General features: G+C 62.5%; 52 protein-coding genes and 1 pseudogene (2 of these 53 running past the window's edge). 31 read left to right on the top strand and 22 right to left on the bottom strand.

The annotated features are described in order from the left end of the window. On the bottom strand, positions 1-121 hold the beginning of the coding sequence (locus PPN31114_RS24685) for a pirin family protein (RefSeq protein ID WP_150682170.1). It extends 584 nt beyond the left edge of the window; 121 of the gene's 705 nt are visible here — the first part of the coding sequence; it begins with the start codon at positions 119-121; its stop codon lies beyond the left edge, outside the window. 181 nt (positions 122-302) lie between these two features. Between PPN31114_RS24685 and PPN31114_RS24680 the strand changes: the two genes are divergently transcribed. After that, the gene (locus tag PPN31114_RS24680; RefSeq protein WP_150682169.1) at positions 303-1,211 is read left to right on the top strand and encodes a LysR substrate-binding domain-containing protein; all 909 of its coding nucleotides are present in this window, start codon (positions 303-305) and stop codon (positions 1,209-1,211) included. A gap of 33 nt (positions 1,212-1,244) precedes the next feature. On the opposite strand, the gene PPN31114_RS24675 is transcribed toward PPN31114_RS24680, so the two are convergent. After that, on the bottom strand, positions 1,245-2,648 hold the full coding sequence (locus PPN31114_RS24675) for a DUF3684 domain-containing protein (RefSeq protein ID WP_150682168.1): 1,404 nt from the start codon (positions 2,646-2,648) through the stop codon (positions 1,245-1,247). Between the two features lie 592 nt (positions 2,649-3,240). Between PPN31114_RS24675 and PPN31114_RS24670 the strand changes: the two genes are divergently transcribed. Together PPN31114_RS24670 and PPN31114_RS24665 are read left to right on the top strand one after the other, a co-directional pair. After that, positions 3,241-4,215, top strand: a complete 975-nt coding sequence (locus PPN31114_RS24670; RefSeq protein ID WP_150682167.1) for a flagellar brake protein — start codon at positions 3,241-3,243, stop codon at positions 4,213-4,215. Then, positions 4,215-5,072 (top strand): IclR family transcriptional regulator, encoded by an 858-nt coding sequence (locus PPN31114_RS24665; RefSeq protein ID WP_150682166.1) that lies wholly within the window; start codon positions 4,215-4,217, stop codon positions 5,070-5,072. The genes PPN31114_RS24670 and PPN31114_RS24665 overlap by 1 nt, the downstream gene beginning before the upstream one ends. Positions 5,073-5,252: 180 nt before the next feature. Here PPN31114_RS24665 and dmpG read toward each other — a convergent pair whose 3' ends face one another. After that, positions 5,253-6,272 (bottom strand): 4-hydroxy-2-oxovalerate aldolase, encoded by a 1,020-nt coding sequence (gene dmpG, locus PPN31114_RS24660; RefSeq protein ID WP_150682165.1) that lies wholly within the window; start codon positions 6,270-6,272, stop codon positions 5,253-5,255. A gap of 32 nt (positions 6,273-6,304) precedes the next feature. Next, entirely contained in the window at positions 6,305-7,249 is a 945-nt protein-coding gene (locus tag PPN31114_RS24655; RefSeq protein WP_150682164.1) for an acetaldehyde dehydrogenase (acetylating), read from the bottom strand. 823 nt (positions 7,250-8,072) lie between these two features. Here PPN31114_RS24655 and pagP point away from each other — a divergent pair. Continuing rightward, on the top strand, positions 8,073-8,597 hold the full coding sequence (pagP, locus tag PPN31114_RS24650) for a lipid IV(A) palmitoyltransferase PagP (RefSeq protein WP_174988460.1): 525 nt from the start codon (positions 8,073-8,075) through the stop codon (positions 8,595-8,597). Here pagP and PPN31114_RS24645 read toward each other — a convergent pair. After that, the gene (locus PPN31114_RS24645; protein WP_246182730.1) at positions 8,573-9,904 is read right to left on the bottom strand and encodes a sugar MFS transporter; all 1,332 of its coding nucleotides are present in this window, start codon (positions 9,902-9,904) and stop codon (positions 8,573-8,575) included. The genes pagP and PPN31114_RS24645 overlap by 25 nt on opposite strands. A gap of 266 nt (positions 9,905-10,170) precedes the next feature. Between PPN31114_RS24645 and PPN31114_RS24640 the strand changes: the two genes are divergently transcribed. The 10 genes from PPN31114_RS24640 (at position 10,171) to PPN31114_RS24595 (ending at position 17,995) form a co-directional block, all read left to right on the top strand. Then, positions 10,171-11,238, top strand: a complete 1,068-nt coding sequence (locus PPN31114_RS24640) for a hypothetical protein (RefSeq protein ID WP_150682162.1) — start codon at positions 10,171-10,173, stop codon at positions 11,236-11,238. Between the two features lie 303 nt (positions 11,239-11,541). After that, positions 11,542-12,006 carry an HU family DNA-binding protein gene (locus PPN31114_RS24635; protein WP_150682161.1) on the top strand — a complete coding sequence of 155 codons (465 nt, stop codon included), beginning with the start codon at positions 11,542-11,544 and terminating at the stop codon, positions 12,004-12,006. Between the two features lie 214 nt (positions 12,007-12,220). Continuing rightward, positions 12,221-12,898: an amino acid ABC transporter permease gene (locus PPN31114_RS24630; protein ID WP_150682160.1), complete on the top strand. Its 678-nt coding sequence runs from the start codon at positions 12,221-12,223 to the stop codon at positions 12,896-12,898. Between the two features lie 15 nt (positions 12,899-12,913). Then, a complete protein-coding gene (locus PPN31114_RS24625) occupies positions 12,914-13,567 on the top strand; it encodes an amino acid ABC transporter permease (protein ID WP_150682159.1) in 654 nt (217 codons plus the stop codon). 36 nt (positions 13,568-13,603) lie between these two features. Beyond that, a complete protein-coding gene (locus PPN31114_RS24620) occupies positions 13,604-14,533 on the top strand; it encodes a transporter substrate-binding domain-containing protein (RefSeq protein WP_370865917.1) in 930 nt (309 codons plus the stop codon). Beyond that, positions 14,530-15,330 carry an amino acid ABC transporter ATP-binding protein gene (locus tag PPN31114_RS24615; protein ID WP_150682158.1) on the top strand — a complete coding sequence of 267 codons (801 nt, stop codon included), beginning with the start codon at positions 14,530-14,532 and terminating at the stop codon, positions 15,328-15,330. Before PPN31114_RS24620 ends, PPN31114_RS24615 begins: the two co-directional genes overlap by 4 nt. A 183-nt stretch (positions 15,331-15,513) precedes the next feature. Continuing rightward, entirely contained in the window at positions 15,514-16,167 is a 654-nt protein-coding gene (locus PPN31114_RS24610; RefSeq protein ID WP_150682157.1) for a PadR family transcriptional regulator, read from the top strand. Beyond that, positions 16,167-17,006 carry a siderophore-interacting protein gene (locus tag PPN31114_RS24605; protein ID WP_150682156.1) on the top strand — a complete coding sequence of 280 codons (840 nt, stop codon included), beginning with the start codon at positions 16,167-16,169 and terminating at the stop codon, positions 17,004-17,006. Before PPN31114_RS24610 ends, PPN31114_RS24605 begins: the two co-directional genes overlap by 1 nt. A gap of 128 nt (positions 17,007-17,134) precedes the next feature. After that, entirely contained in the window at positions 17,135-17,485 is a 351-nt protein-coding gene (locus PPN31114_RS24600; RefSeq protein ID WP_150682155.1) for a cupin domain-containing protein, read from the top strand. A gap of 162 nt (positions 17,486-17,647) precedes the next feature. After that, a complete protein-coding gene (locus tag PPN31114_RS24595) occupies positions 17,648-17,995 on the top strand; it encodes a hypothetical protein (protein ID WP_150682154.1) in 348 nt (115 codons plus the stop codon). A 111-nt stretch (positions 17,996-18,106) separates the two neighbouring features. On the opposite strand, the gene PPN31114_RS24590 is transcribed toward PPN31114_RS24595, so the two are convergent. Continuing rightward, positions 18,107-18,862 carry an SDR family oxidoreductase gene (locus PPN31114_RS24590; RefSeq protein WP_150682153.1) on the bottom strand — a complete coding sequence of 252 codons (756 nt, stop codon included), beginning with the start codon at positions 18,860-18,862 and terminating at the stop codon, positions 18,107-18,109. A gap of 412 nt (positions 18,863-19,274) precedes the next feature. Between PPN31114_RS24590 and PPN31114_RS26585 the strand changes: the two are divergent. From PPN31114_RS26585 to dxs, 8 genes and pseudogenes are all read left to right on the top strand, one after another. Beyond that, positions 19,275-19,985, top strand: a pseudogene (locus PPN31114_RS26585) (CDP-alcohol phosphatidyltransferase family protein); the annotation flags it as partial. A 99-nt stretch (positions 19,986-20,084) separates the two neighbouring features. Beyond that, positions 20,085-20,789 carry a HalD/BesD family halogenase gene (locus PPN31114_RS24580; RefSeq protein ID WP_246182738.1) on the top strand — a complete coding sequence of 235 codons (705 nt, stop codon included), beginning with the start codon at positions 20,085-20,087 and terminating at the stop codon, positions 20,787-20,789. Continuing rightward, entirely contained in the window at positions 20,790-21,812 is a 1,023-nt protein-coding gene (locus PPN31114_RS24575; RefSeq protein WP_150682152.1) for a flippase-like domain-containing protein, read from the top strand. A gap of 15 nt (positions 21,813-21,827) precedes the next feature. Next, positions 21,828-22,592, top strand: a complete 765-nt coding sequence (locus PPN31114_RS24570; protein WP_150682151.1) for a phosphocholine cytidylyltransferase family protein — start codon at positions 21,828-21,830, stop codon at positions 22,590-22,592. Then, positions 22,589-24,295, top strand: a complete 1,707-nt coding sequence (gene aepX, locus PPN31114_RS24565) for a phosphoenolpyruvate mutase (protein ID WP_150682150.1) — start codon at positions 22,589-22,591, stop codon at positions 24,293-24,295. The genes PPN31114_RS24570 and aepX overlap by 4 nt, the downstream gene beginning before the upstream one ends. After that, positions 24,288-25,466, top strand: coding sequence for a phosphonopyruvate decarboxylase (gene aepY, locus PPN31114_RS24560; protein WP_150682149.1), 1,179 nt, complete (start codon positions 24,288-24,290; stop codon positions 25,464-25,466). Before aepX ends, aepY begins: the two co-directional genes overlap by 8 nt. A 41-nt stretch (positions 25,467-25,507) precedes the next feature. After that, entirely contained in the window at positions 25,508-26,581 is a 1,074-nt protein-coding gene (locus tag PPN31114_RS24555; RefSeq protein ID WP_150682148.1) for a 2-aminoethylphosphonate aminotransferase, read from the top strand. 20 nt (positions 26,582-26,601) lie between these two features. Beyond that, positions 26,602-28,518: a 1-deoxy-D-xylulose-5-phosphate synthase gene (gene dxs, locus PPN31114_RS24550; RefSeq protein ID WP_150682147.1), complete on the top strand. Its 1,917-nt coding sequence runs from the start codon at positions 26,602-26,604 to the stop codon at positions 28,516-28,518. A 112-nt stretch (positions 28,519-28,630) separates the two neighbouring features. On the opposite strand, the gene hpnN is transcribed toward dxs, so the two are convergent. After that, positions 28,631-31,240 carry a hopanoid transporter HpnN gene (gene hpnN, locus PPN31114_RS24545; RefSeq protein WP_150682146.1) on the bottom strand — a complete coding sequence of 870 codons (2,610 nt, stop codon included), beginning with the start codon at positions 31,238-31,240 and terminating at the stop codon, positions 28,631-28,633. A gap of 204 nt (positions 31,241-31,444) precedes the next feature. Between hpnN and PPN31114_RS24540 the strand changes: the two genes are divergently transcribed. The 5 genes from PPN31114_RS24540 (at position 31,445) to PPN31114_RS24520 (ending at position 36,726) form a co-directional block, all read left to right on the top strand. Beyond that, positions 31,445-32,092, top strand: a complete 648-nt coding sequence (locus PPN31114_RS24540; protein ID WP_150682145.1) for an MlaC/ttg2D family ABC transporter substrate-binding protein — start codon at positions 31,445-31,447, stop codon at positions 32,090-32,092. Between the two features lie 334 nt (positions 32,093-32,426). After that, entirely contained in the window at positions 32,427-33,386 is a 960-nt protein-coding gene (gene ispH, locus PPN31114_RS24535) for a 4-hydroxy-3-methylbut-2-enyl diphosphate reductase (RefSeq protein WP_150682144.1), read from the top strand. Positions 33,387-33,409: 23 nt separating this feature from the next. Continuing rightward, positions 33,410-34,531, top strand: coding sequence for an adenosyl-hopene transferase HpnH (hpnH, locus tag PPN31114_RS24530; protein WP_150682143.1), 1,122 nt, complete (start codon positions 33,410-33,412; stop codon positions 34,529-34,531). Continuing rightward, entirely contained in the window at positions 34,532-35,527 is a 996-nt protein-coding gene (hpnA, locus tag PPN31114_RS24525) for a hopanoid-associated sugar epimerase (RefSeq protein ID WP_150682142.1), read from the top strand. Continuing rightward, positions 35,524-36,726: a glycosyltransferase gene (locus tag PPN31114_RS24520; protein ID WP_150682141.1), complete on the top strand. Its 1,203-nt coding sequence runs from the start codon at positions 35,524-35,526 to the stop codon at positions 36,724-36,726. Before hpnA ends, PPN31114_RS24520 begins: the two co-directional genes overlap by 4 nt. Positions 36,727-36,809: 83 nt before the next feature. Here PPN31114_RS24520 and PPN31114_RS24515 read toward each other — a convergent pair whose 3' ends face one another. From PPN31114_RS24515 to hpnD, 4 genes are all read right to left on the bottom strand, one after another. Then, positions 36,810-37,502 carry a phosphorylase gene (locus tag PPN31114_RS24515; RefSeq protein ID WP_150682140.1) on the bottom strand — a complete coding sequence of 231 codons (693 nt, stop codon included), beginning with the start codon at positions 37,500-37,502 and terminating at the stop codon, positions 36,810-36,812. Between the two features lie 8 nt (positions 37,503-37,510). Continuing rightward, a complete protein-coding gene (gene shc, locus PPN31114_RS24510; RefSeq protein WP_150682195.1) occupies positions 37,511-39,484 on the bottom strand; it encodes a squalene--hopene cyclase in 1,974 nt (657 codons plus the stop codon). A gap of 136 nt (positions 39,485-39,620) precedes the next feature. Next, the gene (gene hpnE, locus PPN31114_RS24505) at positions 39,621-40,874 is read right to left on the bottom strand and encodes a hydroxysqualene dehydroxylase HpnE (RefSeq protein WP_150682139.1); all 1,254 of its coding nucleotides are present in this window, start codon (positions 40,872-40,874) and stop codon (positions 39,621-39,623) included. Next, on the bottom strand, positions 40,874-41,722 hold the full coding sequence (hpnD, locus tag PPN31114_RS24500; RefSeq protein WP_150682138.1) for a presqualene diphosphate synthase HpnD: 849 nt from the start codon (positions 41,720-41,722) through the stop codon (positions 40,874-40,876). Before hpnD ends, hpnE begins: the two co-directional genes overlap by 1 nt. Before the next feature lie 340 nt (positions 41,723-42,062). Here hpnD and hpnC point away from each other — a divergent pair, with 340 nt between their 5' ends. The 3 genes from hpnC to PPN31114_RS24485 all read left to right on the top strand — a co-directional run bounded on the left by hpnC (position 42,063) and on the right by PPN31114_RS24485 (position 45,498). After that, positions 42,063-42,929 (top strand): squalene synthase HpnC, encoded by an 867-nt coding sequence (hpnC, locus tag PPN31114_RS24495; protein WP_150682137.1) that lies wholly within the window; start codon positions 42,063-42,065, stop codon positions 42,927-42,929. A 205-nt stretch (positions 42,930-43,134) separates the two neighbouring features. Then, positions 43,135-44,145 carry a DMT family transporter gene (locus PPN31114_RS24490; RefSeq protein ID WP_246182729.1) on the top strand — a complete coding sequence of 337 codons (1,011 nt, stop codon included), beginning with the start codon at positions 43,135-43,137 and terminating at the stop codon, positions 44,143-44,145. A 165-nt stretch (positions 44,146-44,310) separates the two neighbouring features. Further along, on the top strand, positions 44,311-45,498 hold the full coding sequence (locus PPN31114_RS24485; protein WP_150682136.1) for an NAD(P)H-dependent flavin oxidoreductase: 1,188 nt from the start codon (positions 44,311-44,313) through the stop codon (positions 45,496-45,498). Here PPN31114_RS24485 and PPN31114_RS24480 read toward each other — a convergent pair. From PPN31114_RS24480 to PPN31114_RS24430, 11 genes are all read right to left on the bottom strand, one after another. Further along, on the bottom strand, positions 45,423-46,088 hold the full coding sequence (locus tag PPN31114_RS24480) for a hypothetical protein (protein ID WP_150682135.1): 666 nt from the start codon (positions 46,086-46,088) through the stop codon (positions 45,423-45,425). The two genes, PPN31114_RS24485 and PPN31114_RS24480, sit on opposite strands and share 76 nt — an antisense overlap. Before the next feature lie 145 nt (positions 46,089-46,233). After that, the gene (locus PPN31114_RS24475; protein ID WP_150682134.1) at positions 46,234-47,184 is read right to left on the bottom strand and encodes a LysR family transcriptional regulator; all 951 of its coding nucleotides are present in this window, start codon (positions 47,182-47,184) and stop codon (positions 46,234-46,236) included. A gap of 2 nt (positions 47,185-47,186) precedes the next feature. Then, the gene (cyoD, locus tag PPN31114_RS24470) at positions 47,187-47,558 is read right to left on the bottom strand and encodes a cytochrome o ubiquinol oxidase subunit IV (protein WP_150682133.1); all 372 of its coding nucleotides are present in this window, start codon (positions 47,556-47,558) and stop codon (positions 47,187-47,189) included. Then, the gene (gene cyoC, locus PPN31114_RS24465; protein WP_150682132.1) at positions 47,555-48,187 is read right to left on the bottom strand and encodes a cytochrome o ubiquinol oxidase subunit III; all 633 of its coding nucleotides are present in this window, start codon (positions 48,185-48,187) and stop codon (positions 47,555-47,557) included. The genes cyoD and cyoC overlap by 4 nt, the downstream gene beginning before the upstream one ends. Next, positions 48,187-50,193, bottom strand: a complete 2,007-nt coding sequence (cyoB, locus tag PPN31114_RS24460; protein ID WP_150682131.1) for a cytochrome o ubiquinol oxidase subunit I — start codon at positions 50,191-50,193, stop codon at positions 48,187-48,189. The genes cyoC and cyoB overlap by 1 nt, the downstream gene beginning before the upstream one ends. 3 nt (positions 50,194-50,196) lie before the next feature. Beyond that, positions 50,197-51,177 (bottom strand): ubiquinol oxidase subunit II, encoded by a 981-nt coding sequence (gene cyoA / locus PPN31114_RS24455; RefSeq protein WP_246182737.1) that lies wholly within the window; start codon positions 51,175-51,177, stop codon positions 50,197-50,199. 253 nt (positions 51,178-51,430) lie between these two features. Next, the gene (locus PPN31114_RS24450; protein ID WP_150682129.1) at positions 51,431-52,105 is read right to left on the bottom strand and encodes a hypothetical protein; all 675 of its coding nucleotides are present in this window, start codon (positions 52,103-52,105) and stop codon (positions 51,431-51,433) included. 658 nt (positions 52,106-52,763) lie between these two features. Then, complete coding sequence (locus PPN31114_RS24445; protein WP_150682128.1) at positions 52,764-53,822, bottom strand: threonine ammonia-lyase; 1,059 nt, start codon at positions 53,820-53,822, stop codon at positions 52,764-52,766. Between the two features lie 50 nt (positions 53,823-53,872). Then, positions 53,873-54,505 (bottom strand): C39 family peptidase, encoded by a 633-nt coding sequence (locus tag PPN31114_RS24440; RefSeq protein WP_150682127.1) that lies wholly within the window; start codon positions 54,503-54,505, stop codon positions 53,873-53,875. Next, positions 54,502-55,710: an MFS transporter gene (locus PPN31114_RS24435; RefSeq protein ID WP_150682126.1), complete on the bottom strand. Its 1,209-nt coding sequence runs from the start codon at positions 55,708-55,710 to the stop codon at positions 54,502-54,504. The genes PPN31114_RS24440 and PPN31114_RS24435 overlap by 4 nt, the downstream gene beginning before the upstream one ends. Beyond that, entirely contained in the window at positions 55,711-56,691 is a 981-nt protein-coding gene (locus PPN31114_RS24430; RefSeq protein WP_150682125.1) for a D-alanine--D-alanine ligase family protein, read from the bottom strand. A gap of 337 nt (positions 56,692-57,028) precedes the next feature. Here PPN31114_RS24430 and PPN31114_RS24425 point away from each other — a divergent pair, with 337 nt between their 5' ends. Continuing rightward, a protein-coding gene (locus PPN31114_RS24425; RefSeq protein WP_150682124.1) for a response regulator transcription factor crosses the window boundary here: on the top strand, positions 57,029-57,553 show its 5' portion. 78 nt of this gene lie beyond the right edge of the window; 525 of the gene's 603 nt are visible here — the first part of the coding sequence; the start codon lies at positions 57,029-57,031; its stop codon lies beyond the right edge, outside the window.

The raw sequence follows: 57,553 nt of genomic DNA, 5'->3' as shown, positions 1-57,553 counted from the left end.
TCAGCGGACCGAGTGCCGCGTGTTCTGGATTCCCCGTGGGGCCAACCTGAAAGTGATACTTCGCTCGCAACCAGCCGTTGTCGGCCTTATCGAGCGATTCCCAACGCCGGTGAGCTAGCATCGCCATCTCCTTGATTCGTGCGCCCGGGTCATCGCATGTGCGTGACCTCTGGCAATGGAGTGCATGCTATTCACGCAATGATCTCTTGCATATGTCCTATATTGGAAAGCATCATTGCCACCAATAGAACGATCAACGCACAAGCGCGCCCTCTGCGGACGGCGATGGAGCCCTAGCCCCGATGGAAGCGATTTCCGATTTGAATGACCTCCGGCTCTTTGCCGAAGTGGTCGAACACGGCAGCTTTACCGCAGCCGCGCGCAGCCTTGGGCTGCAAACGTCGAAGCTGAGTCGGCGCGTGCGTGCGCTGGAAGAAGAACTCGGGGTGCGCCTGCTCAACCGCACCAGCCGCAGTCTCTCGCTCACCGAGACCGGGCGACAGTTCCATCAGCACTGTCTGGCGCTCGTGGCCGAGTCACGTGCGGCCAAGGACCTCATCGATCAGACCCGCAGCCAGCCGCAAGGCACCGTGCGTATCAGTTGTCCGCTGGGCTTATTGAGTTCGTGTATCGCCGCGATCATCGCGCGCTACGTGCAGGAGAATCCGCAAGTGCAGGTGCTGCTCGACGCCACCAACCGCCGCGTGGACGTGATTGAAGAAGGGCTGGATTTCGCGCTTCGCGTAAGGCTTCCGCCATTGGACGACACCGAACTCGCCGTGCGGCAACTGGGCTTTTCTGCGCTCGTGCTGGTCGCCAGTCCGGCGTTGGTGAAGCAACATCCCGCGCCCAAGTCGCTCGAATCGCTGCAAGACTGGCCGACGCTCGCGATGGCGAGCCAAAGCGAGCGCCACACGTGGCATCTGGTCGACGCGCACGGGCAAGCCGCATCGCTCACGCATCGCCCTCGCCTCGCGACCGACGACCTTGCGAGCCTGCGCATCGCAGCCATGCAGGGGGTAGGCGTCGCGCTGTTGCCCGCTGAATTCGTGAAAGACGACCTGCATGCCGGGCACCTGCGCCGTCTGTTGCCGACGCTGTCGACGGCACCGGGGCTGGTCCACGCGATCTTTCCAACGCGTCGCGGCATGGTGCCCGCGGTTCGGCATCTGCTCGATGCGCTCGTGGCTGGCTTCGAAAACCCTGTGTAAGCACCCGCGCTAACGAATGCACGCCAAACCGGCTCAACAGCCGGTTTCGTCGTAAGCGGGATTGTCGCCAATGGCAATGCGTACGTCCGGCTCGGGGTGGGAAGTTGGGACAGTCTCGTGTGCCGCGTCAGCACGAGACATCAACCACTCCGGCAACATCGACCCCCAATGCTGATAGGCGAGCAGCAGTCGGTAGGCCGCGCGAACGGACGTCGTCGCGCTCCACTGCCACGACTTGTCGTGCCAGCGTTTGCCCCACGAATTCTCAGCCGGTTGCAGACTCAGGAGCGCCATATGTCCAAAGCCCGACGAATGGACCGACACGCCTAAACTCTTGCACACCAGCTCAATCGTCCTTGGATCAAATGGCTCAGGCGCATCGAGAAGATCGCGGCACAAGTTGTCATGCGAGGCAATTTTGGCGAGCAGCAGCGTGTCGCAATGAATCGAGAGCTTCATCACATGGCCCACACGCCGCATGACGTTCGCTAACTCGGCTTCCGGCACACGGCTTGCGGCTTCCCCAAGTGCCTGCCAACGTTTTTGCAAACCGTTGGCATCGTGGGAAAAAGCGACGTTACGCGCCCATGTGCCCGCAAGACTTGTCACCGCGCGGCAACTGTCGAGTATCAGACCCGCAACGCGCAGCATGCCACGGTCACTGTTGAGCCCGCGAGGGTCGGGCTCCAGCCATGACGACACCCAAAGGATTAACCGCGCCGGAGGCACGGCGGTATTCGTCAACGTGAAAAGGGTCGCCACGTCGCGCAACTGGGTGAGCGTACCCAGCACGTCGCGCCAGGCGGATGGCGACGGCCCCGTCGCTCGTGGCAGGTCGTCTGGCAAACATGCCGACAGCAATCGACACCCGGCATCCATGCGCTTGAGGACTTCATCGACCGCGTGATGCCGAATCAATGTCGGCGACCCCAGCGACTGTGTGAGCAAACCCTTCAACCCTTCGAAGCTCAACAGCGTCCAATCGGCCCACGGGATACCGAACGGCGTGTTCGCCGCAGCCGCCCCCGGCCACATGCCAGTGGCTGTAAGCGGCGAGGTCTCGGGCTGCGTGGCGTCGCGATAGAAACGCGCGCCAATGATGGCGAGCAGCGACGCGTTGCCCACCAACGACATCAGATCCCGCGCCACGCGAAAGTACCACCCCCGATCGCCCGTCAAGCGCATACCTTGCAACCAAACAGCAATGTCGCGACTCACGTCGTCGAACGTCGCCGGTACGCTCGCCTGCGCCGACGTCGCATTGTTGTTCGACTCTACGGACATTGGGCCCGTCAGCGTCGCCTTCGCGTGTTCAAGATGGCTTGCAAGCCGCGCATCACGCGCATGCGCCAGATCGAATTCCTTGCGATAGAAATGCTGGCATGGCCCGGTGGTCACCCAAAGCCCAACCCACGCACGTGTGAAGGCATCGCTCACGTCTCGACGCATGGCGCCGCAGGACGCTAACACGTCGAGACCAACGCTGTGCGTGCCGTTGGAGGCGCTTGCCAAACTGTCCGCAATAGTGGCATGCCGCGAATGGCGCCGTTCATCTTCGGCATCCGTGCGCGAAGCACTCGCCCCGCTTGCGCGACTCCACGAGCAACATCCCCTGTTGTAGTCAGCCCCTTGTCGTTGAATATCTCCGTGCAGCCGCATGACGCTCCCCCTTCGGAATGTGTCCCCCAGCGTCGTTCGATTTCCGCTGGCAAACCGTCGACCATAGGGGGACAACGGGCCGCATGCGACAGCCCACTGAGCGGCGACGCGCCGAACACCGAACGGGCCCGAGAGCGCTGCCCAGAGAAATCGGAGGAATCAGCGCGCACCACCGCAAATTACGCACCCCAGCGAGTACCCACTTACGCAAGTTGTGCACGGCCTGCGCGCGTCGACGCGACGCGTCCCCTCTCGCCAAGTGCCAATGCGGCGCGGTAGACTTCGGACCACTGATGTCCCCGCACGGCCCTAGCTGCGCGCACGATGCGCGCCCTGCTCACCTGCCAATTGCCCATTGCCTCGTATCGCCATGTCTTCTGCCCCGTCATCGTCGCTGCCACTCGTCGCCCTTACGCCCGCCGACATCACGCTCGGCGAACCGTTGCCCTGGGCCATCGTCGACCGTAACGGCGAGCCGCTGCTCGCCGAAGGGGACCTCGTCCCCACGCAAGCTGGCCTCGATTGGCTGTTCACGTCATTCGCCCCGCATCGCGCCGCCACGCTCGGTGCAGATACCGCAGAAGCGGACGGCGAGAATGCCTCGGCCAACACCGAAGCGAGCACTGACACGCCGCCTGTTCAAGCGGCCGCTTCCGCTTCAGTCGCCGCTTCTGTCTCCGCCGCTGCCGACGCATCCACAGCGCAGTACGGACTCACCGACCTCAACTTGCGGGCAGGTGACTGGCTTCAGATTCAGTTGCCGCCGGGCGCGGGTTCGCAGCGCATTCGCACGCGCGTGATCGGCCATGCGCCGAATCAGATGCTGTTCATCACCGCGCCGACCGGGCGTTCGGCACCGCCGACGCTGCAACCCAGCGAGCGGCTCGAACTGTGGACGTTCTCGGGGGAAGACATTTATCACTTCGTCTGCACGGTGGAGCGCGTCGAGCGGCTGCCGTTCGAATACGTGGTGCTGTCGGCGCCCGCGCAAATTCGCCGCAAGGTACTGCGCCGCTCGCAACGGGTACCGGCGCGTTTGGTCGCGTCGATCACGCTCGGCGACGCCCAGCATCTCGCCCTGTTGCAGGACGTGAGCGCCGAAGGCGTGTCGCTGCTGACCGATGCCCCGCTCGGTGCGCCCGGCGACACGATGCAGTTGGCGTTTCGCGTGCGGGTCGGCGACATCGATATGCCGGTGGAAGCCACGGGCACGATTCGCGGGATTCAGCAAAACGACGATGGAGCGCACTTGCATGGCATCGAATTGCCGTCGCTCGAACCCGCGCATTACGTCGCCCTCAAGTGCTACGTGTACGAGCGGTTGCTCGCGCTCGGGGGCGCTTGATGACGAAAGCGACGACAGCGACAAAGACGGCCAAAGTCACCAAAGCCACGAAAGCGACAAAAGCCGCGACGGCGGAGGCCTCGGCCGACGGTGAGCGCCCACGCACACTGGCGAGCCAAACGTTGTTTCGTGGCCTCGATATCGTCGAAGCGGTCGCTGCCGGTATCGATACGGTGGCCGCCCTCTCGGCGCATACGGGCATTACGTCCTCGACCACGCATCGCATCGCCTCGGCGCTCGTGCAGGCGGGGTACCTGCGCTTCGAACCACGACGCGGCTACCGTCTCGGCAATAAGCTGATCGAGCTCGGCTTTCTCGCTTATCGGCAGATCGACCTGCCGCGCGTCGCGCGCCCGACCCTCGAAGCACTCGCCAGCGAAACGCAAGACACGGTGCATCTCGCCGTGGCCGATGGCTGGGAAGTGATGTATCTCGATAAGTTGCCGGGGCAGCGGGCGGTGGAAATCAGTTCACGCATTGGCGGACGCAAGCCGATTTGCGTCACCGGCGTGGGCAAGGCGCTGCTGCTCGATCAGGACGAAACTGAATGGCGGGCGCAACTTGCGCACTATCAGACGAAAGTGCCGTCGCACGTGATAGATGCCGCGGCATGGCTCACGCGCATGCGGGACTATGCGCGTCAGGGGTATGCCTTCGATCTGGAAGACGACACGCCACAAATTCGCTGCGTTGCCGCGCCCATTTACGATGCCAGCCAGCGCATCGTGGCGGCGATTAGCGTGTCGAGCACCACCAAGTACATGAGCCGCGAGCGCATGCAAGAGCTCGTGCCGCGCGTCAAAGACGCGGCCGCACGCATCAGCCAACAACTCGGCTGGTCGGGCAACGCTCGCTGACACAAATACCCCGCCTTCTCATCTGCCCATAAAAAACGCCGGCCATTCTGACGAAGGGCCGGCGTGAACACTTGCGGAGATGCTACCCACTGCTTGGGTGATGCCTTACGTTGATGCGTCGTAACGTCCGCGCGCCAATGCGCCGGTACGTCGTGCACCGGCGCGTCGTGCGTCAGTGCATTAGGCGGCGCGGCGCTTGAGCAGGTCGAGCGCGACGTCCACGATCATGTCTTCCTGACCACCCACCATGCGGCGCTGGCCCAGTTCCACGAGGATGTCGACCGTCTTCAGGTCATAGCGAGCAGCAGCCGCTTCCGCGTGACGCAAGAAGCTCGAATACACGCCCGCATAACCCAGCGCCAGCGTCTCGCGGTCAACGCGAACCGCACGATCTTGCAGCGGGCGCACGATGTCGTCGGCGGCATCCATCAGCGTGTACAGATCGCAGCCGTGGTTCCAGCCCAGACGCGATGCTGCGGCAATGAACACTTCGAGCGGCGCATTGCCCGCACCAGCGCCCATCCCGGCAAGACTCGCGTCGATACGGTCGCAGCCCTCTTCCACGGCAACGATCGAGTTCGCCACGCCCAGACTCAGGTTGTGGTGCGCGTGCATGCCGGTCAGCGTTTCGGCCTTGAGTACATCCTTGAACGCACGGAATCGATCGCGCACATCGCTCATGCCCAGCGCGCCGCCCGAATCCACCACGTAGATACACGTAGCGCCGTATGACTCCATCAGCTTGGCCTGCTCGGCCAGATGCTGCGGCGTGGTCATGTGGCTCATCATCAGAAAGCCGACCGTGTCCATCCCCAGCTCGCGGGCGTACTCGATGTGCTGGCGCGACACGTCCGCTTCGGTGCAATGCGTGGCAATACGCACCACGCGGGCACCCGCGTCATAGGCTTCGCGCAGGTCGTGCACGGTGCCCACGCCGGGCAGCAGCAGCGTCGCGACCTTGGCGTGCTTGACGGTTTCCGCGACGGCGGCAATCCATTCGAGATCGGTATGCGCGCCAAAGCCGTAATTGAAGCTCGAACCCGACAGGCCGTCGCCGTGCGCGACTTCGATCGAATCGACGCGGGCCGCGTCAAGCGCCGCCGCAATCGCCTTCACATTGGCAATGCTGTACTGGTGGCGGATGGCGTGGCTGCCGTCGCGCAGCGTCACGTCGGAGATATAGAGTTTTTTCTGCGTCATGGTGAAGTGTCTTCCCGAAGAGCGTGCGGCGTTCAGGCCGCGAGGGCCAGACGAGTGGCGGCAATACGATCGGCACAAGCCAGCGCGGCGCTGGTCATGATGTCGAGGTTGCCTGCATAGGCCGGCAGATAATGCGCGGCCCCTTCCACTTCGAGGAAGACAGAGGTCTTCAGGCCCGTAAGCTTGCCCAGCCCCGGCACATTGAGCGGGCGCGACGCGTCGAACAGCTCGAATTGCACTTTCTGCTTGAGTCGATAGCCCGGCACGTAGGCGTGCACCTTCTCGACCATTGCCGCAATGCTCGCCTCGATAGCCGCCTGATCGCCCGGTTCGGACAACACGAACACGGTGTCGCGCATGATGAGCGGCGGCTCGGCCGGGTTCAGCACGATGATCGCCTTACCGCGCGATGCGCCACCCAGCACTTCGATGGCCTTCGACGTGGTTTCGGTGAACTCGTCGATATTGGCGCGCGTGCCCGGGCCAGCCGACTTGCTCGAAATCGACGCGACGATTTCGGCGTAATGCACCTTCGCCACTTGCGAGATGGCAGCCACCATCGGGATGGTGGCCTGACCACCGCACGTGACCATGTTGATATTGGTGGCGTCGAGATGCGCGTCGAGGTTGATCGACGGAATCACGTACGGCCCGATAGCCGCAGGCGTCAGATCGATGACCTGCACGCCACGCGCTTGCAGCAGTTCGTTGTGGTGCGCATGCGCTTTGGCCGACGTGGCGTCGAACGCAATACGAATGTCTTCGAAGCCCGGCATGGCCAGCAGGCCTTCAATGCCGCCCGAGGTCACCGGCACACCGAGACGCTGCGCACGCGCCAGCCCGTCGGACGCCGGATCGATACCGACCATTGCGCCCATCTCCAGATGCTCGCTATTGCGCATCACCTTGATCATCAGGTCGGTGCCGATGTTGCCCGAGCCAATGATCGCCACTTTCTGTTTGCGTCGTTCTGTCACTGTCGTCTCCTGAACGTGTCCGTCCACCGGTTACCGGTATGAGGCGCATCGTAATTCCGCCATCGCCATAATGTCAATATGTAAACATTGATCTCATATATTGAGATTATTGAATTGGGCGATTTCTCCCTCGGTTATCCACACTTTTTGTTCACAAGCCCGTTGATAACTTGCGGAAAAGCATCCCAAGTGACTGATTCAATAGGGAAGAAAGGCGGCGCATGAAAGTTGAGCCATGCGCTGCAAATCGAGGCATGGCGCAGGTTTTGGCCGAGTGACGTTATCCACAGATTCTGTTTGCAAGCCAGTGGACAACTTGCGGATAGCTATCTCAAGTGCTTGATGCGATGAGGAAAAAGGTCGGCGCGCAATTGATGCGCCAAGAAAGCAGCAGGTCGCCGTAGGTCGCGCGACGATATCGAGGCAACGCCACCGTCTTTCGGTGACCGATGGTTATCCACAGAAAATGTTCACAACCCAGTGCATAACCCGCCGATATCTGACGTATCTGGTTGATACGTAAGGACTTCTACGCGGCGCAGCAGGTTCGATCACCGGCCGCCATTTGAATGGGCATTTTCCCAAATGAACCGTAGGACGAACTTTCGCAGCGAAGGGGGGGTCTAGCCATTTCGACTTTCTACCGCCCCCTGCACTGCATTCCATGACGTCTCCGAACCCCCAGAACACCGGGCGGCTCGCGCAATCGATTTGTGTCGTACCGCCCCCTTCACGCGTTTCGCGCTTTCCTTTCCCCCTGACCTCACGCTTTGCTCTGCCCTCGTTTGCAGCGCTGACGGCGGCAATGGTTTTCGCATGGCCCATGAAAGCGAAGGCTGACGAAGGTGAGCGCAGCGGCATTGCCTCATGGCCGGGCGCCATCGTGGATGAGTTCCGCGACGTTGCCACGCAAGGCGCGAGCGATCTTTATGTGCCGCTGCACACGCATCACCTGCGCTTCGCCTACACGAGCGAGAAGATCTCCCAGTTCAACGAGAACCCATGGGGCATCGGCTACGGTCGCGTGTTGTCGGACGGCAAAGACGGCTCGCGCATGTTGTATGCGATGGTGTTCAAAGATTCCCATAACGATTGGTCGCCAATGGCGGGCTACGGGCGAATTTGGAATGTGGCGAAAGCCGGACCGGTGCGTTTTGGTCTCGGCTATACCGTGTTTCTGATGTCGCGCACCGATACGCTCGGCGGCATTCCGTTCCCCGCCGCGCTGCCCCTTGCCGAGATTGGCGTAGGGCGCGCGTCGGTGGCAACGGCTTACGTTCCCGGCGGCAAAGGCAACGGCAACGTGCTGTTTATCTTCGGCCGTTACACGTTCGGCAAGGCCGGCTGATCCGCTGGCATGTCCTGCCCGCTTCGCGCACACCACGCGCCAAACCCGGCGATGTAGCAATAGGCCAGCGCCGGGACGAGGAACGACATGACGACGCCGATGCCGTCGGCAAGCGCCCCCTGCGTGTACGGCAACACTGCGCCGCCGACGATCGCCATACAGATCAGCCCGCCACCTTCGCTCACCCGTGAGCCAAGCCCACCGACCGAGAGCGAAAAGATCGTGGGGAACATGATCGCGTTACCCAACCCGCACGCGATGAGCAGCCACATCGCGAACGCCGCCGGCAACGTGAACGACACGAGAATCAGCAACAGGTTGTACAGCGCGCACAGGCTCAGCAACTTGCCGGGCGATATCTGGCGCAGCAGCCACGCACCGGCGAACCGGCCAACCATCGCCCCACCCCAATAAAACGCGAGATAGCGGCTGGCATGTGCGTGATCCGTAATGCCCGTATCGGTATGCGTCAAATAGACGATGAGAAAACTGCCGATGCTCACTTCCGCACCGACATAAAGAAAGAGCGCCACGATGCCGTAGCGCAACGGGCGATGGGCCAGCAGGCTGCGGACGTTGCCGACCAGTCCGGGCGGCGAGGTCTCGTTTGCGCGCTGCTCAGGCAACGTCAGACGCCAGAGCACGACGCCGCCCACGATGAGCACCGCCGCCAACATGCCGTAAGGGCCGCGCACGCTATCCACGGCGTGTCCGGTGGCGCTCTCGGCTTGGGGCGCCAGAATCCACAGCGCAGCCAGCGGCGGCCCGACCGTCGTCCCCAACGAGTTGAAAGCCTGCACCAGCGTGAGGCGGCTCGCCGCTTCGCCGCGCGAACCCAGCGTCTCGACGTAGGCGTTCACCGCCACTTGCAGCAGCGTGATGCCGCTCGCGAGTACGAAGAGCGCCGCGAGAAAGCACGGATACGACACGAGCGCCGCCGCAGGAAAAAACAGCGCGCAGCCCAGTCCGGCCAGCCAAAGCGAGCTCGCCAGCGCGCGCCGGTAGCCGACGCGCGCGGTGTACTGACCCGCCGGATACGACACAACGAAATACGCCGCGAAGAAACTCGACTGGATCAGCGCCGCGTCGCGATACGTCAAATCGAACGCCGCCTTGAAGTGCGGCACGAGAATGTCGTTAAGCGAAGTAATCAATCCCATCGCAAAGAACAACGCCGCGAGCATTGCGAGCACGCGTTTTGCGGAGGGCGGAACGTGGGGCGCGCCGGAGAATTCCGGCATTTCGGCAGCGCGAGCGGGAGCGCTTTCTGAGGGCGGGGGCACGTGGGACGGGCGATTGACGGACATGCATGTCTCCAGTGGATAGGGGCACTGCAAGGACAAGAACCGCCAGTGTAGACCGCTCGATCGGCGACGAACACGCGGTAAGCGTCACATTCGGATGACGCCCAAATGGCATCCGATCCGTCGACGACGAGTAATTTCCGCCCTCTGTTCCGCGTTTATTTTCCCTTTGTTTACCGCGTTTTCCACCGGTTCGACTCTTGTCAGCGGACGCCTTTTGATCGACTATCCGCACCATAGGTCACGCCGCTATATTTCGGGGAAACGTCATGCGGGGATTCAAGTCATTTGGTATTGCGGCGGGATGGCTCGTTGCGGGTTTATTTGGCATTGCCAGCCAGAGCCATGCGCAAGCGGGCGGCGCGCCTGAGCCGGTCGGAGGATGCAACTGCGCCCGCATCGTGGCCGATTGTTCGGCATCCGTGGCGGTGCTGCCGGTGCTGGCAAGCAACGGCGCCTACTCGGCCGACGTCACGCTGCAAACGAACGCCCCCTCGTGCGCCAAGGTCGATTACCGCCTGGACGACACGCCCTACGTCACCATCCTGCGTGACGGCTCGCAAGGCGGGCAACGCATGTTCGGCACACGCCCGCTCACGCGCAACAGCCTGTCGAGCCTGTCATGTCATGTGTGCGCCGCGGCCAGTTCCCCAGTACCGAACGATGGCCTGCCGCCGGATATGGCACGCCTGAACGGTGCCCCGGGCACGTTCAGCGCAGCGCCGCTGGCACCTGCACCGACGACACCGGCCGCACCGGCCAACAACGCCACCACGTACGTTCCCGCATCCGCCATGCCGTCGGCACCCGCAAGCGCTGCGCCGAGCGCGACGGCCACGCCGGTCCCCAGTTCCATTGGCGACACCGCGGGTCTGAAGGCCGTCAATGCGTCGACATCTGAGTCGCCTGAAGTGGCGCGCGACGTGGCGGCAATCAATGCACCGGCACCGGCCGGCACCACGATCGTCACGCCCCCTATCCCGCCAACGGCCGCTGCGCAAACGGGTGCGCCATCGCCTTTGCTCGTCGTGAATCCGTCGGGTCGCTGGCGCGGGCTGTGCAAGAACGCACCGCCGTGGTGGGGAATTTGGAGCTCGCCGATGACCCGCCTCATGGCACTCGCGCTCAATGGCGCGCAGGTCACCGGCAGTGTCGACGACGTCGAGCCGAACATTCACACCACCGTTCAAGGCACGCTCGCGGGCGACCGATTGCAGCTTGCCGGCAGCTACGGCGCGAAGCACGACATCACGTTCGGCGGCGATGGAACCACGCTGACCGACGCCTGGTGCAACAGCGACGGCCGCTGCGAAACCTGCCAAATGCAGCGGTTTTGACGACATTCGGGCCCGGCAGCGGGCCCGTTTTCCGCCTCGGTAAGACAAAGAAAAACAGCGTCGCGGAACCTGCGAGCGACACGACGTGACAAAGACGCCGTGTCACGTCTCGAACGAAACACTCGTAAAACACTTCGAAATAAGGCTCTCTCGGCGCGAACCCTTGTGCGGCAAGCACGCAACATAATTTGCGCACTACTCGCAGAAAGCGATTTCTTAGGTAGAATCGTCGGCGCAGCAAGACGTATCATTCGGGTGGCCGTTCTACGACGGCACTTTCTTATTCTCATCGATTGGATCGATATGGCAACGGCAAAGAAAGCAGCAGCTAAGAAGGCCCCTGTGGCGAAAAAAGCTCCGGCAGCTAAGAAGGCTCCGGCCGCTAAAAAAGTTTCGGTGAAGAAGGCAGTCGCACCGAAGGCAGCTCCGAAGGCAGCCGCGACCGACAAGGTCACGCCGCTCAAGGACTCGCTCAACAAGACGCAACTCGCCGCGCACCTCGCCGAGCGTGCTGCGGTCGAAGTGAAGACCGTCAAGGCTGTGCTGGCCGCGCTCGAGAACACCATTCTCGGCTCGCTGCACAAGAAGGGCGCTGGCGAATTCACGCTGCATGGCCTGTTCAAGGTCACCACGCAGAAGATCGCCGCCAAGCCGAAGCGTCGCGGCATCGACCCGTTCACGAAGCAAGAACGTGAGTTCGCTGCCAAGCCGGCTTCGACGCGCGTGAAGGTTCGCTCGTTGAAGAAGGTGAAGGACGCTGCACAGTAAGTCTTGCGCGATGCGCTGCCGCCTCACCGGCAGCAGCGAATATCGCAAAACTTGCCAGATGTGCAGTCAAACGGTGCCGAAATTCGGCACCGTTTTTTTTCGTCCGTCGAATCCGCAACTACGGGTTTTCGCTGGGGTTTGTGCTGAGTGGACGCTTTGCGCGCCGCCCGCTACCATCGCTCGGGGCATCCGTCAGCGCTCGCGGGGGACATCCTTGCAATACACGTTTGCGTTCGGCGACGTCTTCGCGGCGTGGCCGCTGCTACTCAAGGGCACCTGGATCACCATCGAACTGTCGGCCAGCGCCATGGCGCTCGGGCTGACGCTCGCCGTTGTCTGCGCGTGGGGAAAAACCGCCGGCCCCGCCCCTGTGCGATGGCTCGTGAACGCCTATATCGAGCTGATTCGCAACACGCCCTTTCTCGTCCAGCTCTTCTTCTTTTTCTTCGCACTGCCGGCCGTCGGGCTGCGCTGGAGTCCGCATACCGCTGCGCTCACGGCGATGGTCGTCAATCTCGGCGCCTACGCCACGGAGATTATTCGCGCGGGTATCGATGCGATTCCGCGCGGACAGATCGAGGCTGGCCTGGCGCTCAATCTCAAGCCCTGGGAAATCTTTCGCTTCGTTATTCTCAAGCCCGCACTCAAGGCGATTTACCCGGCGCTCACCAGTCAGTTCATCTTGCTGATGCTTAGCTCGGCAGTCGTCTCGGTCATTTCGGCAGACGATCTCACCTCGGTGGCGGCCAATTTGCAGTCGCAGACGTTCCGTAGCTTCGAGATCTATATTGTGGTCGCCGCGATCTACCTGCTGCTCTCGCTGGCGTTTTCCGCGCTGTTCCGTGTGATCTATCGCCGCACGCTCGATTTTCCCGAGCGCCGCCAAACCTGATACGGGACGCACACGATGCGAACTTTCGGCTGGCCGGAGTTCTGGTTCATCGTCGAAGCGGCGCGCTGGACGCTCGCCCTCTCCGCCATCGCGTTCGTCGGGGGTGCCGCGCTCGGTCTGGGCATCGCCCTCGCCCGGACATCGAACATTGGCTGGCTGCGCAACCTGGCGCTCGCCTTCATCAAGCTGTTTCAAGGCACGCCGCTGCTGCTCCAGTTGTTTCTGATTTTCTTCGGCGCACCGGTGATCGGTCTGGAAATCGATCCGTGGATCGCCGCAGGCGTCGCGCTCATTTTGAACAGCGCCGCCTTTCTCGGCGAAATTTGGCGCGGATGCATCGAAGCCGTGCCGCACGGACAGGTGGAAGCGGCGCAAGCGCTCTCGTTATCGTGGTTCAACCGCATGCGCGATGTGATCCTGCCGCAGGCGGCACGCATCGCCGTCGCGCCGACGGTCGGCTATTTGGTGCAGATCGTCAAAGGCACCTCGCTCGCCGCGATCATCGGCTTCACCGAAATTACCCGCGCCGGACAGATCATCAATAACGCCACGTTCCAGCCGCTCGTGGTGTTTTCGGTGGTCGCCGCGCTTTATTTCGTGCTGTGCTGGCCGCTCTCAAGGCTGGCCTCGCGACTCGAACGGCATCACAAGTCAGCGAATGCGACATAACGCCATCGCTCACGACACCCGACAAGGAGAACCAACATGACGCGAAAAACACCTCCCACACCCGCGCAAACGCCACCGCGACGCGAGCATCCGGCAAGCCGCCGCAACGTTGCCACGCCCACGGTGAACTCGCGCCGCGACTTCCTGACGACGCTCGGGGTGGCCGCGATGCCCGCGGGGTTCGCCGGTTCGCTGGGCGGCACGCTCGGCAGCTTGCTGACCGGCACGCTGTCGCTGTTCACGACGCCCGCGCATGCGCAAACCGTAGCCGACATCAAGAAAAAGGGAACGATCAATGTTGGCATGCTGGTCGACTTTCCGCCGTACGGCACGACGAATGCGCAGAATCAGCCGGACGGTTACGACGCCGACGTTGCCAAACTGCTCGCGAAAGATCTCGGCGTGAAGGTCAATATCGTGCCGGTCACTGGGCCGAATCGCATCCCGTTCCTGCTCACGGGCAAGGTCGACGTGCTAGTCGCCTCGCTCGCCATCACGCCGGAACGCGCCAAACAAGTGCAATTTTCCAAGCCGTATGCGGCCGCTACCATCGTGCTGCTCGGCAAGACCGGCGCGCCGATCAAGTCTGCGGCCGACCTGAAAGGGCTGCGCATCGGTGTCGCGCGCGCCAGCACGCAAGATGTTGCCGTGACCAAAACCGCACCGGAAGGCACCGAGATTCGCCGCTTCGACGACGATGCGTCTGCCATGCAGGCGCTGCTCTCGGGTCAGGTCGATGCCATTGGCTGCTCGGTGACCGTCGCCAGCGCCATTCGTCAGCGCGCACCGGGCCAGTACGAGCCGAAGTTCAATCTGTTGCAGCAGTCGATGGGCATCGCCTTGCGTCCCAATCAGCCGGAACTGCTCGCAGCCGTCAACGACTTCGTCACGCGCAATACGGCCAACGGCGAACTGAATAAGCTATATCGAAAGTGGCTCGACACCGATCTGCCGAAACTGCAATGAGCGATCCGCACCCACTGGGCGAAACCGTGCAGCACCCTGGCTGCGAATCTCGCGCACCGATCATCGAACTCGATGGCGTGAGCAAATGGTTCGGGCAGTTTCAGGTGCTCACGGATATCGATCTTCGCGTTGCGGCGGGTGAGCGCATTGTCATTTGCGGCCCGTCGGGCTCCGGCAAATCGACGCTCATTCGCTGCATCAACCGGCTTGAGCCCGTGCAACGCGGGCGCATTGTAGTCGATGGCATCGAGCTCACGGCCGGGGGTGCAAATGTCGCGTCGGTGCGGCAGGAAGTCGGCATGGTGTTTCAGCAGTTCAATCTATTTCCGCACCTGACGATTCTGGAGAACTGCACGCTCGCCCCGATACGCTCCCGAAAGCTCTCGCGCGCCGATGCCGAAGCGCTCGCCATGAAATTCCTCACACGAGTGCGCATTCCCGAGCAGGCGCACAAGTATCCGAGCCAGTTGTCGGGCGGACAACAGCAACGCGTGGCCATTGCACGCGCGTTGTGCATGACGCCGCGCATCATGCTGTTCGACGAACCGACGTCGGCGCTCGACCCGGAAATGGTCAAGGAAGTGCTCGACACGATGATCGGTCTAGCCGAAGACGGCATGACGATGCTGTGCGTGACGCACGAAATGGGTTTCGCGCGGCGCGTGGCCGATCGCGTGATCTTCATGGCCGACGGCAAAATCGTGGAACAGGCACCTCCCGCTCAGTTCTTCGAACACCCCCAGCACGAGAAGACGCGCAGCTTCCTCGGGCAGTTGTTGAGCCATCCCGGGCAGTAAATCGACGCGGCGGATGCCGCCGCGCCCCCCATCCCTCGCCCCCTCCCTCGCCCCCTCTCTCTCCGCTTCCCGCTCCTCGGCTTTCCCCTAAAGACCACAGGGTCATTCCAGAAAAAACTTGGCTATCGATGCAATTTAGATATATCGTAAACACGTCTTAACTACATCTGAAGGGGTCACATCATGCGAGGATCTCGAGGCGATTTCATGGGCCGAGGCCCGCTGGGCCTGGATGGCATGGATTTCGACGAGCGCCGCGGCGAGCGTCATGGGCGCCGCGCGGGCGGCGAAGGAATGGGCGACGGTTTCGGCGATGGCCGCCGGGGCCGTGGGCACGGCGAGGGGCGTGGCGAAGGCCGCGGTGGACGCGGAGGCGGCCGACTCTTCAGCCATGGCGGGCTACGCATGGTGCTTCTGCACCTGATCGCGCAACAACCGCGTCACGGCTACGAACTCATCAAAGCGATTGAAGAAAGCGTGAACGGGACTTACAGCCCGAGCGCCGGTGTCGTGTACCCGACGCTCACGCTGCTAGAAGAAATGGGCTATATCCGCGTGCAGGAAAACGCGGGCGAAACCCAGCGCAAATCGTACGAAGTCACCGACACGGGACGCGAATATCTGGCGGAAAACGAAGCAGCCGTCACCGAGCTACTCGCCCGGCTGGCATCGCGCCGCGAGCGTTCCGAAGACATGCCACCACAAGTCATGCGCGCGCTGCACAACTTCAAATATGCGGTGCACTTGCGTCTGGGCGGCGAACCGCTCTCGACCGAGCAAGCCAACGCATTCGCCGCGATTCTCGACGCGGCCGCACAACAACTGGAGCGACTCTGATGCAAGACAACGCTGCACTCAACACCAACCCCGATCGCACGCCGCGCCGTGTACGCCACGAATTGCGCATGCGCCTGCTGGAAGTGCGCAGCGTCGCGCCGATCACGCCGCATATGCTGCGCGTGACCTTGGGCGGCGACGATCTCGAAGGCTTTACTAGCCCGGGCTTCGACGATCACGTGAAGCTCTTCTTCCCGAACCCCGAAACCGGCGAAGTGTCGGTGCCGCAGCTCGGCCCCGAAGGCGTCGCGAAGCCTGCCCCCGGCGACGCACCGCGCCTCATGCGCGACTACACGCCGCGCAGCTTCGATGCCGCCTCGAAAACGCTGGTCATCGATTTCGCCATGCATGAATCCGGCCCTGCAACGCAGTGGGCACGCTCAGCCAAACCCGGCGACCGCCTGGGTGTCGGCGGCCCGCGTGGCTCGTTCGTCATTCCGATGAATTTCGATGGTTACGTGCTCATCGGCGACGACACGGCACTGCCCGCCATCTCGCGCCGACTCGCCGAATTGCCGGCGGGCGCGCTCGTCTTCGTGTTTGCCGAAGTCGACAGCGCGCAAGACCGCCTGCGGTTCACGAGCGAAGCGGATGTCGTGGTCGAGTGGATTTACCGGGAAGGCACGGCGGCTGGCGAGAGCACGGCGTTGCTCGATGCGCTGCAAGTCGCCACCTTGCCCGCAGGCGATCTGCACGCCTGGGTGGCCGCCGAAGCCAGCGTTGCGAAAGCGGTGCGAGCGCACTTGGTAGGCGAGCGCGGCCTCAATCCCAAATGGGTCAAGGCAGCGGCGTACTGGCGTCGCGGCGATGCCGCCGTGCACGAGAACCTCGACGACTGACGTTTGCGCCAGCCATTTGCCACTCACGCGCTGCCACTGACCTTCGTCACCCGACTCTTGCCTCCTGCCGCCGAGACCGCGACGTGTATGCTTTCTATCCCCGCCCGATGAGTGAACGCATAGAACGTATGGCGCCGCCCCTCCTGCCCGACACCTGTCTTTTCGCTGGACTGCCCGCCCACCCCGACCCTGCGGCGGCGGAGCAGTTCGATACGTTGATCGCTCGGCCGGGGATGCGCGTCGAGCGCATCGTGTCGACCGGGCAGGCGTCGCCAGCGGGGTTCTGGTACGACCAGCCACAGCACGAATGGGTGGTCGTGCTCAGCGGCTCGGCGGGTTTGGCCTTCGCCGATAGCCCCGGTGAAACGCTGACGCTCGGGCCCGGCGACGCCGTCACGATCGTCGCGCACCGCCGTCACCGCGTCGAATGGACAGCGCAAGGCGAGACGACGGTCTGGCTGGCCATCCATTACGACTGACGGAGGCAACCTGCCAGCGAAGGCTCTTTGGAGAAATTCCCCGCGGCTTTTCGGAATTGCCTGATAGAAATACCGGGAACAACTTCCGACTATGAAAAAACGCTCGGGGGTGTCGGTTTTCGACACCCAGAAGGCGTTTCATCATAAAGGGGGAATACAACATTGGAGCCACACAAACGGCATGACGGGTTCGAGCGTTGGGCGGCGGGCGCGACGGCGCGTCAATTGGGGCGGGACGATGCGCGATGGCGAGTGTTCCGTGCGCCGGAGCAGGCAGATTTCCACGGGTTCGTCGTCTGGTGTTACACGCAGGGTGTATTTCTTGGGCAGGAGTTCGACCGTCGCACCGACACCATCACGCACTGTTACGTCCGAAACGGGGCTTGGGCGGTGCAGTTCGACTCGTACAACGAGGCCTGCGAACGAGCCTTCGACATTCACGCGCCAACGCTCATTCTGTTTGCACCGGAGCGCAACGGCGGGGTTTTCATCACCAGCACAGAGCAGTAGCGCCAGCGAGAGCATTCGCGCCTCAAACGAAAAGGCACCGGTCCGGCAATCGCCGGTCGGTGCCTTTTAACGTTCAACGCTCAGTTGAACGAAGCCGAGACTTGCGTCCGCTCAGCTGTAATTGCGGATGTCGTCGATCTCGGTCTGACCGAAGTCATCGCGCTCGGTATAAGCCAGGATGCGGCGCGCCACGTCTTCGGGCGTCGACAGTTTGCCGGTGGCCTTCATTTCCTGAAAACGTGCCAATGCCGGGAAGCTTTCGACGCTGCTGCTACGAATCGTCTCTTGCATGCCCGTGTCGACCACGCCCGGCGCCATCGAGACGGCTTGCACGCCATGCTCCCGATGTTCCGCGTTGACCACGCGCGTATACATATCCAGTGCAGCCTTCGTTGCGCAATACACGCCCCAACCGGCATTCGGATTGCGCCCGGCACCGGACGAGATGTTCACGATCTGGCGGCGAGCGCTCAGGCCCTGAGTGGCGGCGAGAAAACGCGCGGTCAGCACCATGACGGCCGTCACGTTGAGCGTGAACGCTGCGCCAATGGCAGCGACGTCGGTCAGCGCGGCGGTATTCGCCACCGGATTGACCGTACCGGCGTTGTTGATCAACAGGTAACGCGACGCGTCACGCGGCAGCTTGGCGAAGATGCGCTCCGCCACGCTGGCAGCCGCCTCGGCATCCGACAGGTCGACGGGCACCTGCTCGAGGGTGACGCCCTGATCGCGTGCGAGCGACGCAAGGTCATCGTCCGTGCGACGCGCGAGCGTGACGAGATGCGTGCCGGGAGCCAGCAGGCCGCGAGCGAGCGAGGCACCAAGGCCACGCGAGGCGCCGGTAAGAATGGCAATCGTTTGGGACATGAGGGGAAGGCGGGTCGGATAACGCCGCATAAATGACCAACGGGACCGCCATTATCCGCGCATCGCGAATACACCGCTATCCCGATTCACAGTCGATTCATCTCGCAAAAAGCGGCGAATTGCGGCTTTTTCTGGCGTTATTCCATCTGCGCTCACTGCATTTCGTCGTGCTATGCGTCAAAACGACGCGTCCACTGTGTGCGAAAGCGAAACACAGTATTGCGGAATATAATCGCGAATTCGCTGCGCTTATAACCTATGGTGTTAAGCAGGGCTCTTAGAACCATTCGCACGCGTCAATAGGTCTCATTTCACGCGCGTCAATGCTCGTGAGCGTCAACGTTGTCGCGGTTAATACAGGCGTTTCATGTGCACTGCACATGTCCGCCTTATGGGTATATATTCCCCCCTCATGGAAACGATACCGAAACTCATTTCGGCGGCTGCTGCTGCGCCCGCCGCTAGCAAAACTGCACGCCCAGTACCGCCGCGCCCGCGCCAATACGACGCGCGACTTGCGCGTTGGATGGTCACGCCGCTCATCAATACCCGCGTGAGCCCGAACCACCTGACGACCCTGCGGTTAATCGTCGGGCTGGTGTGCGCGTGGGCGTTCGCAAAGGGCGGCTATGCCATGGCCAACCTTGGCGCGGTGCTGCTCGTGTTGTCGAACTTCATCGATCACACCGATGGCGAACTGGCGCGCATTAGCGGCAAGACGAGCCGCTTCGGCCATCTTTACGATCTCGCGTCCGACGCCTTCGTGACGGTGCTGCTCTTCGGCGGCATCGGTATGGGCGTGGAAGCGGTGGCGCCGGGCAGCTTGCCGGTGTCCGCCTCGCTGCTCGGCTGGATGGCCGGTGTCGCGGTCGCCTTGATCTTCTTCCTGCGCATGCGCATTGAAGATCGCGTGGGCAAAGCGGGTACCAAGCAAGCATCGGTAGGCGGCTTCGAAACGGAAGACGTGCTGTATCTGATGCCGCTCGTCACGCTGTTCGATGGCACGCGCGGCTTTCTGATCGCTGCCGCCATCGGCGCGCCGCTGTTTGCGCTGCTGGTTGTTGCCGACTACGTACGAGTGATGCGCCGCCCGTTGCCGGTGCCCGCAGATGCGACGAGCGCGAAAGCCGCCAGCGCTGCCGCTGGCGAAGCATCGCAGGCCACCCCGACCGCACCGCTCGCCCCGGCCGCCTTCGCTGCCGACGCTGAAATCGAGCGCGCGATGGATGCCATCGACTTCGACGCAGTGACGTCTGAATTCAAGTCGCAAGACGCGTTCATCTATCTCGAGAAGTTTCTGCCGCAAACGGTGACCGATCAGTTGATCGCCGCCGCGCGCGCGGTCACGCCGAACGTGAACCGTAACTATCTTCCCGGCCACAAGCAGGGCGGCAGCGTGAGCCGTCACACGCTCGACGAGCTTGCTCCCTTCGTAGCCGATTTGTATCGCTCGCCTGCCCTGATGCGCTTTCTTGAGCGTCTGGCTGGCGAAAAACTGCTGCCGTCGCCGGTGGACGATCCGCACGCGTACGCGCTGTATTACTACACGCGTCCGGGCGATCACATCGGCTGGCACTACGACACCTCCTACTACAAGGGCCGCCGTTATACGCTGCTGCTTGGCGTGGTGGACCAATCGAGCTGCAAGCTCGAGTACCGACTTCACACGCGCAATCCGGGCGTGCCGCAAGTCGATGGCGCCGTGGCCTATCCGCCCGGTGCGCTGGTGTTCTTCGACGGGGACAAACTGCATCACCGGATCACGCCGCTCGGCGACAACGAGGAGCGAATCTCGCTCACGTTCGAGTACGTGACCGACCCGCGCATGGGCACTTGGCAGCGCTTCATTTCGAATATGAAGGACGCCATCGCTTACTTCGGTTTCCGGCAAGTGTTTCGTCAGGTATTGCAACGGACGAAACGCTAAATGAACCGGACTGCCATCGTATCTCTGACCCTCGGTATCGCCCTTTTCGTCGCCCTGCTCATCTGGCAGGGTGCGGGCTCGGTGATGTCGACACTGGCCATGGCCGGCTGGGGGCTGTTGCCTATCGCCGCGTTCCACGTGGTGCCGCTGGTGCTCGACGCCGCCGCCATTCAGGTACTGGTCGCGAAATCGTGCTCGCTGCGCCGCGCGGTACTCACGCGCTGGACCGGCGAGTCGGTGAACAGCCTGCTACCGGCCGGTCAGATCGGTGGCCCGATTGCGATGGTGCGTCAAATGAAGCAAAGCGGGATGCCCGGGCGCGAAGCCGCCGCGGCCATCACCGTGAGCACCACGTTGCAAGCCGTCGCGCAAATCGTCTTCGCGCTGCTCGGCCTGGCCGTCTTCGGCATCAGTGCCACGCATGACAGCGACGGCGGCCTCTGGGTGCCGATGCTGCTCGCTACCGCACTCATCTCCGCCCTGCTCTACGCGTTCTACATTGCGCAGCGGCGCGGCATCTTCGGCTGGGCGTTTCGTACGCTCTCGAAAATGTCGTCCAAGCGCGACTGGTCGTCGCTGCTCGACAGGGCCGACGCCGTCGACGAAATCGTGCAGCGCATGTACGGCCAGCGCCGTCAGGTGCTCGCGAGTTTCGCCCTCAGTCTGGTGGGTTGGATCGTGGGTACGGCCGAAGTCTGGCTGATTCTGCAATTCATCGGCCACCCGGTCAGCTGGGTCGACGCCATGTTGCTCGAAAGCCTCGGCCAAGCGATTCGCGGTGCTGCGTTCTTCGTGCCGGGCTCGCTCGGCGTACAGGAAGGCGGTTACCTGCTGCTCGCCCCGCTCGTGGGTCTGCCGGCCGATGCCGCGCTGGCCCTCTCCCTGGCCAAACGTACGCGCGAGCTGCTGCTCGGCGTGCCGGGCCTCGTCTATCTGCATTTCTCCGAACGTGGCTGGCGCCGCCGACTCGCCTCGCAACAAAGCGCGTCGATGCCCGCAGCCACGGATACTGCACCGCTCTAAAGAAGGATACCGACCATGCGGGCCATCATTCTCGCAGCAGGCATGGGCCTGCGTTTGCTCCAGCCCGAAGACAAGCAGGCGCCCAAGTGCCTGCTCAAGTTCGACGGCATGTCGCTGCTCGAGCGCCATCTGCGCATGCTCGCAGCGGCCGGCATCACCGACGTGGTGCTCGCGCTCGGCTTTCATCACGAACAGGTGAGCGAAGAACTCGAACGCCTGAACTGGACCCCGCGTCCGAAGATTTACCTGAACCCCGAATTCCATCTGGGCAGCGTGCTCACGCTGCACACGGCCGCCGAAGCGATGACCGCTGGCGGCGATGTGCTCGTGATGGATGCCGACGTGCTCTACGATCAGCGCATCTTTAACGCGCTGGTGGTGGGCAAGACGGCCAACCGTCTGCTCATCGACCGCGACTTCGAAGTGGGCGACGAGCCCGTGAAGCTGTGCCTGCGCGATGGCGTGCCGGTCGAACTGCGTAAGCAAGTGATGGTCGGCCTCGAATACGACACCGTGGGCGAGTCGGTCGGCTTCTTCCGTTTCAACGAAGCGACGGCCACGCGTCTGGCAGAAATCACGCGCGATTACGTCGAATCGGGCCGCGCCAAGATGCCGCACGAAGAAGCCGTACGCGATCTGCTGCTCGAGCGCGGCGCGCAATTCGAGACCGCTGATGTCACGGGCTTCCCGTGGATCGAGATCGACTACCCCGAAGATGTGAAGCGCGCCGCCGATCAGGTGCTGCCGCAACTCGAACCGCTCACGATGGTGTCCGAATGAACGCTCCCGACGCATTCACCCTGCCGCCGACCGCCACGCGCGCGGCACAGTTGCGCGCCATGCTGCGCAGCAATCAGCTCGAATTCCTGATGGAAGCCCACAACGGCCTGTCGGCGCGCATCGTGCGCGAGGCAGGCTTCAAGGGCATCTGGGCATCGGGCCTCGCGATTTCCGCCCAGTTCGGCGTGCGTGACAACAACGAAGCCAGTTGGACGCAGGTAGTCGACAACCTCGAATTCATGGCCGACGCCAGCGATCTGCCGATTCTGCTCGACGGCGACACCGGCTACGGCAACTTCAACAACATGCGCCGTCTCGTGCGCAAGCTTGAGCAGCGTGGTGTTGCAGGCGTCTGTATCGAAGACAAGGTCTTCCCGAAGACCAACAGCTTCATCGGCGGCGAACGCCAGCCGCTCGCCGACATCGACGAATTCTGCGGCAAGATCAAGGCCGGTAAAGACTCGCAGGCCGACGACGATTTCTCGATCGTCGCGCGCGTCGAAGCCCTCATCGCAGGCTGGGGCATGGAAGAAGCCCTGCGCCGCGCCGAGGCGTATCGCCTGGCCGGTGCCGATGCCATCCTGATTCACAGCAAGCTCAAGCGCGCCGACGAGATCGTGCAGTTCGCGCGTGAGTGGGACAACCGCTGCCCGCTGGTGATCGTGCCGACCAAGTACTACAGCACGCCGACCGACGTGTTCCGCGAAGCCGGTATCAGCGTCGTGATCTGGGCGAACCATCTGATTCGCTCGGCCACGTCGGCAATGCAAGCGGTCGCGGCAGAGATTCACCGCAGCGAAACGCTCATCAACGTTGAAGACCGTATTGCGACGGTGGACGAAATCTTCCGCTTGCAAGACGCCGACGAGTACACCGAAGCCGAAGACCGCTACCTGTCTGCCGCCAACGCGCCGCGCTCGGCCATCGTGCTTGCCGCAAGCCGTGGCAAGAACCTCGAGAGCGTGACGACGGACCGCCCGAAAGTGATGCTGCCGGTCGCTGGCAAGCCGCTGCTGCGCTGGCTGGTCGACGGCTTCAAAAAGCAGAACGTGAACGACATTACGGTGGTGGGCGGCTATCGTGCCGACGCGATCGACACGGCCGGTATCACGCTCGCCATCAACGAGCGCTTCGCCGAAACCGGTGAGCTCGCCTCGCTCGCTCGCGTGAGCGACGCGTTCGCCCACGACACCGTCATCTCGTACGGCGACCTGCTGTTCCGCAGCTACATCGTGCGCGATTTGGTCGAGAGCGATGCCGACATCACCGTGGTGGTCGATTCCACCGCTGCCACCACCGCGAATGCGGCCAACGCCAGCGTGCGCGATTTTGCGTACTGCTCGGCCGGTGACGATCGCGGCCTGTTCGGCCAGCAAGTGCTGCTCGAGAAGATCAGCGGCGACGCCACCGACGACGGCCGCACGCCGAATGGCCGCTGGATCGGCCTGCTGGGCGTACGCGGTGAAGGCCGCGCTCACCTCCAGCGCGTGTTCACTGCCCTGCAAGCCCGTCCCGACTTCGATCAGCTCGGCATGCCGGAACTGATCAACGCGTTGGTCGAAGACGGCGCAAAAATCGAAGTGCAGTACGTGCACGGCCACTGGCGCGGCGTGAACGACATGGAAGAATTCCGCCGTGCCGCGGACTTCGCCCATGGTCAGACGCCGTTTAGCGGTGCCGACGCGGAGGCGCAAGGTGATTGAAGCCGGTCAGTTCGTCGAAGCCGCGCGTACGCACGGCTTCACGTGGTACACGGGCGTGCCGTGCTCGTTTCTCACGCCGTTTATCAATTACGTACTGCAAGACCCGACGCTGCACTACCTGTCGGCCGCCAACGAGGGCGACGCGGTCGCCATCGCGGCGGGTGCGACGCTGGGCGAAGGCCGGGGTGCACGCGCCGTCACGATGATGCAGAACTCGGGCCTCGGCAATGCCGTGAGCCCGCTCACGTCGCTCACGTGGACGTTCCGTCTGCCGCAGTTGCTGATCGTGACGTGGCGCGGCCAGCCGGGGATCACCGATGAGCCGCAGCACGCGCTCATGGGCCCGATCACCCCCGCGATGCTCGACCTGATGGAAGTGCCGTGGGAGTTGTTCCCGACCGAGCCGGACGCCATTGCCCCCGCCCTGGAGCGCGCTGTGCGTCATATGGACGAGACGGGCCGCCCCTACGCACTCGTGATGCAAAAAGGCAGCGTCGCGCCGTTCCCGCTGCAACCGGCGGAGCGTCCCGCGCGCCCGGCGCAGCCTGCCCCGGCGTCGCTGATGCGCGGCGTGGGCCCGGCCGATCTGCCGACGCGCCGCGATGCGCTTGAGCGCGTTATCGCGCACACCCCCCTTGAAGGCACCGTGGTGCTGGCCTCGACCGGCTTCTGCGGACGCGAACTCTACGCGCTCGACGACCGCGCCAACCAGTTGTATATGGTCGGCTCGATGGGCTGCGTCACCACGCTGGCGCTCGGTCTGGCGCTCGCACGCCCCGACCTGCGCGTGGTGGCCCTCGACGGCGACGGTGCGGCCTTGATGCGCATGGGCGCATTCGCCACACTGGGCGCGTATGGCCCGTCGAACCTCGTGCATCTGCTGCTCGATAACGCATCGCACGACTCGACCGGAGCACAAGCCACGGTGTCACCGACAATCTCGTTCGCGGGTGTGGCGGCGGCCAGCGGCTATGCGCTCGCGCTCGAAGGCGATACGCTCGATGTCATCGAACAGTTGTTCGACGGCCGTAGCACGAGCCTGAGCGACGGCCCGCGCTTTGCCTGCCTGACCACGCGCCCCGGCACGCCCGACGGCTTGCCGCGCCCGAAGGTCACGCCCGAAGCCGTGAAATCGCGTCTGATGGATCACATTGCTAAGGCTCACGCCTGAGCCTCCCCCCTTACAACAATATCCGCCGAGGAAGCTTCGCCATGCTGTTACTGAATCCGGGCCCCGTTACCCTGACCGAGCGTGTCCGCAAGAGCCTGCTGCAACCCGATCTGTGCCACCGTGAGCCCGAGTTCTTCGACTTGCAAGACGAAGCCCGTGCGCGTCTGACGGCCGTCTACGGCCTCGACCCGGCCGTGTGGACGCCGGTGCTGATGACCGGTTCGGGCACCGCTGCGGTCGAGAGCATGACGGCGGGTCTCGTGCCCGAAAACGGCCGTCTGCTGATCGTCGAGAACGGTGTGTACGGCGAACGCATCTCGCAAATCGCCAAGCAGTACCGCATCGATCACGACGTCATTCATTTCGAATGGATGCAGGCTCCGGATTTGGCGCAGATCGTCGCGAAGCTCGACGCCGCTGGCGAGCGTCCGTACACCAATGTGGCGATCATTCATCACGAAACGACCACGGGCCGCCTGAACGAACTGGGCGGCATCGCGCGCGCCTGCCGCGAGCGCGGCATCGACTTGCTGGTCGACGGCGTGAGCAGCTTCGCCGCCGAAGCCATCGATTTCAACGATTCGGGCATCGTGGCCGTGGCCGCTACCGCGAACAAGTGCGTGCACGGTGTGCCGGGCGTGTCGTTCGTGATGGTGCGCAAGGACGCGCTTGCCAAGGCGTTTAGCCGCACGTATTACCTCGACATCGCACGACTGGCGAAGCTGCAAGCCGAGCGCAATACGCCGTTCACGCCGTCCGTCCATGCGTATTACGCGCTGGTCGAAGCCCTGCGTGAGCTCGAAGACGCCGGTGGCTGGCAACAACGTCACGCCCATTACGGTGCGCTAGCCGAGCAGGCACGCGCTGGCCTTGCCGCACTGGGCATGGACAGCGTGCTGCCGTCGAACGAATCGTCGGTCGTACTGCGCGCGTACAAACTGCCCGCCGGTGTGGATTACCCCCGCCTGCACGACTGGCTCAAGGCCGATGGCTTTGTGATTTATGCCGGTCAAGGCGGCTTGTCGAAGGAACTGTTCCGCATCTCGACGATGGGTAACCTGACGGCTGCCGACATCGATCGCCTGCTGGCGTCGTTCGCCAGGTTGGTGAAGTAAGCGGGACCGGACGCTCAGCCATGGCAGAACTCCTAGCCAACCTCCGCTCCCCCGCCGACTTGCGCGCCCTCTCGCGCGCCGACCTGCGCCGTTTGGCCGACGAACTGCGCGCCTGCGTGCTCGACAACGTGTCGCGCACCGGCGGGCATCTGTCGTCGAACCTCGGCACGGTCGAACTGACGATTGCGCTGCATTACGTGTTCGACACGCCCAACGATCGCATCGTGTGGGACGTGGGTCATCAGACATACCCGCACAAGATCCTCACTGGTCGCCGTGAAGCCATGCCGACGCTGCGCCAATGGCAAGGCTTGTCTGGCTTTCCGAAGCGCGACGAATCGCCCTACGACACCTTTGGCACGGCCCATTCGAGCACGTCGATTTCCGCCGCGCTCGGCATGGCGCTCGCCAGCAAGGTGAAGGGCGAGAAGCGTCATGCGATTGCCGTGATCGGTGACGGCGCCCTGACTGCAGGCGAAGCGTTCGAGGCGCTGAACAACGCGGGCGTGTACGACGATCTGCCGTTCCTCGTCGTGCTCAACGACAACGACATGTCGATCTCACCGCCCGTGGGTGCGCTCAACCAGTACCTCACGCGACTGATGTCGGGCCAGTTCTATTCCGCCGGTAAAGAGAGCGTGCGCAATCTGTTGCGCAACGCCCCGGCGCCGATGCGCGAATTCGCACACAAGCTCGAAGAACACGCCAAGGCGATCGTGTCGCCCACCGGCACGATGTTCGAAGAGTTTGGCTTCAACTACCTCGGCCCGATCGACGGTCATGATCTCGATGCCCTAATTCCGGCGCTCGAGAACATCAAGGCGCTCAAGGGGCCGCAATTCCTGCACGTGGTCACACGCAAGGGTCGCGGCTACAAGCTCGCCGAAGCCGATCCGGTGCTGTATCACGGCCCGGGCAAGTTCAATCCGAGCGAAGGCATTCGTCCGGCAGCGCCGGGGACCGTCACGCCGAAGACCTACACGCAAGTGTTTGGCGAGTGGCTCTGCGACGCCGCCGCAGCCGACGCACGCGTGGTCGGCATCACGCCCGCCATGCGCGAAGGCTCGGGGCTGGTGGAATTCGAGAAACGCTTTCCGGAGAGGTACTACGACGTGGGCATCGCCGAGCAGCACGCGGTGACGTTCGCGGGCGGGATCGCCACGGAAGGCCTCAAGCCCGTTGTCGCGATCTATTCCACGTTCCTGCAACGCGGCTACGACCAGGTGATTCACGACGTCGCGCTGCAAAACCTGCCGGTCGTTTTTGCGATCGACCGTGGCGGTTTGGTCGGGGCGGACGGTGCGACGCACGCCGGTGCCTACGATATCGCCTACCTGCGGTGTATTCCGAACATGGTGGTGATGACGCCGGCCGACGAGAACGAATGCCGCCAGTTGTTGCAGACGGCGCTCGGTATCGATGGGCCGTCGGCTGTGCGATATCCGCGCGGCACGGGGCCGGGCGTGAAAACGGAAGCGGGCTTGTCCACGCTGCCCGTCGGGCGCGCTCAGGTACGCCGCCAGAGCGCCGCCCCGGCAGGACGTCGCGTGGCGGTATTGGCCTTTGGTCCGATGGTCGCGCTCGCTGAGCAAGTGGCCAACGAGTTCGACGCCAGTGTAGTCAACATGCGCTTCGTGAAGCCGCTCGACGAAGCCACGGTGCTCGAAATGGCCCGCTCGCATGACCTCGTCGTGACGTTGGAAGAAGGCGCGATCATGGGCGGTGCCGGTACGGCATGCGTCGAAGCGCTCAACGCGCACGGCGTGCTGGTGCCCGTGCTGCAACTCGGTTTGCCCGATAAGTACATCGATCAAGGAACGCCCGCGCAGCAACTGGCGTCGGTCGGGCTCGATGCCACGGGTATTGCCGCTTCGATTCGCCGCGCGCTCGCGGAACGGCTTGGCGGCAAGGTCGAAGCGGTCCCTTCATCGCAGTAATTCGCGATAAGTCGCAATAAGTCTCGCCGCATCGCGCTGCGCTTCGTGTGCTTCGCTGGGCAGAAAAGCAAAACGGCACCTTTCGGTGCCGTTTTGCTTTGTGGGGACAGCGTTATTTCGCCGTCTTGTCCCGTGGCTTGCCCATCAGTACCGGCTGGAAGAACACCGCGCCGATCAGCGTGCACACCAGCGAGAGCGCCAGCAGCTTGCCCATGCTCGACGTGCCCGGGTGATGCGACAGCCAGAGACTGCCGAAAGCAATGCCCGTGGTCGCGGCCGACAGCACGACAGCTTGCGTGAGGCTCGAGGCGAGCAAGCGTGTCTGCCCGTGACGCCAGGCAATCACGTAGTAGATCTTGAATGCCACGCCCACGCCCAACAGCAGCGGCAACGCGATGATGTTCGCAAAATTCAGCGGCAAGCCGATGATGACCGTGATTTCGAGCGTCACCGCCGCCGAGACCAGCAGCGGCACGAGCGTGCGCAGCACGTCGCCGAAGTTGCGCAACGCCAGCCACAACAGCACTGTGATCGACAGCAGCGCCCAGATACCCGCTTCGATGAACGAACGGATGATCGTGTCCGCCGAGCGCAGGATCGAGATGGGCCCGCCCACCGCATCGGGCGTCGTCGCCAGCACCGCGGCACTGAACTTGCGCAGCATCGCGTCGTCGCTCGGGTCAGCGCCCTTCGCTACGCGCGGCGAAATGTTCACGAGCGCGCGGCCATCGGCGGCGACCCATTGCGAAACGATGTCCTTGGGCAACGATTCGCGCGTCACTGCCTGCGGTTGCAGCGCGTCGCGCAACTGACCCAACGCCAGCTTGAGCGGCCCGGCAATCGCACGTTCCGCACGGTCTCGCGTGGCAGCGTCGCCTGCGGCGAGCTTGCGCAGTGCGGCAGCGAGCCGCTGGGCCTCTTTCGCCCCTTCGCCCGGATGATCGATTGCCGCGTCTTCCAACTGCCCTGCCGCCGTCTTGAGCGACGACACGCGTGCGGCGTCCGCCACCGGCGGCAGCGGCGTTTGCGACAGCACAGGCAGCAGCGACGTCGCCGCCGTACCAATCAGTGCGAGCTTCTCCGGCTGCTCGGCGGGCATGAACGTCGTCAACGTCACCACACGCCCGATTTCCGGCACTGCACGCAACTTGGCGGCATCGGCATCTGCGGCATCTAAATTCGCGGCGAGCAGTTGCACGTCGTTCACCCCGGCTTCGGGCGAATTGGCCAGATCGAGCAGCGTCGCCATCGACTCCGTATGCGGATCTTTCAAATGCAGCGGATTGAAGTCGAAGTGCAAATGGGCGAGCAACGGCAACCCGGCGACCACGAGCGTGAGCGTGCCGTAGAGCAGCGGGTTGCGATACTTTTCGGTGAAATCATCAACCCGGCCCAGACTGCGAAAGCCCGGCGGGCTCGCTTCGCCACGCGGCTTGAACACGCTGATCAGCGCAGGCAACAACGTGATCGCCGACGGGAAGGCCACGCACAGAATGCCCACGCCCGCGATCAACCCCAGTTCCGACACGCCACGATAGTCGGTCGGCAAGAACGAGAAGAAGCTGGCAGCGGTCGCGGCGGCGGCCAGCGACAACGGCATGGCAATCGCCTTGCCAGCCCCTGCGAGCGCGCCCTGAAGCGCCCCATCGTCGTCGCCAAGGCGGTGGCGCTCTTCGCGATACCGCACGCCGAACTGAATGCCGAAATCGACGCCGATGCCCACGAAGAGCACCGCAAACGCGACCGAAATCATGTTCAGCGCGCCCACCATCATCAGACCGAGCGCGAAGGTAATGGCCAGACCGGCGAGCAGCGTGATGAACACCGCGACGATCATCTTGCCCGAGCGCACGGCGAGCCACAGCACCACCAGCACGGCAAGCAACGTAATCACGGCATTGGGACCAGCATCTTCACGCACCGAAGCGAATTCTTCGTCGGAGAGCGGGCGCGGGCCGGTCAGGCGTACCGTCGCGCCGTAGCGTTCTTCGAGCTTGAGATCGGCAACGGCTGCCCGGATACGCGAGGCCGCGTTGGCCCCGGCTTCCAGCGCGGCATAGTCGAGCACGGGCTGCACTTCGACATAGCTGCGTGCCACGGTATCGGGCGTGACGAGTGCGCGCCACGACATCGCGGTCGGTTTGCCCGCCAGCACAGCTTCGGTCGTGTCAGCCGCATTGCCCAGCAAGCGCGCCATCTCCGGCAGCTTCACCTGCCCGGTGAGCAATGGGGTTTGCAGCGTGACCGACAGCAGATTCGACAGCCCCGTCAGACTCGGGTCTTGCGCGAGACGGTTGAGCAGCGGCTTCGCGTCGTTCAGCTTGCCGGTGAGGCTCTTCACATCGTCAACCGACGCGAACAGCAAGGCATTGCGCGCAAAGAACTCACCCGCGCCCGGACGACTCACGGCGCGGAATACATCTTTTTCTTTGGCGAGCTTTTCCGCCAGTTCGGCGGCGGCGCGGTCGGCGAATTCAATGGCCGGTGCCTGCACGACGGCCAGCGTCACGTCGGCTTTTTGCGGGAAGGCGCGGTCGATCTCCCGGCCACGCTCGGCGGCGGGCGTATTGGAGTCGATCAGGCTCGAAACATCGGTGTTGATCGCGAAATGCTTGGCGACATACACGCAACTGGCCACGGTCAGCAGCAGCGAGGCGAAGATGACTGGGTACGCGTGCTTCGCCGAGAAACGGACGATGCGCACGACGAGCGAAGTCAGCATGTAGCGGTTCCGGAAGAGAAAATGGGCAAAACGGATGGAAAGGCAACTGCACCGGGAACCAATCGGCGGAAAAGACCGTCGATCAGGCCATTGAAATGGTGAATTTACAAAATCGAAGCAGTATACCGGGCCGCGTGCGGGCCGCGTGGAATACACTACGCCCTACCCGATTTAAACCAACGAAGAGAAGCTGGGTTCCTACGTATGAAGAAATTTCTGGTGACGGCGATGGCCGCGGCCACCTTGGCCGTTTCAACCGCTTCGTCGGGCGTCTGGGCACAGACGAACAACGCCAATCCGAACGATATGGTGAAAACCGCCGTCGAGACGGTCGTCAAGGCGGCCAAGGCCGATCCGGCGGCTCGTGACGGCGATGTGGCCGCGACCGCCAAAGTGGTCGAGCGCGACTTCCTGCCTTACACCGACTTCCGCCGCACCACGCGCTACGCCGTCGGCCCGAAGGCGTTCGACGGCGCGACGCCCGCCCAGCAGCAGCAGGTCTTCGAACAATTCCAGCAGTTGCTCGTGAACACCTATGCCTTGCAACTCTCGCAAGTGCGCGGCTCGCAGCTCTCGTTCAAGTACGATCCGGCCAAAGTGTCGGCAGGCAGCACCGACGCTGTCGTCGGCGCCACGGTCAGCGGCACCGGCGACACGCTCTCGGTGGCCTACCGTCTGGGCAAGACAGACAAGGGCTGGAAAATCTACGACATCAACATGATGGGCGAAAACGTCGCCGACGCCTGGCTCATCCAGCTGTATCAGCCGCAGTTCAAGGCGCGCATTGCACAGGGCGGCATCGACGGCCTGATCGCTTATCTGCGCGACAAGAACGACCGTTTCGGCAAATAAAATCAAGGGCTCGGCACACGATGCCGGGTCCGCCACTCTCCTCGCAGGGACGTTGTACTCATTGGCCGCCCGATCGCCGCAGATTCGGCCCAGATCGGTGCCAATTCGTCAATATTTATGTAACAACGGCTAACGGTCCCCCACAGGGGGTCGTCAGCAATATTTGGCCGCGGCGGTTACAATCGTCGCTTGTCAAACGACCGGACGGCGGTCCCCCCGCGGGCAGGCTCGACGCGCCACAAAAAACGGCACGCGGCGTTCCATGAGGCCAATGTATTCGACATGGACTCCCCGATAAAACCGCCATCCCGGCCGACCTGAGCCGGAGAGCTGAATGCAAGTCATCCTTGCCCAACCCCGCGGGTTTTGTGCGGGTGTCATACGTGCCATCGAGATCGTCGAGCGTGCCCTGGAAAAATACGGCGCGCCGGTCTACGTACGCCATGAGATCGTCCACAACAAGCATGTGGTCGATTCCCTCAAGGCCAAAGGCGCGCGCTTTATCGACGAGCTTTCCGAAGCCCCTGCGGGCGCTGTCACTATTTTCAGCGCCCATGGTGTTGCACGTGTGGTTGAACAGGAAGCGCAGACGCGCGGCCTGAAAGTCTTGAACGCCACGTGCCCGCTCGTGACCAAAGTGCATATTCAGGGCAAGAACTACGTTTCCGCTGGACGCGAAGTCATCCTGATCGGCCACGCGGGTCACCCCGAAGTGGAAGGCACGATGGGCCAAATCGACGGTCCGGTGCACCTGGTGCAAACCGAAGCCGATGTCGATCTGCTGCCTTTGCCGGTGAACACGCCGGTGTCGTACGTCACGCAGACCACCCTGTCGGTCGACGAGACTCGCGGTATCATTGCCGCGCTGCAACAACGCTTCACCAATATCGTCGGACCGAACACCAAAGACATTTGCTACGCCACGCAAAACCGCCAGACCGCCGTGCGCGAACTGTGCGAGCGCGTGGATGTGCTGTTGGTGGTCGGCGCGACGAATAGCTCGAACTCGAACCGCCTGCGCGAAATCGGCTCGGAAATGGGGTTGCCTAGCTACCTCGTGGCCGACGGCTCGGAAGTGAACCCCGAGTGGGTGCGCGGCCAAGCCCGCATCGGTATTACCGCCGGGGCGTCCGCGCCCGAGCGCATGGTCGAAGACGTGATCGACGCGCTGCGCCGCATCGACACCGTCGAAGTGACGCTCATGGACGGCATCGAGGAAACCATCCAATTCCGCTTGCCGTCGGAATTGACCAAAGACGAGCCGGTCGCCGCACGCCACGCGGTCGCTGGCTAACGCAACACGAACAGGAGCCGAACTTGGCCATCCCCTTCCTGCAACAGGCGTATGTTGGCGCCTACCTGATGAAGCAACGCTTCAAGGGCAACAAGCGTTACCCGCTGGTGCTCATGCTTGAACCGCTTTTCCGCTGCAACCTGGCTTGCTCGGGCTGCGGCAAGATCGACTACCCGGATCCCATTCTGAATCAGCGCGTCTCGCTCAAAGACGCCCTCGATGCCGTGGACGAATGCGGCGCACCGGTGGTCTCGATCGCCGGCGGCGAACCGCTGCTGCACAAAGAAATGCCGCAGATCGTCAAGGGCATCATCGAGCGCAAGAAGTTCGTCTATCTCTGCACCAACGCCTTGCTGCTGGAAAAGAAGATCGACGACTACGAGCCGAGCCCGTTCTTCGTCTGGTCGATCCACCTCGACGGCGACCGTGAAATGCACGACGCGTCGGTGTGCCAAGACGGCGTGTACGACCGCTGCGTCGCCGCCATCAAGCTGGCGAAATCGCGCGGCTTCCGCGTGAACATCAACTGCACGCTGTTCAACAACGCCGATCCGGAAAAGGTCGCCAAGTTCTTCGACACCACGAAGGAAATGGGCCTGGACGGTATCACCGTGTCGCCGGGCTATGCCTACGAACGCGCCCCGGATCAGCAGCACTTCCTGAACCGTTCGAAGACCAAGCAACTGTTCCGCGACATTCTGAAGCGCGGCAACGGCGGCAAGGACTGGACGTTCAGCCAATCGAGCCTGTTCCTCGACTTCCTCGCCGGCAACCGCACGTATCACTGCACGCCGTGGGGCAACCCGACGCGTACCGTGTTCGGCTGGCAGCGTCCGTGCTACCTGCTCGGCGAAGGCTATGCCAAGACGTACACCGAGTTGATGGAAACAACCGACTGGGACAAGTACGGCGTGGGCAACTACGAGAAGTGCGCAGACTGCATGGTCCACAGCGGCTTCGAAGCCACCGCCGTGAACGATACGCTGTCGCGTCCGCTGCGTGCCCTCGGTGTCGCGCTCAAGGGCGTGCGTACCGACGGCCCGATGGCTGACGACGTGTCGTTCGCCAAGCAACGTCCGGCCGAGTATGTGTTCTCGAAGCACGTCGAGATCAAACTCGACGAACTGAAGCGAGCTAAGGCGTAAATGCCGTCGCGTGTGCTGGTCACCGGCGCCTCCGGGTTCGTCGGTTCTGCGGTAGCACGCACGGCGCTCGCGCGCGGTCACGAGGTTCGCCTGCTGGTGCGTGGCACCAGCCCGCGCGCGAACCTCGCCGACCTGCCCGTCGAAGTCGTCGAAGGCGATATGCGCGATGCGGCATCGATGCAGCGTGCACTCGCCGGCGTGGACGCCCTGCTCCACGTCGCGGCCGACTACCGCCTCTGGGCGAAAGATCCCAACGACATCATGCGGGCCAATATCGATGGCACGCGCACGGTGATGGAAGCCGCGCTGCGTGCAGGCGTCGAGCGCGTGGTGTACACGAGCAGCGTTGCCACGTTGCGCGTGCAAGGCGCGACCGGCCCGGTCGACGAAACCTCTCCCAACGATGAAGCCACGACCATTGGCGTGTACAAGCGCAGCAAGGTCGCGGCCGAGCGTCTGGTCGAGCGCATGATCGCCAACGACGGCCTGCCCGCCGTGATCGTCAATCCGTCCACGCCCATCGGGCCGCGCGACATCAAGCCCACGCCAACGGGACGCATCATCGTCGAAGCGGCACAGGGCAAGATTCCGGCCTTTGTCGACACGGGATTGAATCTCGTGCACGTCGACGACTGCGCCGAAGGTCACCTGCTGGCGCTGGAGCGCGGCCGAATCGGCGAGCGCTACATTCTGGGCGGCGACGACGTATTGCTGCGCGAGATGCTGGCCGCGATTGCGGGCCTCGTGGGCCGCAAAGCCCCGACGGTCGCACTGCCGCGCTGGCCGCTGTATCCGCTCGCGATGGCAGCGCAAGGTGTCGCACGCTTCACCGGCAAAGAACCGTTCGTGACCGTCGACGGCCTGAAGATGTCGCGCTATCACATGTTCTTCTCGTCCGAGAAGGCCAAGCGTGAACTGGGTTACACCGCCCGCCCCTACCTCGATGGCTTGCGTGACGCGCTCGCCTGGTTTCGCTCCGCCGGATATTTGTCATGACTGTTTTGGCCTGGATCGCCGCGCTTTCGTTGGCCATCTGGATCTATCTGCTGATTTCGCAGGGCGGCTTCTGGCGCGCGCGCGAACGCGATGATCTCGACGAAGATCAGTTATCGGTGCCCGACGTGTGGCCAGCGGTGGCCGTCGTCATTCCGGCGCGCAACGAAGCCGAGTCGATCGGACAGGTCGTGGAATCGCTGTGCCGCCAAGACTATCCGGGGCGTTTGCGCATCGTCGTCGTCGACGATCAGAGCAACGACGGCACCGCCGATCTGGCGCGTGCTGCGGCGGCCCGTGCGGCATCCGACGGTCTTACGCGTCGCGTGGATGTGCTGAGCGGCCAACCGTTACCCGGCGACTGGACCGGCAAGATGTGGGCCGTGCGTCAGGGCGTAGCGTTCGCGAGCGACCAGGCGACCAACGACGACGGCATCGCGCCCGATTACTTGCTGCACACCGATGCCGACATCGCCCACTCGCCCGAGAACGTGCGCCGTCTGGTCACGCGTGCGACCGGCGACAACCGCGTCCTCGTGTCGCTCATGGCGAAGCTGCGCTGCACGGCGTGGTTCGAACGCACGTTGATCCCGGCGTTTGTGCTGTTCTTCCAGATGCTCTACCCGTTCGCTTGGGTCAACGATCCGAAGAAGCGCATGGCCGCAGCGGCTGGTGGATGCATGCTGATTCACCGCAAATCGCTCGAAGCCGGTGGCGGCATCGAAGCCATTCGCGACGAGATCATCGACGACTGCGCGATGGGGCGCCTGCTCAAGAAGCAAGGCGCGATCTGGCTGGGGTTGACCGAGCGTGCCGTGAGCGTGCGTCCGTACGACAACCTCGGCGAGATTCGCAAGATGGTTTCACGCACCGCATACGCGCAATTGCAGTATTCGCCGGTGCTGCTGGCAGGCACGATCGTGTCGCTGCTGCTCACGTTTATCGTGCCGCCTGCGATGACAATTTTCGCGTCGGGCATTGCGCAATGGCTTGGGTTGTTCGCGTGGATCGCGATGACCATCTCGTACGTGCCGATGCTGCGCTTCTACCGTCAGCCGACGAGCTTTGGCCCGCTGTTGCCGCTGGTGGCTGCGCTCTACACCGTCTTTACGTTCGACTCGGCGCTGCAACACTGGCGCGGCCGCGGTGGCATGTGGAAGGGGCGCGCGCAGGCACGAGGACAACAATCGTCAGACGTGTAACGCCGCATGACACCCAAGAAAAAGCCAGTTTGCCGATAACGCAAACTGGCTTTTTTGTTGGCCGTGAGATGACCGTCAGACCGTCAGATTCCCCCAGCCGCAGCACCGAAGCCCTCACCGAGGCGCAACGCGATGACTTCGCGTCCGAAGCGCATTGCCTGCTTGGCGTGTCCCGCGTCTTTCCCGACGCGCAGTAGCGCGGGCAGTTGCAGCGGGTTTTTCACGAGCGAACCCAACACACCGAAAAGATTGACCGACCCATCGGGCCGCATGCCAGCGAGCGCGGCCGGTGGCAACGTCCGCTCTGCCGGATCGATCACCACCCGCGCCACCACGAAAGGCAACCCGTGTGCCGCAGCCACGCGCGCGACGATATGCGACTCCATGTCGGCCGCTGCCGCCCCGCTATCGCGACACAGCGCGGCCTTATCGTCGGCCGTGACCACCGGCGCCGTCACACCAGCCAGATCGGCGCGCAGCGCTCCCGGCATAGCGCGACGTAACGCATCGGCCCACGCAATCGCGGACACGTATTCGCGCGCGTTGTCCGGCATATCCAGCACCTTGTGTGCGATGACCCATTGCCCCGGCTTCAACCCCGGAATCAGGCCACCCGCCGTGCCAAAACTCACTAGCCCGCGAGCGCCCTGCGCAATCGCTGCTTCCAGTTCGCCCGCCAGCGTATGGTTCTGTGCGCAAACCACACGCACACCATCGCCGCGCGCAATGCGAGCTTCGAAGGGCATGCCGGTCACAACGATGATGGGCGAAGTCATTGGCAAATTCACATCCCGCAGGGTACTGGGCAGTCGTTGCGCACAGTCAGATTGCGATAACGTGCGAGCGCCCACAGCGGGAAGAACTTGCGATAGCCGTGATAACGCAGATAGAACACGCGCGGGAAACCGGTCGCGGTGTACAACTCCTCGTCCCACAGCCCTTCGTCGTTCTGCGTGTTCAGCAGGTAGTCGATGCCGCGCTTGACGGCCGGATCGTTGGCCTTACCCGCTGCCATGAGGCCCAGCAATGCCCAAGCCGTTTGCGACGACGTACTCGGCGCCGCCTCATAGCCCTTGTACTCGAGCTTGTAGCTGTCGCCGTCTTCGCCCCAGCCGCCATCGGCGTTCTGGATCGAGAGCATCCATTGCGCTGCGCGCGCCATCGCCGGGTGTTCCGGCTGCAAACCGGCGGCCTGCAAACCGCACATGGCCGACCACGTGCCGTAGACGAAATTCATGCCCCAGCGGCCATACCAGCTACCGTCGGCTTCCTGATCGTCGAGGATGTACTTGAGCGCCAGATCGGCCGAGGCCTTACGTTCCGGCGACGTCGGCAACTGTGCCAGCATCGACAGGCAGCGTGCCGACACGTCGACCGTCGGCGGATCGAGCAGCGCGCCGTGATCGGAGAACGGAATGTTGTTCAGATACAGATGCGTGTTCTCGGGCTCGAATGCGCCCCAGCCGCCATTGCTGCTCTGCATGCCGATCACCCACTCCGTGCCGCGATCGATCGCGTAGCGCATCGCGTGCGCCTTCGGGTCGGCTTGATCGACCTTCACGTCGTCAAACTTCCCGGCCAGTTTCTCGTAGCGGTCCATCGCCATCGCGACCACGGCCGTGTCGTCCACGTCCGGATAATGCGGATTCGCGAATTGAAACGCCCAGCCACCCGGACGCACGTTCGGACGACGCGAAATCCAGTCGCCGCGCACATCGAGAATTTGCAGCGGAATCAGCCACTCCAGCCCCTTCCCCGCTTGCTCGATGGCGCGCTTGTCGCCCGTTTCCAGCAATGCGTGAGCGGAGAGCGCCGTATCCCACACCGGCGACAAGCACGGCTGCACATACGTCTCGTGATCGGCCGGCGTCACCAGCTTCTCGACCGACTTGCGCGCAATCGCGCGGCTCGGGTGATCTTCCGGGTAACCGAGCACGTCGTACATCATGACCGAGTTGGCCATGGCCGGATAAATCGCGCCCAGCCCGTCTTCGCCGTTCAAACGCTCTTCGACAAACTCCACCGCGCGCTTGATCGACTTCTCGCGCAGCTTTTTCGGGAAGAACGGATCGAGCGCACGCAAAACGTGGTCGACACCGGAGAAGAAGGTGAACCAGAAGCGGCTCTGGTGCGGTGCGCGCTTAGGCGGCCCCACGTCCTTCGGGCTGCCAATGAACAGTTCGTCGATGCCCACGCCCTTCGGGTTGCGCGCGAGCGGGCGCTTCGCCTGCAACACGAGCAGCGGCACGATCACCGTGCGCGCCCAGTACGACACCTTCGAGAGATGGAACGGGAACCACTTCGGCAGCAGCATGATCTCGACCGGCATCATCGGCACTGCCTTCCATTCGAGCACGCCGTAGAGCGCCAGCAAGATGCGCGTGAACACGTTCGAATTCTGCGCACCACCGCGCGCAATGATGGCTTCGCGTGCGCGCACCATGTGCGGCGCGTCGATCGGCTCACCGATCATCTTGAGCGCGAAGTACGCCTTCACGCTCGCGCTCATGTCGAACTTGCCGTTATGGAACAGCGGCCAGCCGCCGTGCTCGCCCTGAATACGGCGCAGATAGGCGGCGACCTTGGCTTCGAGGTCCGCGTCGACTTTCTCGCCGAGGTGATGGCGCAGCAACACGTACTCGGCCGGAATCGTCGCATCGGCTTCGAGCTCGAACAGCCAGTGACCGTTGTCCTGTTGCAGATCGAGCAAAGCCGTGATCGAACGATCGATGCCCGTCTCAAGCGTTTGCGTCGCCATTGCCGTGCTCAGCTTCTGGGCAAGTTCGGTATGCAGTTTGAGGTCCACTGCGGTCGCAGTGGCCGTGCGTCGCGCTTCCTTCTCGGAAGCATCGCGAATCGTATCCATGACAGTCTTGCCTTTTCAACCAGCCAAATCAGGCCGGGCTCAGTAAATCGGCGGCGCGGTTGCCACTTCGCAACGCGCCTTCGATGGTCGCGGGCAGGCCGGTGGCGGTCCAATCGCCGGCGAGCACGAGATTGCGCCAGCGGGTCGCCGCCGCGGGACGGCGTTTGTCTTGCGCCGGCGTGGCGGCAAACGTGGCGCGCTTCTCACGCACCAATTGCCACACGGGCATCGGCGTGGACGGCACCTGGCAGGCCTTCGCCACCTCTTCCCAAATGCGTTGCGCGAGCGATTCGCGCGACTCGTCGAGCAGATGGTCGGCGCCGCTGATCGTCACCGATAAGCGGCCGTCGAACGCGAAAATCCAGTCGCTCACGCCATTCACCACACCGATCATCGGCGGGCAGCCCGGCGGGGGCGGCACCTGAAAGTGCGCGTTGACGATGGCGCGGTACTCGTCCGGCGTCGTCAGGTCGGGCACGAGCGATGCGGCGACATTCGGGGGCACGGCAAGTACCACCGAATCGTCGGCACCAAGCATCTCAGGGCCATCGCCGAAATCGATCGACTCGACACGGCTGCCGTCCGCCGAGTACGCCATGGCACGCACCCGGTGCTGCAACATGACCTGCGCGCCCTTCGCTTCCAGATACGCCAGCGCCGGGTTGACGAACGACACGTCGAGCCCATCGCTTGCAATCAGCGGATGACAGGCGCGGCCACCGGCCGCGAGCGTCTCGCGGATCACAGCAGCGGCCATCTGCGCCGAGCCTTCGGCCGGATCGGCGTTGAGTACGGCCAAAAACAGCGGATGAATCAGTCGCTTGTAGAGTGCTGGCGGGCAGTTCATCGCGTCGGTCATCGTCGCGTCGGGGCCAGCACGCAGCAACGGCGCGAGCGACAGATAGTCCGACCACTTCGTGCCGGGCACGCGAGCGTGCTTGTCGAAAATCCACCACGGCAGGCGGCCTTCCGACAACTTCACCGTCCAGCGCTCGTCGCTGTCGAGATCGACGAACGCGAATTCGGCGCGTCCCGGCCCTGTCAGCGTATGTTCCGAGCCGATCGTGCGCGTGAACTCGCGCATCGTCGTATTGCCCGAGAGCACCAGATGGTTACCGTTGTCGATAACGGCGTTCAGCGTGCGGTCGAAGTACGAACGGCAACGCCCGCCTGCCTGCGGCGCGGCTTCGTGCAGCACGACAGGCACGCCGCGCGTGGCAAGTCTTACCGCGGCGGCCAGGCCTGCGAGGCCGGCGCCGATGACATGAACCTTGCCCACCATCAGAAAACCATCTGCCGCAGCAGCATCAAGATCAGACGCCAGCGCGGCACACGCACGCGCTCACGCGGCGCGGCAAAACCGCGCGCAATCAGTTTGTCGAGAATCGCACCGTAAGCCTTGGCCATCACCGCAGGCGCAATCACCACACGGCGAGGATGACGCGCCATGATGGCGCGCGCTTTCGCATAATGCTCATGCGCCTGCGCCACGAGCGGCGCACAGGCACGGTCGAGCTGCGCATTGGCCATCATCGCGGGCGTCGCGTTCACGATACCGGCGTCGGCCAGCGTCTCGCGCGGCAGATAGACGCGCCCGATGGCGGCGTCTTCGTCGATATCGCGCAAGATATTGGTCAGTTGCAGCGCGCGCCCGAGGTGGTACGACAGATCGATACCCTCCTGCTCCGGCATGCCGAACACTTTGACCGACAAGCGGCCGACGGCGCTCGCCACGCGATCGCAATAGAGATCGAGCGTGGGGAGATCGGGGGCGACGATGGGACCGCAGGCGTCCATTTCCATGCCGTCGATGACAGCGAGGAAGTCGTCGTGCTTCAGGCCGAATTGCTTGACCACACGAGCCAAGTTGGCGAGCGACGGCGACGGACGACCTTCATAAAGATCGGCCAGATCGCGGCGCCAGACCGCCAGGCGCGCCATACGGCTCGCAGACGTGTCTTCGCCGTCGTCGGCAATGTCGTCCACGGCGCGGCAAAAGGCATAAATCTCGAACATGCCTTCGCGCTGGGCGGGCGGCAAAATGCGCATGGCGGCATAAAAGCTGCTGCCGGACGCTACACGTGCGCTGCTTTGCTCAGGCGAAATTTCGATCGGTTCGGCGACGCTCACGAGGCTCCTCGTCGTGCAGGGGAACAGGGTGACACCACAGAAAACACTCAGGGGATTCTTGCAAGGGGGGAAGTATACCGGGGATTGGCGTGACTTTCCCGCCAGGATTCGGAACGATAGCATAGAATCTCGGGGCGTTACGGGGAGGCCAGACGGGTGCAAAACGGCCCGCAGCCTTGATTTCCCGACGTTTTTTTGACAATCGCCGCTACGCGCGCCGCCACCGTCGAACGGTCGCTGGCCCGCCGCCGTCGTTATCCCGGTTTTCGCAATAATCGCGAGAGATTTATGCCGCAGGCGTGCCTCTCCCGATTTGCCCTATTTTTGCCTCACCAGCCCGATGACTTCCGACGCCAAGATCGAGCATTACGAGAACTTCCCGGTCGCGAGCGTCCTGCTGCCGCGCGAGATGCGCGCGCCGGTGGGCGTGATCTACAACTTTGCCCGTACGGCCGACGACATTGCCGACGAGGGCGACGCGACGAACGCCGAGCGCCACGCCGGGCTGGCCGCCTATCAGGCCGAGCTCGACAAGATTGCCGCAGGCGTGCCCACGTCCCCCGACAAGCCGCTGTTCGCCGCGCTCGCGCAGGTGATTGCCGAACACAAGCTCTCGGTGCAGCCGTTCTCCGATCTGCTCTCGGCCTTCGATCAGGATATCGAGGTCAAACGCTACGCCACGTTCGCAGACTTGCGCGACTACTCGCGCCGCTCGGCCGATCCGGTCGGGCGCATCATGCTGGCCCTGTTCAAGCTCGACACGCCCGAGAATATCGCCTGCTCCGACGATATCTGCTCCGCCCTGCAAATCATCAACTTCTGGCAGGACGTGGAAGTCGACTGGCGCAAGGCTCGCGTGTATCTGCCGCAAGACGACATGGCGCGCTTTGGCGTGAGCGACGCGGACATCGGCGCGAAGCACTTCGACGACCGTTGGCGCGCGCTGATGCGCTACGAGGTCGACTTCGCGCGTCAGATGATGCTGCGCGGCGCACCGCTGGCGAACCGCGTGCCCGGACGTTTCGGACTGGAATTGTGCTGCGTGGTGCATGGCGGCTTGCGCATTCTCGAGATGATCGAGGCCGCCAACTATGACGTCTTCCATCACCGTCCGCAGTTGGGCAAAAGCGATGGCGTACGCGTATTCATGCGTGGCTTGTGCATGAAGCTCAGCGGGCGGCCACCGAAGGCGCTGGCTCCGGCCTAACCCGGCTCACAACCGGCCCTAAATCCGACCCAGCCCCCACCCCACCCCAGCGGAACCGGCCCCTTGAAGCCAGTGGCACCATCGATACACGCGTCGCTGGCGCTTCTCTTGCGGCCACGCTTGCCCTAACGTGATGTCAGCGCGCGTCGTGCCCGAGGCACGGCGCGCCGCCCTCTCACGATCTGGAGCCCCGGAGCCGCGCGCCGTGAATCTGCCTGCCGCCTTACAACGACTTGCATCGCCACGGCGCAACGCCCAAGGCATCCAAGGTACCCACGGCACACACGACGCCCCTGCCCGCTCTCGCGCGGGTCTGATCTTCGCCATCGTGATCGTCATGTGGGGCGTGAACTGGCCGGTCAGCAAAGCGCTGCTCGCTCATGTCTCACCGTGGTGGAGCACCGCGTTTCGCTCGACGGTCGGCATGATCACGCTCTTCATCATCTGCGCGGCCACACGACGGCTGGTCTTGCCCAAACGCGGCGACCTGCCCGTGATCTTGAGCGTCGGTCTGCTGCACATGACCGTCTTCTCGCTGCTGGTCGCCATCAGCCTCCAATACGTGAGCGCCGGGCGCTCGGCCGTACTCGCCTACACCACACCGCTCTGGGTCATGCCCGCCGCCCGTCTCTGGCTGGGTGAAGCCCTCACCCCACGCCGTTTAGTCGGTATCGCCTTCGGCCTGCTCGGCATCGCGGTGATGTTCAACCCACTGGCGTTCAACTGGCATGACCGCAACGCCGTGTTCGGCAACGCACTCGTGCTCGCCTCCGCCTTCGTCTGGGCCATCGCCATCGTGCACATGCGGGCGCATCGCTGGGTCAACGGGCCATTCGAACTGAGCCCGTGGCAGTTGCTGCTCGCCAGCGTGATCTTGTGCACGCTGGCGGCCATTTTCGATGGCGCACCACGCATCGCCGGATTGGCGGGGTTTGCTGGCCTGATGACCTACGGCGGCATCGTCGGCGGCGGCATCGCTTACTGGCTCGCTGGCGTCGTGACGCGCCAGTTGCCCGCGGGCGTCACGTCGCTTGGCCTGCTCGGCGTGCCCGTGGTCGGCACGCTCGCGTCCGCGCTCCTCCTGCGCGAATCGCTCGGGCTCGATGTCTGGCTCGCGCTTGCGCTCATCGTCGGCGGCATCGCGCTGGGCACTGTGTCGAAACCCGCACCGGCCAAACCCGCTGCGACGTCATGCCGCACCGACACCGCCGCCTGATCCCCACACGCTTGACCCATCGCAAAAGCCGTTCGCCGGGGGCATGACAGACTGCCCTCACGCATGCGACCACCGACGCCGGCCCATCGGTCGCCGTCACGCGCATGCCCGCCTGTCGCAGCACTGCTGTGCGTTGCCGGGCGCTCTCCGACGAATGGAACTGACATGAACGAGCAATGGCTAACGCTGGCCGGTCGCCGGCTGGTGCCGGTGGTACAAGGCGGCATGGGAATCGGTATCTCCGCACACCGGCTGGCGGGCACGGTCGCGCGCAACAACGGTATGGGGACGATTGCGAGCATCGATCTACGGCACCACCATCCCGATTTGCTCGCGCAAGTGGAAGGCACGCGCGACAAGTCTGCGATCGAAGCGGTCAACCTGATCGCCCTCGATCGTGAAGTCCGCGCGGCTAAGCAGTTGGCCGATGGCCATGGGCTCGTCGCCGTGAACGTGATGAAGGCCGTGAGCGCCCATGCGTCGCTGGTGCGTCAAGCCTGCGAGAGCGGAGCCGATGCCATCGTCATGGGCGCGGGCTTGCCGCTCGACTTGCCTGAACTCACTGCCGCGTACCCGAACGTGGCCCTGATCCCGATTCTGTCGGACTCTCGCGGCGTGAGTCTCGTGCTGCGCAAATGGCTCAAGAAAGGCCGTTTGCCCGATGCCATCGTCATCGAGCATCCGGCGCACGCGGGCGGTCATCTGGGCGCATCGCGTATTGAAGACCTGGGCGACGCCCGCTTCTCGTTCGAACGCGTGCTGACGGAGTGCCGCGACATCTACACGTCGCTGGGTATCGAATGGGCGCGCGTGCCGCTGATCGTCGCGGGCGGCATCCATACCCACGAACAAGTGAAGCACTGGCTGGCCCAAGGAGCGGCGGGTGTTCAACTGGGCACCGCCTTCGCCGTCACTGAAGAATCCGACGCGCATCCGGCATTCAAGGAAGTGCTCGCGACGGCGCGCCCGGAAGACATCGCGGAATTCACGAGCGTCGCGGGCTTGCCTGCGCGCGCCGTGCTCACGCCGTGGCTCAAGCGCTATCTCTCACGCGAAACCGCATTGCAAGCGAAAGCCAAGGTGCGTCAGTGCCTGGAAGGCTTCGACTGCCTTCAGGCGTGTGGCCTGCGCGATGGTGTCGCGCGAATCGGCCAGTTTTGCATCGATCTGAAGCTGGCGCAGGCCGTACGCGGCGACGTGGCGCGCGGGTTGTTCTTCCGGGGACGCGATCCGTTGCCGTTTGGCGAGCGTATCCGGCCCGTGGCCGATTTGATGCGCTATTTGCTCACCGGCGAGTCGCCCGCCGAAGGTGCCGATGCCGCCGAGGCGACATCCGTCGTCGCCGCTGCCTGATCGGCGTTAGTACCGCCAGAGCCACCGTTGTTGCCGCTGGTGCCAGCATTACGCGCAGCAATACGCTTATCGAAGAACGCGGCGAGCGCGGGGTCGTTCACCGTCAAGTCGAATTGCCGGTCATCGACGGCGTTGAAATAGCTATCGCACAGACCGGCTTTGCCGCTTTCGGTCGGTTGATCGTCGATGCTTCGCGCGTAGACGGTGAATTGCCGTTCCACGAGCATCGGCAATTGCGTGCGCAGCAATTCATCGAAACTCGCGCGCGCCTGCGGGTCGGTGTAGCTCGCCTGTAATTCGGCGCGCACGCGGCGGCCTTCGAGCAGATAGTCGCGGTGCCGCGATTCCCAGGCGCGCAACGCCGCGTTGCCGTGCGAGCGCGTCGCTTCGCCGTACAAACCGCACTTCTGCACCAGTTGCCCGAGCACCTGCCCCACCCCTTCGGGCGAAGCGATAGCGGCGCCCATGAGTTCGGCTTCGCTCTTGTATTGCGGCGGCTGCGCCCACACCGTTGATGCCTGTGCGAACAGCGCCGCGCCCGCGAGCATGCAAGCGCATGCTCGACGCCACGACTTGCGTTGTCGAGTCATTACCGGATCGTCAGGAAGGCGTGCTTGAGGTGCCACGCTCTGGGAGATATCGCATCGGCCGCGATTGAGATATCGGCATCTTAGCCGAAGTCGCGACGCGCGGGCGCGACGCCGGTCCGGGTGCTGACCGACGCCCCGCGCGAGCCTAGGCTGGGCACGCCTCCGGCCCCAGCCGCGCGACCATATAGCCGACGAAGTCTTCCAGCTTGGCCGACACGTAACGCCCCGCCAGATGCACCAGATGCATGGGTTCGCTCACCGTGGCGTCGGCTTCCAGCACACGGACGAGACGCCCCGCCGCCACTTCGGGGGCGAGCAAATACTCGGGCAGCAAAGCGATCCCCATGCCGCACACCGCCGCCTGCAACTGTGCGAATGGGTTGTCGGCAATCAGACGAACGTCGTGTTGCGTCGTGTGCGCCTGCGTTGCGCCGCGAGGCCCGTCGGCAAGTTGCCACCGTCCGTGGGCATCGTCGTAGCGAAATCCAAGGCAATCGTGCCCGGCAAGATCGCCAGGCTGACGCGGCACACCGCGACGAGCCAAATACGCGGGCGATGCGCACGCCACGCGCGTCACGCCCCGCAACGTATGCGCGACAAGGCCCGGCTCCGGCAGACCACCGGCCTGAAACGCCGCGTGAATCCCCTCTTCCTCGAGATCGACAGCGCGGTCCTTGAGATCAAGATCGAGCGCGACATCCGGATGCGTGCGCAAATACTCCGCGAGCAGTGGCATGAGCAGATGCGCGCCCACCGTCGTCGGTGCACTCACGCGAAGCTGCCCGAGCGGGCGGCGCGCCGCATGCATGGCCGAGGCAGCAGCAGACGCGCCACTCGCCCCGGCGTCACCCAGCGCGTCGGCGTTCTCTACGCGTGCCAGCACTTCGGCGCACTCGGCAAAATAGCGCGCCCCCAACGCCGTGGGTACCTGCCGCCGCCCACTGCGGTGCAGCAGCGCTTGCCCGAGCCGAGACTCCAATGCCTGCACATGACGCGCCGCCGTCACCGGCGACATCGCACAGGCGGCCGCACCGGCGCTAAGACTGCCAGCGCGCACCACCTGAACGAACACCTCCATGCATTTGAGGCGGTCCATGATCAGTCGCGCAGCTTGGCCCGTTCGATCGACATGTGCGTGGGCATCATGTTGGTGTTGGCGTTATGCATCACCCACAGCGAACCGGCCACGATGATCGCGATCAGCCCGGCAGTACACAGGAAAATGGCCGAATTCTGCCGCTGGTCGCGCTTCGCGCCGATGTGCAGGAAATACACCAGTTGCACGATCAACTGCGCAACGCAGAGCACCACGATGGTGGCCAGACCCATGCCGCGCGGCACCACGCCGAGCATGACCGCACCGAACGAGGCGAAGGTCAGCACCAGCGACAAGAAGAAGCCGATCACATAATCGCGCAGGCCGCCATGCGAGGCCCCTGCGGCGTGCGTTTGTGCGTGTGCGCTCGTCATACGAACTCCCGCAGATAAACGAAGGTGAAAACGCAGATCCAGACCAGATCCAGAAAGTGCCAGAACAGGCTCAGGCATTGCAGGCGGCGGCGCACCACGTCGTCGAAGCCGAAGCGGCGAATCTGATCAATCATCACCACCAGCCACAGCAAGCCGCACGTCACGTGCAGCCCGTGCGTGCCCACGAGCGTGAAGAAGGCCGACAGGAACGCACTGCGTCCCGGCCCGGCCCCTTCATGAATGAGTGCCGAGAATTCGTACACTTCCATCGCGACGAACGCCGCGCCAAGCGCGAAGGTGAGCCAAAGCCACCGTTTCACATTGGCTTCGTTGCCCGGGCGAATCGAGAGCGATGCCAGCCCGAACGTGAAGCTCGAGAGCAACAGCAGCATGGTCTCGCCGAGCACGAACGGCAGCTCGAACAATTCGCGCCCGATGGGGCCACCTGCCGTGTTCTGCGCCAGCACGCCAAATGTGGCGAACAGCACACAGAAGATGAGGCAGTCGCTCATCAGGTAGATCCAGAAGCCGAGCGTGGTGTTCGCGCCCGCATCGTGATGCCCGTGTGCGGTGTCGTGGAGGCGGGCACCGGCGTGCCCTTGCGTAGGGTTGAGGGTTGCGCCAGACATCAGGCTGCCTTTGGAATGGAGTGAGACTGCGGCTGCGCGGCGCGCAGATCGGCGTAACGTGCCCGCTCGATGCGCTCGACTTCAGCCGCAGGCACGTAGTAATCGACATCGCGGTCGTAGGTGCGCCACAGGAACGTGGCAATGGTCGCGACAAGACTTGCGCCTGCCAGCCACCAGATATGCCAGATGAGGGCGAAGCACATCACCATGCTGAACACCGACACCACGAAGCCCGTGCCGGTATTACGCGGCATATGAATCTCTTCATAGTGCTTCGGCTCACGCCATGCGAGGCCGCGCACCTTGTCGTCCCAGTGCTGTTCGAGCGAGTCGATATGCGGCACGTGTGCGAAGTTGTAGAACGGTGCGGGAGACGACGTGGCCCACTCCAGACTGCGCGCATCCCACGGGTCGCCCGTGAGGTCGCGGTTGGCATGCCGGTCGCGCACGCTCACCACCAATTGCACGATGAACGCCAGAATGCCCAGCCCGATCACGGCGGCGCCCACGGCGGCCACGATCAGATACGGCTGCCAATCGGCTTGCACGTAGTGGTTCATGCGGCGCGTCATGCCCTTGAAGCCGAGCACGTACAGCGGCATGAAGGCCAGATAGAAACCCACCAGCCAGCAGAAGAACGAAATCTTGCCCCAGCGCTCGTTGAGCGTGAAGCCGAAGACCTTCGGGAACCAGAACGTAATCCCTGCCAAGCATCCGAACACCACGCCACCGATGATCACGTTGTGGAAGTGGGCGACCAAGAACAGCGAGTTGTGCAGCACAAAGTCCGCGCCCGGCACGGCCAACAGCACGCCGGTCATGCCGCCGATGGCAAACGTCACCATGAACCCGATCGTCCAGAGCGTAGACGAGTGGTAGCGAATGCGGCCCTGATACATCGTGAAGAGCCAGTTGAACAGCTTCACGCCGGTGGGAATCGAGATGATCGTCGTCATGATGCCGAAGAAGGCATTGACGTTCGCGCCCGAGCCCATCGTGAAGAAGTGGTGCAGCCATACGAAGAACGACAGAATGCCGATCGACGACGTCGCGTACACCATCGACTTGTAGCCGAACAACGGCTTGCGCGAGAACGTGGCGATGATCTCCGAGAACGCACCGAACGCGGGCAGAATCAGGATATAGACCTCGGGGTGGCCCCAAATCCAGATCAGGTTCACGTACATCATGGCGTTGCCGCCCAGCTCGTTCGTGAAGAAGTGCATGCCCAGATAGCGGTCGGCGGTGAGCAGCGCGAGCGTGGCCGTCAGCACCGGGAACACGGCCACGATCAGGATGTTGGTGATGAGCGCCGTCCACGTGAACACCGGCATCTTCATCAGGTTCATGCCGGGGGCACGCATGCGCAGAATCGTCACGATGAAGTTGATGCCGGTCAGCGTGGTGCCAAGCCCGGATATCTGTAGCGACCAGATGTAGTAATCCACCCCAACGGTTGGGCTATACCCCAGCTCCGAGAGCGGCGGGTAGGCCACCCAGCCCGTTGCGGCGAAGTCGCCAACGAACATCGACATCATGACCAGCACCGCGCCCATGGCCGCCAGCCAGAACGAGAGCGAGTTCACGAACGGGAACGCCACGTCGCGCGCACCGATTTGCAGCGGCACGATCACGTTCATCAGGCCCAGCACCAGAGGCGTCGCCACGAAGAAGATCATGATCACGCCGTGCGCGGTAAAAATCTGGTCGTAGTGATGCGGCGGCAGATAGCCCGCTTCGCCACCGGCCGCCACGGCCTGTTGCGCACGCATCATGATGGCGTCGGCAAAGCCGCGCAGCAGCATGACGAGTGCGAGCACGATGTACATCACACCGATGCGCTTGTGGTCGACGGACGTGATCCATTCCGTCCAGAGGTACTGCCACTTGCGGTAATACGTAATAGCGCCGAGCAGCGCGGCGCCGCCCAGCAACACCACCACGAGCGTGCCCATGATGATGGGCTCATGCAGCGGGATGGCGTCGAGATCGAGTTTTCCGAGCATGACTTACTCCGTGATCGAAATCGTCGAATTCAGCGAATTCGGCGCATTCGAGGCATTTGGGGCATTCGAGGCGATGGGCGCCGTGCGCACACCGGCCAGTTGCGTGTCTGCGCGGCAGTTGGCCGCCGCGATGATGTCGTCGAGGGCACTGCGCGCGCCGGTCGACGCCATATCGCCGTCCATCGGCCCCATGTACTTGCCGACGATGGCGTCGAACAGCCCCGGCATCACATTGGCGTAGACCGGTACCGGCGCACCGGTGCCCGGCTGCTCCAGCTTCACGTACGTGGCCGCGTCGAGCGTATCCGGCACGCCCTGCGCCTCGTGCACCCACTTATCGAAATCGGCGCGCGAGGTCACGTGGGCCTTGAAGTGCATATCCGAGAAGCCCGGGCCGCTATAGGCCGACGACATCCCGGCGTACGTGCCGGTCTCGTTGGCGATCAGGTGCAGCTTGGTCTGCATGCCCGACATGGCGTAGACCATGCTGCCCAGTTGCGGGATGAAGAAGGCATTCATCAGCGACTCGGCGGTGAGCTTGAACTCGACCGGCGTGTCGACGGGCAGCACCAGCCGGTTGACGGTGGCGACGTGATAGTCCGGGTAGATGAAGAGCCACTTCCAGTTGAGCGCGACGACTTCCACGCGCACAGGCGGCTTGTCTGACGCCACCGGCTCGATGGGACGATACGGGTCCAGCTTGTGCGTGGTCTCCCAGATCATCACAGCGAGTGCGATCACGATGATGACGGGAATCGTCCAGACGACGACTTCGATCTTGGTCGAGTGCGACCATTTCGGCGAATAGGTGGCGGCGGTGTTCGACTCGCGATAGCGCCAGAAGAACACGAGTGTGAGCACGATCACCGGCACCACCACGAGCAGCATGACGCCGAGTGCGATCAGGATCAGATGCTTCTCCTGTTCGCCGACGCTGCCCTTCGGGTCGAGCAATTCGAGCGTGCAACCGCTCATGGGCAGCATCGCGAAGAGCGCACCGGCCCGGGCGCACCACGATTGCCAGCGCGTGCCGCTTATTCTGTCTGCCCGCTCGCGCGAGGCGGGCCAGACGTTATGCATGGGCATTTCGAACCTCTATGTATGGATACACAATTTGCGTTTCGAATGCTACTCACACGCATAATCCATACATCGCGACATAATGACGCAGGGAGGAACCTGTTGCGGCGATCGGCAGCCTGCCGACGTACGCGAAATGCTACATACATAGGCGGGGTCAGCGTTGCCCGGCGGCTTTGGGCGCTGCGCAGCAGGCCCGGGCGTCGATGGTTCGGCCGCGACACGCTGGCAGCGAAGGCGATGTCTTGCACATCAGTGCGTTAGCTGGCCACGAGTAGGTGAACTGGTGGTCGATCATGCATAGCTCGGCGGCCGCCACGTCGTTCGCTTTCATCAAATTAACGGCGGGCTGCGTGACGGTCGTGAAACCACAGGCGCGCATGGCTTGCTTGACGCCTTCAACATCGGTATCTGCGCGACGCCAGAACGTATAGGGCGGCGGCAACTTGGTTTGATTACTGTCAGCGGCGGGATCGAAATCGGGATCGGTGCCAAAGGTTTTGCCGCGCGGCACGTTAGCGCAGGCGGGCAACTCGGGCGAGTCGGTGCAGAGGATGCGGCGCCCTTGATAGTGGAAGCCGATTTCGAGCATGCACAACTGCGCTTGCGCGACGTCGTTAGTGGACATCTCGCGTGGGCTGATGTTGGCCGGGTCAGGAAACCCGCAATCCACCATCGCGCGTCGCACGCCCAACTCGCTCACGCCCGGCTGCGTCCATAGCGTATATGGCGCGGGTGGTGGCTGGAACGGACGCGTGGTGCAGGCGGCCACACCGAGGCAAAGTGCCACGGCGGCCAGCGTGGCGCGTAACAAAGGGGCAGTTGAGAACATTGGCATAACGATCGAAAAAAGCGCCATTAAGTCGCGCCGATTATATCGAGGCCCCTTCCCTGTTCATTCGTGCGGCCCATTGCGGTGGCACGCACAACAGGCACTGTGATTTATACGAGTCGGCGGTGCCGCCTCTTTTCCAATCGTCGCAAAGCCCCGTCAAATAAGGCATTCCGCTAATCAGCGGCACGTCCCAAGTCACTGCTTTTCAGCGAGTTGTATTAATCACAGTTTCGGCGCAGCGGGTCGATGACGATACTTCATTCAACGGCCAACGCAACACACCAGCCGCGAAACACCGAAGCTGAATCGAACCCTGAACCGCAACTTGAATCGCTGAAAAAAGGAGCCACACCATGATCCCGTTCGCCTACCTCTTCGACACCTACGCCGAACCCGCCGCCAACTATGTGATGACCGTCGGCCACTTCTTCGGCTACTGAACCGAACCCGCTGAAACAGACGCATTAACTTCAAATCGCCACACCACTAACTCAGGAGAAACACCATGGCAGCTATCGCTTACTACATCGGCCGCGACGTCGTCCCCTTCATCGCCAGCCTGCCGATCTTTAACTGATTCGCTCTGCTCGCGTTCCCTAAAGAAAAATGCCGCTTCGATTTGCGTCGAAGCGGCATCTGGATCTTCTGGGGAGCCCTAAATCATAAGCGCGGCGTCAAACGGACACCCCCTAATGGCGTCGTAAAATGTCGTGCGCGATACGTTCCCGCCAGATACCACAACGACTACGTTCTGCCCCTCAAGTGATTCAAAATTTGATAGCACTGCGGCCAGTGCTATCGCGCCGGCAGGCTCAGACACGAGTCTGAAATGCTCAAACAACACCCGCATTGAATCTAGAACGGCCTTGTCGTCCAACACGTGAACATCGCGAACCGAGCGTTTCATGATTTCGAACGTTTCTGCCCCCGGGAGAGGATTTCTCAACGCGTCGCATATCGTTGGCCCCGCATTGGGATCTTTACATGGCCTACCCGCGGCGAGTGATATTTTCGTGTCAGCTGCGCTAGAGGGCTCAGCGGCAATCAGCCGAATATTCGGCTCGTCTTCCACAGCCAAAGCGGCCCCCGCCGCTAAGCTTCCGCCCCCACAGGGAAGAACGATGACGTCTGGAACGGCACGGCCGCACTGGGCCTCGAACTGCTTCAAAACCTCCAACGTTACGCTTGCCTGACCTTCGATCACAAACGGATCGTCATACGCTGGAATTACGGTGGCCCCTAAATCGGCGGCCATTTCGGTACCAAAGCTTGCAATGTCGATGACCGAACCTGCTACGTGAAGTTTGGCCCCCCTACAACGAATGTTATTTTTCTTGGCTTCCGGGATCCACGGCGGCGCGACAATGGTTGCCGGAATTCCCAATAGCCTTGCGACTTCAGCCACCGCTGCTCCGTGATTTCCAGACGACCAGGTGAGTAGGTGCGGTGAGAACGCACGCCTCGTGACTGAAAGAATCTTGTTCAACGCGCCTCGAAATTTGAAAGATCCGGTGTGCTGCAAACACTCCGCCTTGACAAAAAGACTACATCGCAATTGATCGTTTAGCCGCCGCGACGAGAGCAATGGCGTCCTCACGATATACGGTTGTATCGTCTCGTATGCAGAATTGATGCGATATCTCGTATGCTCGACAACGCTTGGAGATTCCAAACTAGTTTGCAGACCGCATGTGCGACTTGCGTTGTCCTTCATTTTTCCACCTCACAATTTTTGGTAGTTCGGGGGGCGCTTCGCAACTCGGTTCAACTTCCTGAGGGGATCGATACGAACATTCCCCGCCGTGCGAAAAATCGCTCGGCTTCCTTGATACGCAGACTGACGTTTGCCTGATAAGGAGGCACGCCAGATGGGTTATGAAACAGAATGTTCTCTGGGTCCGTCCCGTGTATGAGAATGAGATGCCCCCCCTTACGAGCGTTCGGTGTCGTTGGATTTCTGATCTCCGAACTCACCGATGCAAATGCCATACACGATGGTGAAATGGCCTTCGCAACGTTGGAGAGCGGCGTGTGTTCATATACGTCGACATCAAGTTGATAGCGCGCGCGAACCCAGTCGCAAAACGGTCTGTAGATGAGACCGGTTACCGAGTTGTCGTCATGCCTGATATATGCGCCGAACGAAAGCGCTTCACGCACCATTTCATAGCGTGTCCCGTGAGGAATTGACAGAAAATCGAGAATCGATTCGAGGCATGCAATGCCACAGATTCGTCTAGCCCAAAAACGGTATTCGGTAGCTGAGGAGAATCCGGAGAGGGTCCACATGGGATCATCGCAAGGATCTATCGAGCCATTCACGATGCGCTCGTTTAGCTCGGGCGATGCCCATTGAGATCGATAGGGAACGTTGGCGTGACGATACGTATTGTTCATTCACGGCGCCGACGCATATCGGACAAGAGTGGAATGACGGGAAGCTGCATGAGTCCGAGAATCGACGCGAGCACAAAGGCCGCGATAGTTCCTTGCACCGAGGTGACCCAGGCTCCAATCAATGCACCCAAGGGCATCATTCCCCACGAGCAGGTCCGGTAAATCCCGGTCATTCGACCAAGCATGAACGCTGGCGACATTCTTTGTCTGTGAGTTACCACGGCAACGTTCCACGTAGCCAGCGACGATCCGTAGGCGACCAGCGAAATACATACCAATGTCGTTGACCTCGATAGCACACACACTGCTGTGAGACACACCAAGGCGATGCAAGCAAAGCACACGAGCGAGAACTCACTCACGACTTTGGTGATCCGTGATGCCGTGATGCTTCCCGCCAAGCCTCCAACTGCGATCGCCGACATTAATAATCCGTACTGGAACGTTGTCAGCCCAAGCCCATGATTTGCATCTGTCGCATACAACACAAAAACCGCACTCCAAATCCCGTATATCAGCATCATCAACGAAGCAAGTATCTGAATTCCCAGGATGCTCCGTGTTTTGCATAGGAACCTAATCACATCCTGCAGTCTTACCCCTTCCTCAGAGTGAAAATTAATCTTCCTAGCCCGTGGTGTGTGACGGACAAGTAAGTTGCAAAGAACAAATGCTCCGAAGATTGCTAACAACTGAAGCGACACGGTGCTGCGAACCATCGTGCTCATACCCGTTGCCAGCAACAATCCGGCAGCAATTGGCCCGAGAAGTTGAGAAAAAACAATTTGTATCCCATACATTCGAGCATTGGCATTCGGGAGATATTTTGCGTGTGATGCCAGCGGTATGGATGCTTGAATGGATATCTCCGTTACGACTTCACCGGATGCGATCAGAAAGCAAACGCACGTGAAAAGAGGAAGATCAATTGCTCCGTACGTTAGAACCCACAGAAGCATCGTTAGGCCTATCAGGCGTATGGTTACGCCTGCCCTGAGAACGGTAATTGCCGTCAGTCGGTCGATTGCAACACCCGCCATCAGAGACACGAGCAGCCAAGGAAGTCGGGACGCAGCTACGGCAAGTCCCACCCCCGAACTTTCCACCTCGATTGTGGCGGCGATGATCGGGACGCTGGTTCGATGAATACCCTCTCCCAACTGACAGATCGCCGCGGTAGAAATGATTCGCTGAAGCTTTCCCATTTATGGTCGATAGCAAGAAGACGGGTCCATCGTGGAAATGAGCCGAGCAATCATTTCCGAATACGTCCACCCATGTGCGTAGCCCATCTGCGCTAAATTGCCATTCCGTGAAAATCCGGGAAGGGAATTCACCTCGAGAAACCAAACGATGTCGCCGGATACGATGAAATCAATACGAGCAAAGCCCCTACACCCGAGGGCCTTGTATATGAGAAGTGCATCTGTCCTCAGTTGCTGCTCGGCCCGTGGACTAATGTTGGCAGGGCAAATGTGTTCACGTAAAGATGAGTCGCGCTTGACTTGGTGACTGTAGAACTGGTGAAGGTGTCGAGTCTCTAGAAGCGGCAGAATGGTCGGAACGCCGTCAATTTCGATGACGCCCGCGCTAACGTCCCGGCCGTTGATGTATTTCGCCGCAACGTAAATCGGGCATTCCGTCGTGGCCGCCTCGCTCAGCCAGTCTCGTGTAGCGGCAGAACTATCGAGTATCTGGGCGCCTAGGCTGCAACCGTTGGAAGCGGGTTTGACAAATATCTGTGGCCCGAGGTTTGCGTACAGATAAGAGGCATCGAAAGATTCGCCGAATCTCATGTCGACTAGATGTGATTTCGGCACCCGCAATCCCGCTGTTACTGCGATCGCGTTTGCGAATGGCTTGAAGTAAGCCGCGGCACTGGCTGCAACACCGGATCCGGAATATGGAACCCGAAGTAAGTCGAGCACCCCCTGCAACTTACCGTCTTCGCCGTACCATCCGTGGGTTGTCAGAAACGCACCGCGGCAGTTGACAAGCTTACTGAAATCGAGCTCAGCTGAGTCGTAGACCGAAGTTGCAATCCCAAGTGAATTGCACGCTTCGGCCACATGGCGGCCCGACAGCAAGGCGCCACTACGTTCCGGGCCGACACCCCCGGTAACGATCGCCAAGCGTCCCTTAGCATTGTTCGGGCCGGTCTGGCCGGTTTGGTAGTTATCTTGCATAGCTGTCCCCCTCGACTTTGAACGAGTTTTTGAGCATCTGGTGTTGGGGGGCTTGGGGACGTATTTAATCAGAAAACGTCACAATTTCTCTCGCTTCGCCATTGGGAATTGGCCGAGAAATTCCGGCAATTTTGACGTAATACAAACGGCGCTCAAGGGAGAGTTACTTGCTGAAGCGAACTTGGACGAGCAGGCGGAACTCGCGAACTGGACCACAATCGCCACCTAAGGACCACTTCCCGCGGTCCTTTTTCCTTTGGTGGAAGACACAAGAATTTCGTCATCCGGCGTTTCCTAGTACGATTTCGGCATTACACGAAAAACTAGGGCCAGCGGGATGACTTCTCCCACCAAAGTGTTCTGCATCGAAGACGATATCGATTCGGCGGACCTGCTTCGCGAAGACCTGACCGATCGCGGTTATGTCGTGAAAGTCGCGCACGACTTCACGGCAGCACTCGCCACACTGGCGTCATTCATGCCGGACATCATCGTGTGCGACGTCAACGTGCCGGGCATGACCGGTTTCGAGTTTCTCGAAAGCGCGCGCAGCATCATTCAGGGCGAACGCAAGATCCCGTTCATCTTCCTGACAGGCAACGCCGACAAGGCCTCGATCATGCGCGGCCACAGCACCGGTGCCGACGAATACATGCTCAAGCCGGTCGATTTCGACGTGCTCGACACCGTCATTCGGAAATACACCCACCACGACGAACCGGAAGATGGCGGATCGCTGCCCTTCGGCATCACCAAACGCGAAGTGGAAATCCTGCAATGGTCGGCACGCGGCAAAACGTCCGCCGAAATCGCCATCATTCTCGATCTGAGCAAACGCACGGTCGACTTTCACATCGACAAC

The organism is Pandoraea pneumonica (genome assembly GCF_902459645.1).
In the GTDB taxonomy this organism is placed as follows: Bacteria; Pseudomonadota; Gammaproteobacteria; order Burkholderiales; family Burkholderiaceae; genus Pandoraea; species Pandoraea pneumonica.
This window is presented reverse-complemented; position numbering and strand designations above follow the sequence as displayed.

What these genes read in the sequence shown, in the direction of transcription:
- cyoA (WP_246182737.1), bottom strand. Translation starts at nt 51,177, where the DNA reads ATGCTGCCCATGAGCGGTTGCACGCTCGAATTGCTCGACCCGAAGGGC.
- PPN31114_RS24485 (WP_150682136.1), top strand. Translation starts at nt 44,311, where the DNA reads ATGAACGAGCAATGGCTAACGCTGGCCGGTCGCCGGCTGGTGCCGGTG.
- dxs (WP_150682147.1), top strand. Translation starts at nt 26,602, where the DNA reads ATGGCAGAACTCCTAGCCAACCTCCGCTCCCCCGCCGACTTGCGCGCC.
- PPN31114_RS24580 (WP_246182738.1), top strand. Translation starts at nt 20,085, where the DNA reads ATGGATGCCATCGACTTCGACGCAGTGACGTCTGAATTCAAGTCGCAA.
- PPN31114_RS24665 (WP_150682166.1), top strand. Translation starts at nt 4,215, where the DNA reads ATGACGAAAGCGACGACAGCGACAAAGACGGCCAAAGTCACCAAAGCC.
- hpnN (WP_150682146.1), bottom strand. Translation starts at nt 31,240, where the DNA reads ATGCTGACTTCGCTCGTCGTGCGCATCGTCCGTTTCTCGGCGAAGCAC.
- hpnC (WP_150682137.1), top strand. Translation starts at nt 42,063, where the DNA reads ATGACTTCCGACGCCAAGATCGAGCATTACGAGAACTTCCCGGTCGCG.
- PPN31114_RS24575 (WP_150682152.1), top strand. Translation starts at nt 20,790, where the DNA reads ATGAACCGGACTGCCATCGTATCTCTGACCCTCGGTATCGCCCTTTTC.
- PPN31114_RS24600 (WP_150682155.1), top strand. Translation starts at nt 17,135, where the DNA reads ATGGCGCCGCCCCTCCTGCCCGACACCTGTCTTTTCGCTGGACTGCCC.
- ispH (WP_150682144.1), top strand. Translation starts at nt 32,427, where the DNA reads ATGCAAGTCATCCTTGCCCAACCCCGCGGGTTTTGTGCGGGTGTCATA.
- PPN31114_RS24515 (WP_150682140.1), bottom strand. Translation starts at nt 37,502, where the DNA reads ATGACTTCGCCCATCATCGTTGTGACCGGCATGCCCTTCGAAGCTCGC.
- hpnE (WP_150682139.1), bottom strand. Translation starts at nt 40,874, where the DNA reads ATGGTGGGCAAGGTTCATGTCATCGGCGCCGGCCTCGCAGGCCTGGCC.
- PPN31114_RS24440 (WP_150682127.1), bottom strand. Translation starts at nt 54,505, where the DNA reads ATGAACAATACGTATCGTCACGCCAACGTTCCCTATCGATCTCAATGG.
- PPN31114_RS24555 (WP_150682148.1), top strand. Translation starts at nt 25,508, where the DNA reads ATGCTGTTACTGAATCCGGGCCCCGTTACCCTGACCGAGCGTGTCCGC.
- hpnA (WP_150682142.1), top strand. Translation starts at nt 34,532, where the DNA reads ATGCCGTCGCGTGTGCTGGTCACCGGCGCCTCCGGGTTCGTCGGTTCT.
- cyoB (WP_150682131.1), bottom strand. Translation starts at nt 50,193, where the DNA reads ATGCTCGGAAAACTCGATCTCGACGCCATCCCGCTGCATGAGCCCATC.
- PPN31114_RS24475 (WP_150682134.1), bottom strand. Translation starts at nt 47,184, where the DNA reads ATGGACCGCCTCAAATGCATGGAGGTGTTCGTTCAGGTGGTGCGCGCT.
- PPN31114_RS24605 (WP_150682156.1), top strand. Translation starts at nt 16,167, where the DNA reads ATGCAAGACAACGCTGCACTCAACACCAACCCCGATCGCACGCCGCGC.
- PPN31114_RS24435 (WP_150682126.1), bottom strand. Translation starts at nt 55,710, where the DNA reads ATGGGAAAGCTTCAGCGAATCATTTCTACCGCGGCGATCTGTCAGTTG.
- PPN31114_RS24430 (WP_150682125.1), bottom strand. Translation starts at nt 56,691, where the DNA reads ATGCAAGATAACTACCAAACCGGCCAGACCGGCCCGAACAATGCTAAG.
- PPN31114_RS24520 (WP_150682141.1), top strand. Translation starts at nt 35,524, where the DNA reads ATGACTGTTTTGGCCTGGATCGCCGCGCTTTCGTTGGCCATCTGGATC.
- cyoC (WP_150682132.1), bottom strand. Translation starts at nt 48,187, where the DNA reads ATGTCTGGCGCAACCCTCAACCCTACGCAAGGGCACGCCGGTGCCCGC.
- dmpG (WP_150682165.1), bottom strand. Translation starts at nt 6,272, where the DNA reads ATGACGCAGAAAAAACTCTATATCTCCGACGTGACGCTGCGCGACGGC.
- PPN31114_RS24645 (WP_246182730.1), bottom strand. Translation starts at nt 9,904, where the DNA reads ATGTCCGTCAATCGCCCGTCCCACGTGCCCCCGCCCTCAGAAAGCGCT.
- PPN31114_RS24640 (WP_150682162.1), top strand. Translation starts at nt 10,171, where the DNA reads ATGCGGGGATTCAAGTCATTTGGTATTGCGGCGGGATGGCTCGTTGCG.
- PPN31114_RS24570 (WP_150682151.1), top strand. Translation starts at nt 21,828, where the DNA reads ATGCGGGCCATCATTCTCGCAGCAGGCATGGGCCTGCGTTTGCTCCAG.
- PPN31114_RS24615 (WP_150682158.1), top strand. Translation starts at nt 14,530, where the DNA reads ATGAGCGATCCGCACCCACTGGGCGAAACCGTGCAGCACCCTGGCTGC.
- PPN31114_RS24620 (WP_370865917.1), top strand. Translation starts at nt 13,604, where the DNA reads ATGACGCGAAAAACACCTCCCACACCCGCGCAAACGCCACCGCGACGC.
- PPN31114_RS24480 (WP_150682135.1), bottom strand. Translation starts at nt 46,088, where the DNA reads ATGACTCGACAACGCAAGTCGTGGCGTCGAGCATGCGCTTGCATGCTC.
- PPN31114_RS24680 (WP_150682169.1), top strand. Translation starts at nt 303, where the DNA reads ATGGAAGCGATTTCCGATTTGAATGACCTCCGGCTCTTTGCCGAAGTG.
- PPN31114_RS24625 (WP_150682159.1), top strand. Translation starts at nt 12,914, where the DNA reads ATGCGAACTTTCGGCTGGCCGGAGTTCTGGTTCATCGTCGAAGCGGCG.
- aepX (WP_150682150.1), top strand. Translation starts at nt 22,589, where the DNA reads ATGAACGCTCCCGACGCATTCACCCTGCCGCCGACCGCCACGCGCGCG.
- PPN31114_RS24635 (WP_150682161.1), top strand. Translation starts at nt 11,542, where the DNA reads ATGGCAACGGCAAAGAAAGCAGCAGCTAAGAAGGCCCCTGTGGCGAAA.
- cyoD (WP_150682133.1), bottom strand. Translation starts at nt 47,558, where the DNA reads ATGACGAGCGCACACGCACAAACGCACGCCGCAGGGGCCTCGCATGGC.
- shc (WP_150682195.1), bottom strand. Translation starts at nt 39,484, where the DNA reads ATGGCGACGCAAACGCTTGAGACGGGCATCGATCGTTCGATCACGGCT.
- PPN31114_RS24610 (WP_150682157.1), top strand. Translation starts at nt 15,514, where the DNA reads ATGCGAGGATCTCGAGGCGATTTCATGGGCCGAGGCCCGCTGGGCCTG.
- PPN31114_RS24445 (WP_150682128.1), bottom strand. Translation starts at nt 53,822, where the DNA reads ATGAAGGACAACGCAAGTCGCACATGCGGTCTGCAAACTAGTTTGGAA.
- pagP (WP_174988460.1), top strand. Translation starts at nt 8,073, where the DNA reads ATGAAAGCGAAGGCTGACGAAGGTGAGCGCAGCGGCATTGCCTCATGG.
- PPN31114_RS24450 (WP_150682129.1), bottom strand. Translation starts at nt 52,105, where the DNA reads ATGTTCTCAACTGCCCCTTTGTTACGCGCCACGCTGGCCGCCGTGGCA.
- PPN31114_RS24670 (WP_150682167.1), top strand. Translation starts at nt 3,241, where the DNA reads ATGTCTTCTGCCCCGTCATCGTCGCTGCCACTCGTCGCCCTTACGCCC.
- PPN31114_RS24540 (WP_150682145.1), top strand. Translation starts at nt 31,445, where the DNA reads ATGAAGAAATTTCTGGTGACGGCGATGGCCGCGGCCACCTTGGCCGTT.
- PPN31114_RS24590 (WP_150682153.1), bottom strand. Translation starts at nt 18,862, where the DNA reads ATGTCCCAAACGATTGCCATTCTTACCGGCGCCTCGCGTGGCCTTGGT.